37 protein-coding genes are annotated in these 45057 nt (G+C 66.9%); 15 read left to right on the top strand and 22 right to left on the bottom strand.

Features of this window, described 5'->3' with window-relative positions:
- Positions 1–127: 127 nt before the first annotated feature.
- The 3 genes from ABZ004_RS09150 to ABZ004_RS09140 are packed head-to-tail and all read right to left on the bottom strand — an operon-like array spanning position 128 to position 3053.
- Positions 128–1693, bottom strand: coding sequence for an HAD-IA family hydrolase (locus ABZ004_RS09150; RefSeq protein WP_355679258.1), 1566 nt, complete (start codon positions 1691–1693; stop codon positions 128–130).
- Between the two features lie 7 nt (positions 1694–1700).
- Positions 1701–2240: a type 1 glutamine amidotransferase domain-containing protein gene (locus ABZ004_RS09145; RefSeq protein WP_355679257.1), complete on the bottom strand. Its 540-nt coding sequence runs from the start codon at positions 2238–2240 to the stop codon at positions 1701–1703.
- A gap of 27 nt (positions 2241–2267) precedes the next feature.
- The gene (locus ABZ004_RS09140) at positions 2268–3053 is read right to left on the bottom strand and encodes a cupin domain-containing protein (RefSeq protein WP_355679256.1); all 786 of its coding nucleotides are present in this window, start codon (positions 3051–3053) and stop codon (positions 2268–2270) included.
- A 427-nt stretch (positions 3054–3480) separates the two neighbouring features.
- Here ABZ004_RS09140 and ABZ004_RS09135 point away from each other — a divergent pair, with 427 nt between their 5' ends.
- Positions 3481–4164 carry a type 1 glutamine amidotransferase domain-containing protein gene (locus ABZ004_RS09135; protein ID WP_355679255.1) on the top strand — a complete coding sequence of 228 codons (684 nt, stop codon included), beginning with the start codon at positions 3481–3483 and terminating at the stop codon, positions 4162–4164.
- Positions 4165–4207: 43 nt separating this feature from the next.
- Here the strand turns inward: ABZ004_RS09135 and ABZ004_RS09130 are convergent, their stop codons facing one another.
- Genes ABZ004_RS09130 through ABZ004_RS09115 form a run of 4 tightly spaced genes read right to left on the bottom strand, consistent with a single transcriptional unit; the run spans position 4208 to position 8262 of the window.
- On the bottom strand, positions 4208–5095 hold the full coding sequence (locus ABZ004_RS09130) for a LysR family transcriptional regulator (protein ID WP_355679254.1): 888 nt from the start codon (positions 5093–5095) through the stop codon (positions 4208–4210).
- Positions 5092–6456, bottom strand: coding sequence for an MFS transporter (locus tag ABZ004_RS09125; RefSeq protein WP_355679253.1), 1365 nt, complete (start codon positions 6454–6456; stop codon positions 5092–5094). The genes ABZ004_RS09130 and ABZ004_RS09125 overlap by 4 nt, the downstream gene beginning before the upstream one ends.
- Positions 6456–7229 carry a VOC family protein gene (locus tag ABZ004_RS09120; protein ID WP_355679252.1) on the bottom strand — a complete coding sequence of 258 codons (774 nt, stop codon included), beginning with the start codon at positions 7227–7229 and terminating at the stop codon, positions 6456–6458. Before ABZ004_RS09120 ends, ABZ004_RS09125 begins: the two co-directional genes overlap by 1 nt.
- 43 nt (positions 7230–7272) lie before the next feature.
- Positions 7273–8262 (bottom strand): aldo/keto reductase, encoded by a 990-nt coding sequence (locus tag ABZ004_RS09115; RefSeq protein WP_355679251.1) that lies wholly within the window; start codon positions 8260–8262, stop codon positions 7273–7275.
- Positions 8263–8340: 78 nt separating this feature from the next.
- Between ABZ004_RS09115 and ABZ004_RS09110 the strand changes: the two genes are divergently transcribed.
- Both ABZ004_RS09110 and ABZ004_RS09105 read left to right on the top strand, forming a co-directional pair.
- Positions 8341–9207: a LysR family transcriptional regulator gene (locus ABZ004_RS09110; RefSeq protein WP_355679250.1), complete on the top strand. Its 867-nt coding sequence runs from the start codon at positions 8341–8343 to the stop codon at positions 9205–9207.
- Positions 9208–9303: 96 nt separating this feature from the next.
- Complete coding sequence (locus ABZ004_RS09105) at positions 9304–12297, top strand: hypothetical protein (protein WP_355679249.1); 2994 nt, start codon at positions 9304–9306, stop codon at positions 12295–12297.
- Here ABZ004_RS09105 and ABZ004_RS09100 read toward each other — a convergent pair.
- Complete coding sequence (locus tag ABZ004_RS09100; protein ID WP_355679248.1) at positions 12284–13144, bottom strand: helix-turn-helix transcriptional regulator; 861 nt, start codon at positions 13142–13144, stop codon at positions 12284–12286. The two genes, ABZ004_RS09105 and ABZ004_RS09100, sit on opposite strands and share 14 nt — an antisense overlap.
- A 104-nt stretch (positions 13145–13248) precedes the next feature.
- On the opposite strand from ABZ004_RS09100, the gene ABZ004_RS09095 reads away from it, so the two are divergent.
- On the top strand, positions 13249–14178 hold the full coding sequence (locus ABZ004_RS09095; protein WP_355679247.1) for an SDR family NAD(P)-dependent oxidoreductase: 930 nt from the start codon (positions 13249–13251) through the stop codon (positions 14176–14178).
- Positions 14179–14181: 3 nt separating this feature from the next.
- Here ABZ004_RS09095 and ABZ004_RS09090 read toward each other — a convergent pair whose 3' ends face one another.
- Positions 14182–14586: a MarR family winged helix-turn-helix transcriptional regulator gene (locus tag ABZ004_RS09090; RefSeq protein ID WP_355679246.1), complete on the bottom strand. Its 405-nt coding sequence runs from the start codon at positions 14584–14586 to the stop codon at positions 14182–14184.
- A gap of 61 nt (positions 14587–14647) precedes the next feature.
- Between ABZ004_RS09090 and ABZ004_RS09085 the strand changes: the two genes are divergently transcribed.
- Positions 14648–15544, top strand: a complete 897-nt coding sequence (locus tag ABZ004_RS09085) for an LLM class flavin-dependent oxidoreductase (protein ID WP_355679245.1) — start codon at positions 14648–14650, stop codon at positions 15542–15544.
- A 42-nt stretch (positions 15545–15586) separates the two neighbouring features.
- Here ABZ004_RS09085 and ABZ004_RS09080 read toward each other — a convergent pair whose 3' ends face one another.
- The 4 genes from ABZ004_RS09080 to ABZ004_RS09065 are packed head-to-tail and all read right to left on the bottom strand — an operon-like array spanning position 15587 to position 24400.
- Positions 15587–16849 carry a ricin-type beta-trefoil lectin domain protein gene (locus tag ABZ004_RS09080; protein ID WP_355679244.1) on the bottom strand — a complete coding sequence of 421 codons (1263 nt, stop codon included), beginning with the start codon at positions 16847–16849 and terminating at the stop codon, positions 15587–15589.
- Positions 16850–16904: 55 nt separating this feature from the next.
- Positions 16905–21368: a ThuA domain-containing protein gene (locus ABZ004_RS09075; RefSeq protein ID WP_355679243.1), complete on the bottom strand. Its 4464-nt coding sequence runs from the start codon at positions 21366–21368 to the stop codon at positions 16905–16907.
- A gap of 35 nt (positions 21369–21403) precedes the next feature.
- Complete coding sequence (locus tag ABZ004_RS09070) at positions 21404–22891, bottom strand: non-reducing end alpha-L-arabinofuranosidase family hydrolase (RefSeq protein ID WP_355679242.1); 1488 nt, start codon at positions 22889–22891, stop codon at positions 21404–21406.
- Positions 22892–22927: 36 nt separating this feature from the next.
- Complete coding sequence (locus ABZ004_RS09065) at positions 22928–24400, bottom strand: endo-1,4-beta-xylanase (protein ID WP_355679241.1); 1473 nt, start codon at positions 24398–24400, stop codon at positions 22928–22930.
- Between the two features lie 404 nt (positions 24401–24804).
- Here ABZ004_RS09065 and ABZ004_RS09060 point away from each other — a divergent pair, with 404 nt between their 5' ends.
- Entirely contained in the window at positions 24805–25815 is a 1011-nt protein-coding gene (locus tag ABZ004_RS09060) for a cellulase family glycosylhydrolase (RefSeq protein WP_355679240.1), read from the top strand.
- 80 nt (positions 25816–25895) lie between these two features.
- On the opposite strand, the gene ABZ004_RS09055 is transcribed toward ABZ004_RS09060, so the two are convergent.
- Both ABZ004_RS09055 and ABZ004_RS09050 read right to left on the bottom strand, forming a co-directional pair.
- Positions 25896–27230, bottom strand: a complete 1335-nt coding sequence (locus ABZ004_RS09055; protein WP_355679239.1) for a PHB depolymerase family esterase — start codon at positions 27228–27230, stop codon at positions 25896–25898.
- On the bottom strand, positions 27230–29617 hold the full coding sequence (locus ABZ004_RS09050; RefSeq protein ID WP_355679238.1) for a ricin-type beta-trefoil lectin domain protein: 2388 nt from the start codon (positions 29615–29617) through the stop codon (positions 27230–27232). Before ABZ004_RS09050 ends, ABZ004_RS09055 begins: the two co-directional genes overlap by 1 nt.
- Positions 29618–29871: 254 nt before the next feature.
- On the opposite strand from ABZ004_RS09050, the gene ABZ004_RS09045 reads away from it, so the two are divergent.
- The 3 genes from ABZ004_RS09045 (at position 29872) to ABZ004_RS09035 (ending at position 32127) form a co-directional block, all read left to right on the top strand.
- Positions 29872–30627 (top strand): FadR/GntR family transcriptional regulator, encoded by a 756-nt coding sequence (locus ABZ004_RS09045; RefSeq protein WP_355679237.1) that lies wholly within the window; start codon positions 29872–29874, stop codon positions 30625–30627.
- Positions 30628–30728: 101 nt separating this feature from the next.
- Entirely contained in the window at positions 30729–31568 is an 840-nt protein-coding gene (locus ABZ004_RS09040) for an alpha/beta hydrolase (RefSeq protein WP_355679236.1), read from the top strand.
- Complete coding sequence (locus ABZ004_RS09035; RefSeq protein ID WP_355679235.1) at positions 31561–32127, top strand: WHG domain-containing protein; 567 nt, start codon at positions 31561–31563, stop codon at positions 32125–32127. Before ABZ004_RS09040 ends, ABZ004_RS09035 begins: the two co-directional genes overlap by 8 nt.
- Before the next feature lie 68 nt (positions 32128–32195).
- On the opposite strand, the gene ABZ004_RS09030 is transcribed toward ABZ004_RS09035, so the two are convergent.
- Positions 32196–32669, bottom strand: a complete 474-nt coding sequence (locus ABZ004_RS09030) for a ribonuclease H (RefSeq protein WP_355679234.1) — start codon at positions 32667–32669, stop codon at positions 32196–32198.
- Between the two features lie 111 nt (positions 32670–32780).
- Between ABZ004_RS09030 and ABZ004_RS09025 the strand changes: the two genes are divergently transcribed.
- The 5 genes from ABZ004_RS09025 (at position 32781) to ABZ004_RS09005 (ending at position 36393) form a co-directional block, all read left to right on the top strand.
- A complete protein-coding gene (locus ABZ004_RS09025) occupies positions 32781–33290 on the top strand; it encodes a MauE/DoxX family redox-associated membrane protein (protein WP_355679233.1) in 510 nt (169 codons plus the stop codon).
- A 13-nt stretch (positions 33291–33303) separates the two neighbouring features.
- Positions 33304–33813: a hypothetical protein gene (locus ABZ004_RS09020; RefSeq protein ID WP_355679232.1), complete on the top strand. Its 510-nt coding sequence runs from the start codon at positions 33304–33306 to the stop codon at positions 33811–33813.
- Positions 33810–35669 carry an ABC transporter ATP-binding protein gene (locus tag ABZ004_RS09015; protein ID WP_355679231.1) on the top strand — a complete coding sequence of 620 codons (1860 nt, stop codon included), beginning with the start codon at positions 33810–33812 and terminating at the stop codon, positions 35667–35669. The genes ABZ004_RS09020 and ABZ004_RS09015 overlap by 4 nt, the downstream gene beginning before the upstream one ends.
- Positions 35666–36100 (top strand): S26 family signal peptidase, encoded by a 435-nt coding sequence (locus ABZ004_RS09010; RefSeq protein WP_355679230.1) that lies wholly within the window; start codon positions 35666–35668, stop codon positions 36098–36100. Before ABZ004_RS09015 ends, ABZ004_RS09010 begins: the two co-directional genes overlap by 4 nt.
- Positions 36101–36198: 98 nt before the next feature.
- Positions 36199–36393: a hypothetical protein gene (locus ABZ004_RS09005; RefSeq protein ID WP_355679229.1), complete on the top strand. Its 195-nt coding sequence runs from the start codon at positions 36199–36201 to the stop codon at positions 36391–36393.
- Positions 36394–36474: 81 nt separating this feature from the next.
- On the opposite strand, the gene ABZ004_RS09000 is transcribed toward ABZ004_RS09005, so the two are convergent.
- Genes ABZ004_RS09000 through ABZ004_RS08990 form a run of 3 tightly spaced genes read right to left on the bottom strand, consistent with a single transcriptional unit; the run spans position 36475 to position 40414 of the window.
- Entirely contained in the window at positions 36475–39336 is a 2862-nt protein-coding gene (locus tag ABZ004_RS09000) for a BTAD domain-containing putative transcriptional regulator (RefSeq protein ID WP_355679228.1), read from the bottom strand.
- Between the two features lie 39 nt (positions 39337–39375).
- Positions 39376–40011, bottom strand: a complete 636-nt coding sequence (locus ABZ004_RS08995) for a TMEM175 family protein (RefSeq protein ID WP_355679227.1) — start codon at positions 40009–40011, stop codon at positions 39376–39378.
- 43 nt (positions 40012–40054) lie between these two features.
- Positions 40055–40414, bottom strand: coding sequence for a hypothetical protein (locus ABZ004_RS08990; RefSeq protein ID WP_355679226.1), 360 nt, complete (start codon positions 40412–40414; stop codon positions 40055–40057).
- 86 nt (positions 40415–40500) lie between these two features.
- On the opposite strand from ABZ004_RS08990, the gene ABZ004_RS08985 reads away from it, so the two are divergent.
- On the top strand, positions 40501–41073 hold the full coding sequence (locus ABZ004_RS08985; RefSeq protein WP_355679225.1) for a TetR/AcrR family transcriptional regulator: 573 nt from the start codon (positions 40501–40503) through the stop codon (positions 41071–41073).
- Here the strand turns inward: ABZ004_RS08985 and ABZ004_RS08980 are convergent.
- Genes ABZ004_RS08980 through ABZ004_RS08970 form a run of 3 tightly spaced genes read right to left on the bottom strand, consistent with a single transcriptional unit; the run spans position 41047 to position 44851 of the window.
- Positions 41047–42261, bottom strand: coding sequence for an acetate kinase (locus ABZ004_RS08980; RefSeq protein ID WP_355679224.1), 1215 nt, complete (start codon positions 42259–42261; stop codon positions 41047–41049). The two genes, ABZ004_RS08985 and ABZ004_RS08980, sit on opposite strands and share 27 nt — an antisense overlap.
- Entirely contained in the window at positions 42258–44336 is a 2079-nt protein-coding gene (pta, locus tag ABZ004_RS08975) for a phosphate acetyltransferase (protein ID WP_355679223.1), read from the bottom strand. The genes ABZ004_RS08980 and pta overlap by 4 nt, the downstream gene beginning before the upstream one ends.
- 56 nt (positions 44337–44392) lie before the next feature.
- Entirely contained in the window at positions 44393–44851 is a 459-nt protein-coding gene (locus ABZ004_RS08970; protein ID WP_355679222.1) for a GNAT family N-acetyltransferase, read from the bottom strand.
- Positions 44852–45057: the final 206 nt, after the last annotated feature.

Raw genomic sequence — 45057 nt, 5'->3', positions numbered from 1 at the left:
GCTGGTCCGGGGCCATCGCCGGGTGCCGCTGCGTGGGAGATATGGCTGACTCACACATCGGGCTCCCTCGCTGGTCGGGGTGTTAAGCGGGTCGTGCCGTGCCGGGGGGGGCACGCCACGGCGTTGCTCAACTGGCAGGCAGCAACATGTCCTCGAAGAGATCCTGGAACGACTTCTCCAGCTCGGGGTGTTCGTAGAACTCCGGGCCCACGGGTTCGAAGATGACCTCACCGAGGCCGCTCAGCGTGTCGAACATCATCGAGACGATGGTGCCGACCTCGCGGCCGAGGTAGTGCGCGACGATCGCGACCGCACTCCCGTTGACGCCGTACGAGCCGGTGGCGGTCCAGATCCGCTCCTCCGGGCTGCCGATCCACATCCGGCGGCTGGTCGGCACGTTGTAGCCCTCGCCCCGCAGCCCACGCGCAACCGCCGCGACGCAGGTGATCGGGCTGCCGCCGAGGATGCCGGCCCGGGCCAGTACCCCGACGCCCGAACAGTTGGCGGCGACGACCTTCCCCTCGTCGTGGTGCCGGCGGATCAGCTCCAGGACGCGCTCGTTCTTGGCCATCTCCCCGGAGCCGACTCCGCCCGGCACGTAGAGCAGGTCGTAGGTGCGGGTGTCATCCAGCGCTGCGTCCGGGACGACCTGCGTCCCCATCTGCATGGTGACGACACCCGGCGTGACGGCAACCAGTTGTACTTCCAGGCTCTCCGGGGCGGTCTCCCGCTCCCACGGGGAGATCGCGCCGCTGACCACCATCGCTGCGCCCTTGAAGATCTCCAGCGGGGTCAGGCAGTCCTGCTCACTGACCTTGTCGTAGGCCAGTACGCCGATCGAGCGGATCAGCGGTGTCTCGGGCTCGGGTTCCGGGGTGATGGTCCGGGTCCGGCCGTTGCGGCGCAGGATCTCCGGTTTTGTCATGGTCATAGTGGTTCCGATCTGTGGAAGTCTCGATGGTTGGGAAGCGGCCAACTGCACGGATCCGAGCTCGGACAGCTCGAGCGAGCGGATGCCCTGCCTTGCTGCCTCGGCCCGATGCTCGGGGATCTGATATCCCCACTGCGCCCAGAACACCTGGGCTCCGGCACTGCGGACCCGGGCCGCGTTGGTGAGGTTGTCGTCGATGAAGATCACGTCGGCCGGGGCGACACCGGCCTGCCGGGCGAGCCTGCGGACGGCCTCCGGTTTGCGCGAGCACTCCCCGACGACGGCCGTCACGGTGCGGTCCAGCCGGTGGCGGCGGAGGATCTCCCAGACCGAGGGTTCGTCCTTCGCCGTGACCACAGCCACCTTGCCGGCATGGCGCCTGAGCAGTTGCGGAACTCCGGCGTACAGGGTGTGCAGGCCGAGCCAGAAGTCGCGCTCGGTCTCCCGGAGCCGATTGCGGACGGAGGTCGCGCGGGTGACGAACTCGGCGACCTCGCGCTGATCCAGGGACGCGAAGAGCCGATCGAACTCGGCCTGCGTCCGCACCTCGTCCGCGGCCGGCGATCCGGCGACGGCGAAGTGGTCGAGCAGTCGCGAATAGTTCCGGACGTGGGCGAAACGCCGGACGAACGCGGCGGGCACCTGGCCCAGCAGGGCTGGACCGGACTCTGGCGGGATCCGGTCCTGAAGACCGAACCAGGTGACCAGCGCGCACTCCTCCAACGCGTCGCAGATGACGCCGTCGAAGTCGAGGATCAGCATGGACAAACTAGGCTGCCAGCTTCTCGACGGTCTCGAAGACCGCCCGCATGAAGGCGCCCACGTAGGCGTAGTACGAGCAGGTGATGATGTTGCCGTCGACGATCACGTCGCTGTCCACGACGGTCGCGCCGGCGTTGATCACGTCGTCGCGCAGCCCGATATAGGCACACGCCGTGCGGCCCTTGAGGACGCCCGCGCTGACCATGATCCAGGGGCCGTGACAGAGCCCGGCGACCACCTTTCCGGCGGTGTCCATTCCGGCGACGAATTCAAGCACTCGTTTGTCCTGCCGAATACGGTCAGGCGCTTCGTGACCGCCGGTGAGAATCACCGCGTCCCATTCACCGTCGGCCAGGTCGTCGAACGCGATGAGCGGTTTGGCGGTCTTGTCCATCGGCAACGGAACGCCGTATTTGCCGACCACCGGGTCGCCCTCTTTCGTGGCCACGGCCACGTCCCAGCCTTCTTCGATCAGCCGGTAATAGGTATAGACCACATCATGGTCCTGAAATCCCGGGCCGGTGATAATGACAGCGCTGTGTGACATTTATGTAAACCTCTCTGTGAACAGGTATCAACCAAGTCGGGAAATGCACAGGTACGGCAGTTCGACATCCGGGCGTACCACTTCGCGGCTGGTATTGGTGAGAATCTCCACATCGAGCCGCACCACGCCGGAGATGCACAGCGGGACATAGAACAGATCGGCTGGCCGGCGCCGGTAGAACACATCCATCCCGGTCCGGATCTCGAAACCGAAGCGGCCGTCCGGAGTACTGGCGCGCAGGTGCGCGTTGGCCTGCTGCGGCACCCGCTGCATGGGGTGTTCGGGCTGCTCGATCGCCTCGGACTCGTACGACTTGCCGGTCCGGTCGTAGTCGTCGCGCAGCCGGAGCAGGTCGAACTTGTTCCGCGGCACCTCGATCTCGATCAGCTCCAGCGGCTCGTCACCGGTGTTCCGGGTGCCATGGAAGGCGCCGCCGGCGATCCGCAGGATCGTCCCGGCGCGGACCGGGACCTCCTGCCGCAGTCCGGTGGCGATCCCCTGCCCACCAAGGCAGAGCAGATAGGTCAGCTTGCGTGGGTGCACATGCATCGACGTGCCGTGCGGAGCGTCGATGTGCAGGGCCCAGCAGTCGAAGAAGTCGTCGACGTAGGCGCGGTACTCATACCCCCAGGGCTTGGGGATGATCTCGTTCAGGTGCAGGTCGGCGTCGAACTGTTCGTTCAGCGGCCGGCCGCCGCGGCGGACCAGCCGCTTGAGCTCCCGGATGTCTTCCTTGCCGGCTTCGAACCGGACCAGTTCCGGTACGACGCCGGGTGTCGGCGCGATGGTTTCGATACTCGATGGTGCAGTCATTAACACCTCACATGGTCGGCCCCACAGGGCGGTGGGAATGCAGCAGCAGTGCGCCGGAATTTCGGCTCCGGCGCCGCTTCGACAGTGATTGAAAGTTTCTCGAAATGGTGGATCTACGCAGGCGATGCCCTCCCCCGAGGTGGTGGGCCTTGCGATTCGGCCCGACTCAAGAAACCATAGACCGCCTGACGGGTCAACAGATATCTCATTAACCGAATGCGGGGCTGTGGGCGACGTCACAGTGACCGTCGATTACATTCCCGGGCAGTCTCGAATGTACATACAAGAATGGCGATCAGCTTTTCGATGACTTTCCATCAGGAATTATATTGGTGATTAGCCGGATGGTTTTCTACACTCCGTTGGGATCGGCCTATTCCCGGCCGGCCGACTGTATACAGCTGTCCCATGCCTCTGAGGAGTAACAATGCCGAATCTTCCGCAGCGCGTTCTGCTCGTGCTGACCAGCCAGGACCACCTCGGTGACCACGGTGGCCCGACCGGCTATTACCTGCCCGAAGCCGCCCATCCGTGGAAGGTGTTCACCGAAGCCGGCTACCAGGTGGACTTCGTCTCGGTCGCCGGCGGCAAGCCGCCGATGATCGGCCACGACCCGGCCGACGAGGTGCAGAACGCCTTCCTGGCCGACGCCACCATGCAGCAGAAGCTGCAGACCACCCCGACCCCCGCCGAGGTGAAGGCAGGCGACTTCGCAGCCGTCCTGTACGTCGGCGGCCACGGCACCATGTGGGACTTCCCCGACGAGACCGGCCTCAGTGACCTCGCCCGCGAGATCTACGAGACCGGCGGCGTCGTCGCCGCGGTCTGCCACGGACCGGCCGGACTGGTGAACATCAAGCTGTCGAACGGCGAATACCTGGTCGACGGCAAGGAGTTCGCCGGCTTCACCAACGACGAGGAGGACGCCGTCGGGATGACCTCGGTCGTCCCGTTCCTGCTCCAGGACAAGCTCGAGGAACGCGGCGGCAAGCACGTCAAGAAGCCGAACTTCGAGCCCTGCGTCGTGGTCAGCGAGCGCCTCGTCACCGGACAGAACCCAGCCTCCGCCAAGGGTGTGGCGGAGGCTGCGCTCGAGCTCCTGGAGGGCTGAACCGCAAGTAGCCATCGGGTTGCCCGCAACCCGATGGCTACTCCTACCAGTACTCGGCCTCTGCCATCAGATGACGCCAGGCGACCTTCACCTGTGGTTGGCAGAGTCCCGTTCTGGTCACGAGGTACAGCATGTTCTTCGGCGAGATCACCGGATCGTAGAGCCGCACCAACTGCTCCGACCGGATCGCTTCCGCCGCCAGATAGGTCGGCAACACACTCATGCCCGCACCCGCGATCACCGCCGACAACGCGGCGTGCAGGTCCGGTACGACGATGGCGGGCCGCATCCGTGGCTGACGGTTGAAGGCGGTCGTCCAGTACTGTCCGACGATCGGCAGTCCCTCCCCGATGGACACCAACGGCACCTGATCCAGGGCAGCTCCACCGTCGGTGGTCACCTCGTCAGGTAGCTGTGCGGCCCAGCACACGCCGGCCACCAGTACGAACTCCTCCTCGAAGAGCGGCTCGACCGTGAGCCCGGCTTGCCGGGGGCGGGTCGTCGAGACCACGAGATCATGCCGGCCGGCCACCAGACCTTCGATCAGCTGATCCGGCGGACCGAACGAGGTCCGCACCCGCACCCCGCGCTCGATCAGGCAGGCCAGCGCCGGAATCACCTTCGCTGTGGTCAGATCAGGCGGCCCGCCGAACTGCAGGGTCTGATTGCCGGGGTCGGTCGCGAGCACCCCGTCGATCACCTCTTCGAGGGCGTCCAGATGCAGCCCCAGCTGACCGGCCAATTCGTCAGCCACGCCGGTCGGCGTGACACCGCCGGCGCGTCTGACGAACAACTGCTTCCCGAGTTTCTCCTCCAGGCTCCTGACCTGAACCGTGACGGTCGGCTGGGACAGCCCGAGGTGCGCAGCCGCCTTGGTCAGCGAGCCGGCTCGGTGAACAGTGAGGAACGTCCGCAACAGATCCAGGTTCACGACTGTTGCTGGCGTCGTACGGGGATCGAGAGCGTGACGGCCACCAGTGCCAGGGCCGCGAGGATCACACCCGCCGTACGCAGCGAGGTCAGCGGACCCAGTACTGCGACGCCCAGGGCGGAACCGGCCTGCCTGGAGGCATTCAGCGCACCCTGCGCCGACGCGGCGTACTCCTTGGGAGCGGCCACCGACATGTCGGCCGTCGCCGCCGGGATCGCCGTCGTACTGGCGAGAACGAGCGCGATCTCCGCGACGACGATCCAGAGCAGCGAGGAATGTACGCCGACCCTGGTCAGCAGCAGCCCGGCGAAGACGTCACAGGTCAGCCCGAAGATGATCAGCCGGCGGGCGCCGAAGGTCGCGATCAGCCGGCCGGTCACCATCGGCAGTACGCACATCGGCAACGTCATCGGCACGAAGGCCAGGCCGGTGTCGAGCGCGCTGAATCCCCGCTCCCGCTGGTACCACAGCGTCAGCATGAAGAGCATCCCGTAGAACACCAGCGTCGCCGCGGTCGCCGCGATGATGTCGAGCCGCACCTGGGCCCGGGCCAGCAGCGCCGGTGGCAGCACCGGATGCTCGGCCCGCCGTTCGACCTGGACCAGCGCGATCAGTGCAACGACGGCGAGACCGAGACTGATCAGCGGCGTCGGACGACCCCACCCGTTGGTGCCGCCGTCGATCAGCCCGAAGGTCAGGCATCCCAGCAGGACGATGGACAAGGTCACCCCGGGCCGGTCCAGCGGCCGGACCTTCGGCGGCACCACGTTCGCCACGCCGAGCACCAGAACCAACGACAGTACAGCGATGGGCGGGTTGACCAGGAACACCAAACGCCAGCCGCCCAGTGTGACCAGCACCCCGCCGAGTAGCGGACCGGCGAGTAGCCCGCTACTCGTGACGGCGGCCCAGGTGCCGATCATCTTTGCCCGGACAGCGGGCTCGGGGTACATCGCCACCAGCAACGCGAGCGACGACGGGACCATCCCGGCCGCCGCCACCCCGAGCAGCGCCCGGCCACCGATCAGCAGGCCGATGTTCGGCGCGGCGGCGCACAGCAGGGAGAGCACCGCGAAGGCGATCAACGAGTAGCGGTAGAGCCGGCTTGCGCCGAAGCGGTCCGAGACCGCTCCGGACGCCAGCAGCACGCCCGCGAAGACCACCGTGTAGGCAACAGCTGCCCAGGGCAACAATGCCCCACCGACCTGCAGATCCTGCTGGACATCGGGCAGGGCGACATTGAGGATCGAGGTGTCGAGCAGGACCAGGAAGTTGCCGGCCGAGATCCCGAGGAAGGTGAGCAGCCTGCGCCGGCTAACCGCGCGGTCCGGGATCGTTGCCGGCGGCAAGGGGGTGGTCATCAGGCGCCGACCCCACCCGGCAGAACGCCGGTCCGGGCCCACTCGGTGAGCGGGTCGACGGCGTCCGTACCGACGTACTCGATCCTGTTGCCGTAGGGATCCGGCGAGGTGATCATCGAGAACGGAGTGGAGCCCTCCGCCATCCGGAAGACCGCGTCGACACCAGGCCCGCTGGTGCGCAGCCAATCGAGTCGCGCGTCCATGTCCGGTTCCCAGTACGCGTGGTACAGGATCTGGCCGCACTTGTCGGCGGAGACGATGCCGTCGCCGTTCGCCTGGATCAGCTCCAGGTACGGCGGCTCGGTCCGGGACAGCACCGCGGTGAGCTCGAACGGGTGCGGGTCGGGATCTTCCAGCCGCGGGATGCTGAACACGCCGGGCTCGGTGAACTGCAGGTCGAACGTGTCCGCGTAGTACGCGATCGCCTTGTCAAGATCGGGAACCACGATGCCGGTGTGGAAGAAGCTCGGCTCGGCCGTCGGGGCGAACCGGTCGGCGAACTTCACCACGGTCGGCGGCTCGACCAGGCAGTCGAGCAGTTCGGGGATGAAGTCGGCCAGGTACTTGCTGGCGCCGTGCTGCGCGAAGGCGACCTCGTCGCGGTACGTCTCTATGCACAGGCGCCGGGTCGGGTCGGTGTCGTCGACCACGTAGTCGAAACGGGTACAACCGGGTTCGTGCTGGGCGATGTTCTCCATCAGGCCGGCCATCAGCGCGTCGAGCTTCGCCTCTTTGCCGGGCTGGACGCGTTGTTCGGCGGTCACGGTAATCATTGATGCGTTCCCCTTGGTCATGATCGGTACAGCGGGCGGTTGATCAGATCGTGGTGCGGGTGGTGGCCGGTACGGCGAACGACTTCCGGTCACCCGCCCAGGCCTCGGGCCGGACGGCGAGCTCCAGGCGCTCCAGGTCGGCCGGGCTGAGTTCGATCTCGGCGGCGGCGGCGTTCTCCGTGACCCGGTCGAGTCGGCGGGTGCCGGGAATGGGAACGACGTCGTCCCCTTGGGCGAGTAGCCAGGCCAGGGCGAGCTGGCCCGGGGTGATGGACAGGCTGTCGGCCACGGTGCGCAGCGCCTCGATCTGGCGCAGATTGCGTTCGAGGTTGTCGTCCAGGAAGCGTGGATCGGTACGCCGGAAGTCGCTCGTCCCGATGGTGTCGTGGTCGAGGGTGGCGGTCAGCAGACCGCGGCCGAGCGGGCTGTAGGGCACCAGCCCGACCCCGAGTTCGCGCGCCGCCGGGATGATGTCGAGCTCGGGCTCGCGCCAGAGCATCGACCACTCGAACTGCACCGCCGCGATCGGGTGGACAGCGTTGGCCGCCCGAAGCTGTTCCGCGGTGACCTCGGAGACGCCGACGTACCGGATCTTGCCGGCGTCGACCAGTTCGGCCATCGCCTGGACGGTCTCGCCGATCGGCACCTCGGGATCGACCCGGTGCAGGTAGTACAGGTCGATGACGTCGACGCCGAGGCGCTCCAGTGACGCGTCGCAATAGCCGCGGACGTGCTCGGGTCGCCCGTCGAGCGAGACGCCCTGCTCGGTCCGGACGATGCCGAACTTGGTCGCCACCTTCACCTCCCCCCGGTTGGCCAGCTCGGCCAGGGCGCGCGCAACCAGTTGCTCGTTGTGCCCTTGGCCATAACTCATCGCCGTGTCCAGCAGGTCGACCCCCAGCTCGACCGCCCGGTGCAGTGCCTTGATCGATTCCTCGTCGTCGGCCGGCCCGTAGCCCTGGGAGAACCCCATACATCCCAGTCCCAGTGCGCCGGCCGTGAATCCAGTACGTCCCAAGTGTCTTTGCTGCATGGGTCAACCGTGCTGGCTGCGCAGACATAAGTCCAAGACCGGTTTGCGCTGCGATCTATCGTGATCCACGATGAATGGGTGGAGCTACGCCAGCTGGTCTACTTCGATGCCGTCGTCCGTCATGGGGGCTTCACCCGCGCGGCCGAAAGTCTGCACATCGCCCAGCCGGCGATCTCCGCGCAGATCCGGCGGCTGGAGACCGAACTCGGGACCGTGTTGCTCGAGCGAAGTACCCGCCGGGTCTCGCTGACCCACGCGGGTGAACTGTTCTGGGCCCGGACCCGGCGCGTCCTCGACGAGCTGGACGGTGCCCGCGCAGAGATCGACCAGCTCTCGTCGGTCTTGCGGGGCCGCGTGCGGATCGGCGCCACCCAGGTGATGGGCACCCTCCAGCTGGCGGTGCAGCTGGCCGAGTTCCGCCGGCACTATCCCGGTCTCGGCCTGTCGCTGCGATCCGGACTGATGGAGAACCTCCTCGAGGGTCTCGACAACGGCGAACTCGATGTGGTGCTCGGCCCGATCCACTCCGACCTGCCCGCCCGGTACGTCGCCAGGCCGCTGGTCGAGGAAAGCCTGGTCCTGGTCAGTCCTCCGGGGCACCGAATGAGCGATCCGGCCGGAAGTCTGGCCGCCGCGCGGGACGAGAGCTTCGTCTGTCTCCCGGCCGGCAGCGGGCTGCAGGACATCCTCGTCAAGGCCGCCGCCGCGGCGGGATTCGTCCCCCGCATCGAGTTCGAGACCTACAGCCCCGCCAGTATCCGCGAACTCGTCGCCGCCGGACTGGGCGTCGCCTTGGTCGCCGCCTCCGCCGCGCACGCTCCGGGACCACCGGTCGAGATCTATCCCCTCACCCACCTCAGCCACCCGGCGATCGGCCTGATGGTCCTCGACGAACGGCCCCTCACCCCCGCGGCAGCAGCCTTCCGCGATTTCCTGGCCCGGTAACACCCAGCCAGAGTGCCCGATGGGGCAGGGTTTGCTGCCCGGTCGTTGCTCCCTGATGGGCTCGGGGGGTGGGGTGCGGACCGGGACGATGGCGGTATGGCTTTGCCCGAGCAGCGTCGGTCTGGGGACAAGGGTGCTCCTCGGCCGGGTGCGAAGAACCGACCGCCGAAGAACAGTGGACTGCTGGCGCTCGCCCTGCAGACCACGGTCGGAAATCGGGCGACGGGTCGCGCGTTGACCCCGCAGGTTCAGCGAGCCAACGAGGCTGCGCCGGGAAGGGTCGATCAGGCCGTCGACGACCTGTACGGATGGTTGGTGGCGGTGAGCCTGAATGTCCCATCGCTGCTGATGACTCTGCTGTTACAGCAAGGTCATCAAGGTGAGCTCGAAACCAAGTACAAGGACAAGTACCACCGCGTTCTGCGCGATGACTTGAAGAGCAAATTGAGCTGGGCGGATGCCGTCCGCGCCCAGTGCTATCTGGATTACGGCAAGCTGCGGCCGGCCGACAAGATCTACATCGCCATTCACGGCGCGCTGACCGACGAGGCGACCGTAGTACGGATTGCTCCGGTTCTGTACGCCGAGCGAGCTGCCGCCGAAGCCGACTTCACGGCGTCGTACGGGAAGGACTACGGCACCGACTACAAGTTGCCGAACGGTTCCAGCAGCCGGATCGCGGGCGCCATCATGCAAGAGACGCTGTGGGCCACCTTCGCGCAGCGGTTCCGGATCGCCGCGGTGATCGCGTTCGGCAAACCGCGGGCGGCCGATGACGTCAAGATCGCCACGGTCGGCGGTACCAATGACGCTCCGCTGCTGTTCGACGCGTTGCAGCGCGAGGACCCTCAGCAGATCGCGGCCGACTTCCAGGCGTCGTACCAGACTCCTGTCCAGGAATACCTGAGCAAGGAGACTTCGCTGCACACCAAGCAGCGGGCGCTGATGTTCTTCGACAAAGGCATCGCCGCCGAGGACCGGCTGATCCGGACCGTCGAGATCGGTACGTCGGGGTACACGACCGCCGACACCGACTTCATCTTCGACGCCGCGGCGCATGCCACCGCGAGCCAGGTGGCGAACTTCGTCGCGGCGGTCAAGGCCAAGGATCCGCGGCTCAAGAACATCGACGACACCCTCGGCGGGCTGAACAAGGAGGATCGGGACCGGCTCAACGCGATGGTCGGGCTGACCGCGGATTCGACGCAGCTGGCGGATCCGGTGGTGGTGCGGCTCCGCCAGCTGGGCGGGAACGGGCTCGGCTCGGTTTTCCAGGTACTGCGGAACGCGGAGCCGGTCGCGCATGCCGTGTTCCGGACCGCGTACGGCGAAGCGAGCAGCCCGTTCCGGCGTTATGTCGATCAGTACACGGTTGCCGCGGAGAAGGGCTGGCTGCTCAGCTACGTCTTCGCGGACTTCCGGCCGCGGCTGAATTACGTGCTGGCCAATCCGGGGATGGACGACTACGTCCTGTTCCTGCTCAGCACCTTCGCCACGGCGGCCGATCGGAGAACGCTGGCGGCGGATGCCGATTTCGGCGCCAAGGTCGCGGCTCTCGGCACAGCGACCCAGAACAAGATCCAGCTGCTGCTCGAACCGTCGCACCTCAGTCCGGCCGAACGCGCGGTCTGGATCGATGCCGCGGTCAAGCGGGAGACGTCGTCCGGTGCCGGCTCATTGACCGGCGCGGCGGGTGCGCTCGAGGACGAGAACCGTGAACTGCAGGCGGCGGTCGCCCGGGCCGGCAACAACCCGACGCCCGCTCAGCAGGCCGAGATCGATCGGTTGACCGCGGCAACTACCGGCGCGCTGGACGTCTTCGTCAAGTACCGCGACGAACTCGAAGCCGCGGTGGCCAGTGCGCTGGAAATGGCCGCTGGCCTGGTGGCCACGGTGATGACCGGCGGAGTGGCGAGTGTCGAGATGGCGCTGGCGGCGGTGGCCCGGGCCGCTGTAGCCAGCGCGATGGCGAAGGTGGTGGCGAACAAGCTGGCCAGAGGCGACCGCTTCGACGTCGTCGGCGCCGACGGTGCGCAGGCGTTCGTCAGCGGCGCGGTCGACGGCATGCTCAACGCGGTGGCGCCGGTGGTCGCCAACGGCGCGGCGACTTCGGCTCTGTCGGAGGCAGCGGGACTTGCGGCGAGAAGTGCCGCGCCTGGCGCCTTCCGCCAATTCGCTGCCACCACCGGGCCCAAGATGGTCGAGGGCGCTGTGGTCGGTGGCATCAGCGGTGCGGTCGACACGGCGACCCGGGATCAGACGTGGGGCGAAGGCTTCGATCGCGGGATGAAGAAGGTGCTGACGTCCGCAGTACAGAATGCCTTGACGAGCGGGGCGTTGGCCGGACTTCCCGCGGCGGTCCAAGGTCTGGCTGCGGCCTATGGCGGGCTGGAAGCGTTCGAGGGGATGGTCAACGCGCTGCCGGAGCCCACCGCGACCGTGGAGGAAGCCACGATCGGAGCTGGCTCCGCGCCTGCCGCGGCTCCCCCGGTGCAACGGGTCGGGCCGATCGCTCCGCCCAACTGGGGCAGCGATTTCGAGGACTTCGCCACCGATCAGATCGACCGGAACCAGGTCGGATCGGAGATCCCGAAGATGGACGTCATCGTCTCCGGGCAGATCCGCTCCAATCAGGGCATCGACCGGATCGGGTTCCACGTGGACGAGAACAACGAGCCGCACTTCTACCACTTCGAGATGAAATGGAACAACGCACCCGTTCAGGAGCAGGGCAAGCCGCCGCCATCGGACCCGAAGTCGACGCTGACCAAAACCAAGACCAGGGGCTGGCAAGGAAGCGAGGAGTGGTCGACCTTCGCGATCACCGAGTTCTGCAACGGCGTGACGCCGCAGGCCGCAGCCAACCGCGACATCCTGCGGGCCGCACTACCGGCGAAACTCGGCCACCCCAAGGGCACGATCTGGACACCCGAGCAGCTCAAGAACTACATGCTGTCGAACCTCAAGAAGACCAAGCGGGTGGTCGTGGTGCCCGACCACGTCAACATCAAGAAGCTCTGGATGCAGCTGATCGCCATGACCCGCAGCGACCTCCGGAAGAACCAGATCGTCAAGGTCAAAATCCCTTAACTGATGGGCTCAGCGACTGGGTACCCAGGACGACCGCGAGGTCGAGGCGGTCGGCGTCTTCGCTGCCGGGCTCGGCTGTGTAGACGGTGATCCGCAGGTCGTCCAGGGTGACGAGCAACGTGTCACAGTCCAGGGTGATCGGTCCGACCACCGGGTGGTCGATGGTCTTAAGCCGCGACGGGTCGGCCGGCGGCGGCGGTGCCTCGGCGTCCCAGAGTTCGGCGAAACGTTGGCTGCCGGAGAGCAGGTCGGTGATCAGGCGCCGTAGCGCACGGTCGGCCGGGTAGCGCGAGGCGGTCAGGCGAAGGTCGGCTACGAGACGAGCCTCGTGCTCGGCTTGCTCCTGTGCGGTGTGCACGACCCGGGACGGGAGGCGGGTCACGTTGCGCCAGACAGCGTTGCGGTCCAGGCCGCGCCAAGTAGTCGTGTCGCCCATGAGCGCGTCGTACGGCGCGTTGGCCAGCACGAGCATCCAGCTGGCGTCGTAGACGACCACCGGGGTGTGCGACAGCCGGTCGAGCAGCCGTTGCACGCTCGGAGTCACCCGGGACGGAACGATGTCCGGGCCGGGTGCGACGTGTCCGGCCAACCGGTAGAGCAGGTCGCGTTCGGTGTCGGCCAGGCGCAGTGCCCGCGCAAGTGACTCCACTACCTGCGTTGACGGCGCGGTCGCCCGTCCCTGCTCGAGGCGGGTGAGGTAGTCGGCCGAGATGCCGGCGAGCGCGGCCAGCTCCTCGCGGCGCAACCCGCTGGCCCGGCGTCGGCGACCCACCGGCACGCCGACGGCCTCGGGTGCCACCCGGTCGCGCCAGCGGCGTACCGTCCGGCCGAACTCCCACGCTTCCACAGGGTCCAGTGTGCGCGAGCGCGCAGAGCGTTGTCCTGGCCCTGGTAGTCCTACGAAAACCGGACGACTGTTTGCGGCCCGGTCTGTTCCAGGAGGCTGCGGTTATGACCGAACCTGGAACTGTTCTGATCACCGGCCCGACCCGCAACCTCGGCCGCCGTGCCGCGCTCGCCATGGCCCGCCGCCCGGAGGCGCAGCGACCGGATCTGCTGCTGGTCGGCCGCGCCGGGCCCGATCTGACGGCAGTCGCCGAGGAGGCCCGTGCCCTCGGGGCGCGCGTCCAGGAGATCGGCTGCGACCTGTCGAAGCTGGCCGAGGTCCGTGCCGCCGCAGCCACGGTGCGGGACATGCTGGCCACAGGCGGCATCAGGCCGCTGCGCGCGCTGGTCGCCAACGCCGGCACCATGTCGCCCGACACCAGGCGTGCCTCGACTGACGGCTATGAGATGACGTTCGCCGTCAACTATCTCGCCCACGCCCAGCTCATCGGCGATCTGCTCGCCTCGTTCACCGCCCCGGCACGGGTCGTGCTGCTCGGTTCGAACACTTATCACGCCAACTTCTGGCGCAAGCTGCTGAGCGTGCCCGAAGCCAAGTGGGCCGACCCCGTCGAGCTCGCCCGCCCAGCCACCGGCGAGCAGGCACCCGGCATGGCAGCGTCCGGTGAGGCCTACTCCAACGCCAAGCTGGCGATCCTGTACTACGCCCACGAACTGCAGCGTCGAGCCGCTGCCGGGATCAATGTCTCGGTGTTCGAACCGGGCTGGATGCCGGGCACCGCGCTCGGTCGCGGCGCCCCGAAGGTGCTACAGACGATCAGCCGCGTACTCGGCCAGATTCCGGGCGTCTCCACACCGCAGCGCTCAGGCCGACTGCTGGCCGCGCTGGCCCTCGACGACAAGTGGGCACACCTGCGCGACGGCGCCTTCGTGCTGAAGACACAACTGACCGAAGTACACCCCGTCGCCCACAACCCCGACCGCGAACGACGCCTCTGGCAGGCAACCACCGAACTCCTGAACCGAGGTACTTGAGGTTCATTCGCCGAGCAGTAGGCGGAGGTCTTTTCGGAAGCGGTCGGGGTGCGGGAGGGGGGCGAGAAACTCGCGCTCGGCGTCCAGCCGGATTCGTTCAGCCGTCTCGAAGGTGGACTCGCCTTGCGGTGTCAGCACGACCACATTGCGGCGGCGATCCTCAGTACTGCGCCGACGCTCTACCAGGCCGCGTTCTTCCAGGCCGTCCAGCAGATCACCGATCGAGGTCCGGTCGACCCGAAGCCGAGCGGCGACTTCCAGCTGCGACAACGGCTCCCCGGACGCGACGGCCGAGAGTACGGCGAGATCGCGGCCATTGATCCCGTACGGCGCGAGCGCTGCCGCCTGGGCCGCAGTGAGCTCGGCCAGCACGTGTTTGAGCAAATACCCCAACCGGTCGGACGCCATACCGCACAATCTACCGCTGGCCTGACCATCAGGTCAGCTGATCATCAGTTACCCTGACGATATGACTGTGACCTTCGGCCTGAAGACCACCCCGATGCATGTCCCGTATGCCGAGATCCGGCGGGTCTGGCTCGACGCCGACCAAGCCCCGCAGATCCGGGATGCCTGGCTGTGGGACCACTACCTCCCGCTCGCCGGCCCCAAGGACGGCGAGATCTACGAGGGCTGGACACTGCTGACCGCGCTGGCCGCGCAAACCGCCCGCCTCCGCTTCGGTCTGCTCGTGACCAGCAACCGCATCCGCCCGCCGGCGGTGCTCGGCAAGATCGCCACCACCCTCGACGTCATCTCCGGCGGGAGGCTCGTGATGGGTCTCGGGGCCGGCGGGACCCATCAGCCGGCGGGCCTGAGCGGAATTCCCGGCCCGAACCCGGCCATCGAGGAGTACGCCGCCTACGGACTGACGCTCGTGCCGCCGGGCGAGGGGGTCGACAGGCTTCGCGAGACCATCCAGATCCTGCGCGGGATGTGGACGCGCGACGTCTTCGATTTCCACGGCCGCTATTACACCGTCGAGCAGAACCGGAACGAGCCGAAGCCGATCCAGCGCCCCGGTCCGCCACTTCTGATCGGCGGCTGGGGCAACCGCATGCTGCGACTGGTCGCGGAGTACGCCGACAGCTGGAACATCAGTGGCCCGCCACACACCGACTTCGACACACTCGCCGATCGGCTACGACGGCTCGACTCGGAATGCGAGCGAGTCGGCCGGGACCCCGCGACGATCAGCCGGTCGCTGCAGCAGATCGTCTCGTACTCCGACCCGGTCGAGACGCGTGCGATCGTGCGCAGAGCGATCGCACTGGGGTTCGATCACATCGTCCTCTCGCTCCCGCGACCCTACCCGGAGCGCGCTGTCGAGTGGCTGATCAAAGAAGTCATCGAGCCGACGTCCTGATGCTGATTGGGAGGACGGCGGTGCCGCCGTCCTCCACTGTTGTCAGGCTTTGGGCCAGTGCTGGTTGGCTGCGTTGGTGCAGGTGGCGAGGCTTGTGAGGGAGCCGTTGGTGGTGCCTTCAGTCGTTAGGCAGAGGCCTGTTTGCGGATTGCTGATGGTGCCGTTGTCGTTGAGGTTCCATTGCTGGTTGGCGCCGCCGTTGCAGTCCCAGATCCGGGATCGGGTGCCGACACCGGCGTTGGTGGGTACTTCGAGGCATCTGCCCAGTACCTGCAGGGACTGCCCGGTGCGGGTGAACTGCTGATTGGCGTTGGTGTGGCAGTCCCACACGATGGTCGCGGTGCCGTTGGCGGAGTTCGCGCCGTTGACGTCCAGGCAGCGGGCGGCGGACTCGTTGCGCAGCCGGAACGCGGTGGGGGTCGGCATTGTGTCTCCGGTGAAGAACTTCCATACCTCGTTCTTGACCCAGCTCCTGGCGCCGCTCTCGCACCCTGCGCATCCGTCGACCGGACCTTGCTGGTGACCGCCGTCGAACGCGGCCCAGACCACCGGATAGCCGGCGCGGCATCCCGAGTAGGTGGTGCTGATGTGGGTACGGCTACCCGCTGCCGGCTCCGGAGCATTCTGTGGCGTGCAGCCGTTGTTCCGGACGAACCTGTCCCGGAGTGCCCGTCCGTTGGCGATGTTGTCCGAGACGCCGTGGATTCCCATGTAGGCGAACGGTTGGGTACCGCCGCTGCATCCGCTGATCCCGCCGGGTGCCGCGATCGCGGCGACCGCACGGAAGGTCGTCGCTCGCGCACAGGCGAGGGCGTAACTCATCGCGCCGCCGTAGCTGAAGCCGATGGCGAAGAGCTGTGTCGTGTCGACGCAGAGGTCACCCTCGATCCGCCGGATCATGTCGTCGGTGAACGTGACGTCCTCGCCGTTCGAGTTGCCCCAGCCGTTGTTGAGGCCCTGCGGAGCAACGAAGATCGCGGTGTTGTTGGCCAGTGCCCGCAGTCCGTAGTGGGCGTACACGTCGCCGTCGCTGCCACCAGAAGCGACCTGCTGCATGGTGCCGCCCAGCCAGTGATAGCCGAAGATCAGCCGGTACTGCGTACTGCTGGTGTAGTTGTCCGGGACGCTCAGGATGAAGCTGCGGTTCTTGCCACTGCTCTGGATCGTGTAGGTGCCGCTTCGCAGCGTAGGAGCCTTGCCGCAACCCGCGGATCCCGCCAGCGGAGCAACATCCGCGGGCGCCGGCTGGGCTTGTGCCGCAGTCGCACCGGTGAGAACCAGCGCAGCAGTGACAATCGGTGCCAAGCACCACCGTAGAAGGCGTCTCTGTCTCATGAATTTCTCCTGTTCTGTGCTGACTTCATGGCCGGGTCCAGCGTTGGTTGGTGCCTCCGTGGCAGGTCCAGATGATCAGTTGGGTGCCGTCGGCCGTGCTGGCTCCGTTGGCGTCGAGACACTTGGCCGACTGCGGGTTGACGAGCGAGCTGTTGGCGCCGACTGTCCAGTTCTGGGCGCCGCTGCCGTTGCAGGTGGACAACTGCACCGGTACGCCGTTGCCGGTGCCCGCGGCGGTCATGCATTTGCCGAGCGCGCGCAACGTGTCGCCGTTGACCGTCCACTGCTGGTTCGCGCCGTTGGTGCAGGTCCAGAGCTGGATCTTGGTGCCGTCGGCGGTGCTGCCGCCGCTGACATCGGCGCATTTGCCACCCGGACCGGTGATCGGTCCGGTGCGCGGGACAGTGCCGCCGAGTTCCTTGATCCGGATGTTGCGGAACGACACGTCGTCGCCGGTTCCGTGGTTCTGGATCCCGATGTAGCCCGAGGTCAACGACCGCACCGGGTCGGTGTTGGTGAAGTCGTTGATCTTCACCCCGTTGAGCAACACTTGGAGCCGCTCGCCTTCGACCAGCAGTTCGTAGGTGTTCCACTCCCCCGGCGGGTTGAGTGCGGCGTCGCGGGCGGCGATGTCCGCAGACTTGAAGCCGTAAACCGAACCGGTGGTCTTGTCGGCCGTGTCGGTGGCGTCGATCTGTACCTCGTACGCCTGGTTGAGGGCAGCGTTCGGATCGCTGCCGGCCGGGAATCCGAGGACAACGCCGGAGTTGTCGTCGCCGGGCATCCGCCAGTCCAGCTTGAGCGAATACGACCGGTACTCCTTGGCGCTGTACCAGAGCATGCCCAGACCGCCGGACGAGGTCAGCGTGGCATCACTGTTGCTGAAGGCACCCGGTCCGGCCTGCGACCAGCCGGTGGTGGATCCGTTGTACAGCGTGGTGTAACCCGTCTCCGGCCGGCAGTCCGCCTTGGTCCGATTGGCGGCGTACCGGATACCACCGAGGATCATCGAGCGGAAGCCACTCTCGGCGAAGGTGGACTGGGTGTGGCCACTGCCGGTGTAGAAGGACCGTCCGTTCTGGATCGTCTTGCACCAGGTGTGTGGATGGTCGGCGCCCATCGCGCCGCCCGAATACGTCGACTCGTCGAGGGTCGCGAGGACCCGGGCAGTCGACCGGACGTTGCGGTTGTAGTCGTACCACTCGTCGGTGCGCACCCAGCTGGGTGCGAGGTGCTGAGTGGCCTGGTGTGCTCTGTTCTCGACGCGAACCGTCGCCTGCTGGATCGCGGGATGCGAGACGAAATACGCGCCGACCAGGTCGCCGTAGAACGGCCAGTCGTGCTCGGTGTCGGCCGCCGAATGGATGCCGACGTACCCGCCGCCGCCCCTGATGTAGGACTCGAACGCGGTCTGCTGGGTGGGGTTGAGAACGTCGCCGGTGGTGTTGAGGAAGACCACGCTCTCGTACTGCGCGAGGTTCGCGGCGGTGAACGCGTTCGAGTCCTCCGTTGCGGTGACGGTGAAGCCGTTGGCGGCGCCCAGCTCGCGGATCATCTGGATGCCGGCCGGGATCGAGTCATGCCGGAAACCGGCCGTCTTGGAGAACACGAGGACGTCGTACGGCGGGTCGGCGGCGCTGGCCGATGCACCAGCGGTGGCGGCGGAGGCTGACTGGGTCCAGCGCTGGTTCGTGCCACCGCTGCAGGTCCAGATGATCAGTGCGGTGCCGTCCGCGGAGCTGGCTCCGTTGGCGTCCAGGCACTTGGTGCCGTTGCGAATGGTGCCGTCGGCCGGCATCGTCCAGTTCTGCGCCGCGGATCCGTTGCAGGTCCGCAGCTCTACCGCGGTGCCGTCGGCGCTGCTGCCGCCGGTCACACTCATGCACTTGCCGAGCGACTGGAGCGTGGTGCCAGTGCGGGTCCACTGCTGGTTGGTGCCACCGTGGCACGTCCAGAGCTGGAGCTTCGCGCCGTCGGTGGACGCGGCTCCGCTGACATCGATGCACTTGCCGCCGATCCCGGTGATCGGCCGAGCGGTACCCCCACCTGTCGATGTACCGAAGCTGAAAGCGTCCAAGTCGAACAGATAGCCCGTGCCGCTACCGGCGAACGTCAGGTAGAGCGTGCCGCTCGCCGCCGGGATGTTGGACAGGTTGGTCGAAATATCGGTGAAGGTCTCCCACCCACCGGTATTCGGAACTGTCACCGTTCCGAGGACCGGCCCGGTCGCCGAACCCATCCGCACCGACAGCGTGCCGCCTGAGGTACCAGAGGAAACCCGGGCAGTGAACCGCGTCTCGCCGGTGAGCGCGTACGGCTGGAAGGCGATCCAGTCGCCGTTGTTGATGTCACCGACGGTCTTGGCGCCCTCTGCGGCCGTCTTGTCGTACAGCGTCGTACCGGATTGAGTCCCATAGTGCTCCGCCTGACGATGCCGGTCCTGCAGGACGTACTGCGTATGAGTGGTCACCGGCGGCTGGCCGTTCGCACCCTTGTCGGTGTACTCGGCGTCGAACACGGCGTACAGGTTGGCCGCTGTGTCGTGCTCACCGTCGGGCGGAATCGTCAGGTTGCCCGAGCAGCCGTTCTGGGTCGTGATCAGGTGCGCGTGGCTGTCGTGCCCGAGCAGGTAGCTCAGCTTCACCTGGCTGCAGTCGATCGTGCCGTCTTCGGGGTCGGAGACCGTGATCGTGTACGGCTTGGTGTCGCCGAAGCTGAACAGGCTCCCGTTCTGAGGTGTATTCAGCGTGACCGTCGGGGCCGTGTTGCCGACGGAGATGATCACACTGGCGTTCCCGGAGCGGCCGCCGGGATCGGTCACGGTGAGGGTGGCCGTGTACTGGCCGTTCGCGGTGTAGGTGTGGCTCGGGTTGGTCGCCGTGGAAGTGGTTCCGTCGCCTAAGTTCCACGCGTAGGTCAGCGCACCGCCCTCCGGGTCGGAGGAGCCGGCCGACGAGAAGGTCACGGCCAACGGGGCTGCGCCGGAGGTCTGGTTCGCAGCAGCCCGCGCGACCGGCGCCTGATTGCCTCCTGGGTTGTACTCGATCCGGTAGAGCGCCGAGCTCGCGTCCCCGCTCCCCCAGCCGGTGCCGTAGTCGAGGACGTAGAGCGCGCCGTCCGGGCCGAAGGCCGAATCCATCACCTGGGTGCCGCGCCAGGGGAAGGGGTTGATCTGCCCCGCCGAGCCGTCGGAGTTCACGTCGATGACCTTGATCCAGCGCCGGCCGAACTCGCCGGCGAAGACGTGGCCGTCCAGGGCCTGAGGGAACTTGACCGATGACGGGTTGGCTGCGTCGTACCGGTAGACCGGCACGCTCATCGGGGACTCCGAGCCACAGCCGAAGGCGGCCAGCGAGCAGTTGTCGTACTTGATCCAGGCCGGCCGCGCGGCCGGCAGGTTGGTCAGGCCGGTGTTGTGCGGAGAGTTGTTGACCGGCGCGGCGCAGTTGAACCGAGCCCCGGACGGCCCCGACGGGAACGTGTAGTCCACATAGGTTTCGTTGGTGGTGTTGGTACCGGTGCAGTACGGCCAGCCGTAGTTCCCGGCCGAGGTGATCCGGTTGAACTCCACCTGACCGCCGGGACCACGGCTTGCGCTCGCCGAACCGGCGTCCGGTCCGTAGTCGCCGAGATAGACGACGCCGGTCGCCTTGTCCACGTTCATCCGGAACGGGTTGCGGAAGCCCATCGCGTAGATCTCCGGCCGGGTCCGCGCGGTGCCCGGCGGGAACAGGTTGCCTGCCGGGATCGAGTACGACCCGTCGGCGTTCACCTTGATCCGCAGGACTTTCCCGCGAAGGTCGTTGGTGTTGCCGGCGCTGCGCTGGGAGTCGAACACGGGGTTGCGGTTGGAGCGCTCGTCGAGTGGCGCATAGCCGTCGGAGGCGAACGGGTTCGAGTCGTCCCCGGTGGACAGATAAAGGTTGCCCGCGGCATCGAAGTCGAGATCGCCGCCGACATGGCAGCAGACGCCGCGGCTGGTCCCGACCTCCAGGATCGTCTTCTGACTGGCCATGTTCAGCGTGTAGTCGGCATTGAGGGTGAAGCGCGACAGCCGGTTCACGCCGTTCCACGCCGAGAAGTCCGTCCCGTTCTCCGGGGCGTCACCGCCCGGCGTGGACAGTGGCGGCGCGTAGTACAGGTAGATGAAGCGGTTGGTGGCGAAGTTCGGGTCGGCCGCGATCCCCTGCAGCCCTTCCTCGTCGTGTGAGTACACCTGCAAGGTGCCAATCACGCTGGTCGCGCCGGCCGCCGTCGTACGGCGCAGGGTGCCGTTGCGGGCGGTGTGCACGACCGAGCGGTCCGGCAGCACCGCCAGCGACATCGGTTCGCCCAGCTCGGCCACTCCACGCGCCAGTTCGACTTGCTGGAAGTCGGCTGGGTTGACCGCGTGGGCGGCGGCCTCTGGCGCTGAGCTGATCACAGTTGCCGTCGTACCGGCGGCTATCAGGAGGACGGCGCAGACGGCCGCCCTGAAGTTGGTTCGCATAGCAGGTCACACCCTTTGGAGCTGAGTAGGACGGGTCAGCAGGAGTTGGTCTGGGTGAGCAGGCCCATTCGCCAGGGCAGCTTCAGGTAATCGCCACCGGCACCGGGGTCCTGGCCCTGGTAGACGAACTGCAGCCGGCAGGGATCAAGGGTCAGCGTCTGGTCGTTGCTTGCCCGGACCAGCTCGCCATGACTGATGTCCTGGGTCCAGGCTCCGTTGGGGAAGGTCACGTTGTTACGGCCGGCAAAGGGCTGACTTTCGGTCGCGGCCAACGGGGTCCAGCTACCGGTGAGACTGGTGGAGGTGAAGGACCGGAAATAGCGCCGTCCGGTGCCGCCGATCGCCTCCTCCATCAGCAGGTACTGGTTGGACCCGGCCACCTTGTAGACATTGGTCGCTTCGAACAGGCTGAACTTGGAGTCCGACAGCACGATCTGGGTGTTGCCGAATCCGTTCGGGAAGTTGGCGAGGGTGGTCTGGGCCCGGTAGATGTGGCCGTTGTCGTCGCTGAAGAACAGGAAGCAGTTGGCGGTGTCGCAGATGACCCAGAAGTCGATCCAGGTGCCGTCGCCCTTGTTCTGCCGCACGATGTCGGGTTCCTGCGCGATGAACGTCCGTGGCGCCGACCACGATCGCGGATCGGCCGGGTTGGTGCTGGTCGAGTACGTCGGTGGCGCGGTCTGGTACACCAGGTACCACAGGTTCTGCGGACCGAACTGGAACAGCTGGGGCGCGGCACGGTAGCCCGGCCCGATCGCTGAAGCCGTGTCCAGGTAGGTGTGCGGAGCCGCCGCGGCCTGGGACCAGTCACCGAAGTTGAAGTTCACCAGACCCCAACCGTTCGACCCCGCGGTGGTGGCGTAGATCAGCCACTGGTTGTTGTACCGGACGACCGAGAAGTCCTTGATGGAATAGCGGTTCGGGTGCTGTGCGTCGGCCTTGGGCCCGGCCAGCACGCCACTGGACGACCACCGGAAGGTGGACGGCAGCTGACTGCCGGGGTTGCCGGTACCGATGGGGACGAGTGCCCACTGCTGGTTGGTGCCGCCACCGTCGGTGCGCTGGACGACTCTCGCTCCGTCCGCCGTGGATCCACTCGCGATCTCGAGCGCCTTGTTGCTGTTGCGGTTGATCAGGCGCACCTGGCCGTCAGCTGAGTCCGCCAACCGGAACTGCTGATTCGTTCCACTGTGGTCGGTCCACTGCACGACCTCGGCACCGTCGGCCGTCGAGGCGTTGGCCACGTCGAGCGCCTTGCCGGAATGCCGCGCCCGCAGCCGGTAGTACCCACCGCCGGAATCGACGAACTGGAGCTGCTGGTTGGTGCCGTCGTGGCGCGACCACTGCTGCGCCGCAGCACCATCGGCAGTGCTGGCTCCTGAGATGTCCAATGCCTTGCCACTGGCCCGGTTGACCAGGACGTACCAGGCGTTCGGGTCCACCGTGGCCGCGTGGGCGGGGGTCGCACTGGCGGCAGCCACCAGGCCGGCCACCAGCGCGAGCACCGTTGCAAATGCCGTCACGCGAGGTCGTTTCCTGCGATGCATGTCGGTCTCCTTCTAAAGGCGCTGGAGCTGGAAGCGCTGGTTGGAGTTGCCGGTGGGGGTCCATTGCGAGATCCGTGCGCCGTCGGCGGTGGACGCTCCCCAAACGTCAAGCGCCAGGCCGCTCTGCCGGTTGATGAGACTCACGACACCACTGCCTTGATCGGTGACCTGCCACTGCTGAGCTGCCGAGTTCGTGTCGGGCTGCTGCGTAACGTCCGCGCCGGTGCTGGAGCTCGCCACCTGCAGAACCAGGCCGCTGTGCCGAGCCCTGATCCGGTAGTAGCCGCTGCCGGAGTCGAGGAAGTCGAACTGCTGGTTGAGACCACTGGACGTCGACCACTGCTGCAGTACGGCGCCGGCCGCGGTGGACGCTCCGGTGATGTCAGCCGACTTACCGCTGTGTTGCGCCACCAGCCGATAGTTGACCCCGACCTGGATCGGCCCGCCGCTGCTCGTTCCGTTCAGCGTGGTGAGGACCGCGTCGTACGCCGGCTTCTTGTTGCCGCTTCGGTCGAACAGCAAGGGGTTTTCGCTCCCGCGCCAGGAGTCGCTGTCCCGCACACCCCAGGTGGTGATCCCGGCGCAGCGCGGTACGTTCATGCACGCCCGGACAGTGTTGGCATACGCGCTCGAGGACGCCTGAGCGATGTCGAGTTCGGTGAGTTGGACGTCGACGCCGAGTGCGGTCAGGCTGGACAGCGTGGTCTGGAAGTTGCTGGGCGCGCCGCCGCTGCCGAAGTGGGACTGCAGACCGACGCAGTCGATCGGGACGCCGCGGGACTTGAAGTCGCGGACCATCCGGTAGACACCTTGGGTCTTGGCCGCGTTCCAGTCCTCGATGTTGTAGTCGTTGTAGCAGAGCTTGGCGGCGGGATCCGCGGCATGCGCCGTACGGAAGGCCTCCTCGATGAACCCGGTGCCGAGGACATCGCTGAACACCGACGAACGAAGCTGGCCGCTGCTGCCGTCGGCGAAGGCCTCGTTGACCACATCCCATGCGTAGATCTGACCGCGGTAGTGGCCCGCCACCTGGGTGATGTGATTGTTCATCACGCTGCGCAGGGTGTTGGCGTCACGGATGGCGCTCACCCAGCTGGGCAACTGTCCGTGCCAGACCAGGGTGTGGCCACGCAACTGCTTGTTCTGGCTGCGTGCGTGGCTGGCGATCCGGTCCCCAGAACTGAAGGTGAAGTTGTTGCGGGACGGCTCGGTGCTGTCCCACTTCATCTCGTTCTCCGGCGTGATCGAGCTGAATTCGCGGTCGAGGATCGTCGTGTACTGCGTGTCGCCGAGCTTGCCGGCGGAGACGGCGGCGCCGAAGTACCGGCCTGATTGGGACGCTGCGGCCCCGAGCGTGCTGGCAGCGTCGACGGTCGCGGCCGCCTTCGGTACGAGGGCCGTCGTGGCGGTGACGGCGAGGGCGGCGATCACCGTGGTGACCAGTGGCCGGCGCCACCATCGGGCGGAATGGATCTGCGGGGACATACTTCCTCCTTGGTCGCTCAGGGCGTACGGTGCTGGCGGGAGCGCTCCCAAAGCGGGCAGCGCGAAGCCAGGTGTCAGCGATGCGAAGTGGGCTAGGCCTGCAGCGGAGGGCTGGCGCCGGCGACGTGCGAGCCGGTGGCAGTTCGCGGTCGAACCATGGGGACTCCCGGGGCGGTGGGTGTCGAACCGTTCGGTCAGTTGCAGACCGTACGGGAGGGATTACGGACAGCGCAATACTTCAGTCTTATCTATCTGCGGCACTTAAATGATTCAGTCCCATTTGCTGGCTTGTTCGAGTGTGAACGTTCGTGCCTATCTCTGATCGGCGGCTGGACACAGCCCGGCGCGGGGCAGACATTTCTTGCACATGTCGCAACCTCGAGCCGCTCAGAAGGGGCGAGAACATGATCCGAAGAACCTTGACCTTGCTCGTCGCGACCACCCTCGCGCTAGGTGGCGTAGTCGCCACTTCAGCGCCGGCCAGTGCAGCCACCAACCAGTTCCGCGGAATGAACTGGGCTGTTCTGGGTGACAACTTCAACAAGAATCCGCTCGTCATCTCGGGCCTGAGTCAGACCGACAGCAACGCGACCGTGCGGGCCAAGGCCAACGCCGTGTACGACGACATGGCGGCGATGGGCGTCAACACCGTCCGGCTGCCGATCAACACGCAGACCGTAGGCACTCCCTGGTGGGAGGCCTACCGGGGCGCCATCGACGCGGCGACCGCGCGCGGCTTCAAGGTCATCCTCGCCTACTGGGAGGACGCCGCAGCTTCGGGTGGCAAGGTGACGAACTACGCCGCCTGGAACACGATGTGGTCGCGAGTGACCAGCACCTACGGTGCCAACACCAATGTGTACTTCGAGCCGATGAACGAGCCGCACGGCTACAGCTCGACGGAGTGGCGAAATGTCGCCGCCGAATGGCTCAGGTATCACTATTCGGCCGTGCCCAGCCGGGTGCTCATCGGCGGTACCGGCTTCAGCCAGGACCTGCGGGACATCTGCAACGACAGCCGCTTCAACGGCACGCTGATGTCTTTCCACACGTACACGTTCTTCGCCGGCTCGATGACGTACGACGCTTGGCGCAGCTACATCCAGACGCGGCTGGGCAACTGCGCCTCGCGCGCGGTGATGACCGAGTACGGCGCTCCGATGTCCAACGGACTCAACTACGCCAACGCGTCCAGCACCGACAACTTCGTGCGCTACCTGCGGGCCGCCACCCAGGTCATGCGTGACAACCAGATGGGCGGCACCTACTGGCCAGGCATCGGTGGAAAGCGCACCGACGGTGGCGGTTTCGACTGGTATTCGATGTTTTCCCAGGGTGGCAGTGGCACCAACATCGATCTTACTGTCCGCAACGGCTCCGGTCGCGACCGGGTCAGGTACGGCTGGGGCTTGTAACCCAGAGCTCACCAGGACATCAGATCAAGGGTGCCGGACCACCCTCTGACGGTGGTGGTCCGGCACCTACAGAGCGTTGGTCAGGACAGTGACCATTGCTGGTTGGTGCCGCCGTGGCAGGTCCAGAGCTGGACCTTGGCGCCGTTGGCGGTGCCTGCGCCGCTGACGTCCAGGCAACTCCCGGACTGCACACCGGTGATGGATCCGTTGGTGTTGAACTGCCACTGCTGGTTGGTTCCGCCGGTGCACTGCTCGATCACGACCGGGGTGCCGTTGGCGGTCTGGTTGTTGAGGGCGGTCGCGCACCGCAGGTTGCCGCCGCTGTAGACGGTCAGCTGACCCGTCGATGTACGGTTCCAGGTCTGGTTCGAGCCGCCGTTACAGTCCCAGATCTGCAGCTGCGTCCCCGGCGTCGTGCTGGCCCCGTTGACGTCCAGGCACCTGCCCGCGCCCACCGCGCGTACCGAGCCGGTGGGCGGTGGCGGTGTATCAGAGTTCAGGCCGAAGAAGGCGATCGCCATGGCGGCCATGCCGGGCATCGGCAGGCTGTGCCCGACGCCCTGCAGGCTGATGCCCTCAACCGGTGCGGTGGTGCCAGTACCGCCGTACCGGGTACGGGCCCAGTTGGCTTGTGGGCTGTCGGTGTACGTCGGGGTCTGGCTCAGGCCGTGCACGTTGGTCCACTGCTTGATCTCCTCCCCGAAGTTGGGATAGCGCAGGGTGTCGTCCGTGGTGCCGTGCCACAGCTGCACGCGTGGACGCGGTCCGGTGTAGCCGGGGTACGCGCCGCGGGCCAGATCACCCCACTGCTGTGCGGTCTTGATGACGTTGCCGCCGGCACAGGCTCCGTTCCATGTGTTGGGCGGCGTGGTGGCGAAGCAGGTGTCCGGTACGCCGCTGAACGCCGCGCCGGCCTTGAAGACATCGGGATAGTCGGCCAGTAGGACGTTGGTCATCATGGCGCCGGAGGAGGCCCCGGTGACGAACACCCGGTCCCGGTCACCCGAGCGGTTGGCCACCACCCAGTCGACCATCGACTTGATGCCGACCGGATCACTGCCGCCGTCGCGGCGCAGTGCCTGAGACGAATAGACGTCGAAGCAGTTGCCGCTGCGGGTCGCGCTCGGGTAGATCACGATGAACCCGTACTGGTCCGCCAGCCGGGCGAACTCGCTCCCGCCGTAGAAGGCCGGGCCGGAGCCGCCGCAGTAGTGAACGGCCATCAGGATCGCCGGCTTGGCCGGGCGCCGGTCGGGCACGTAGATGTGCATCCGCAGATTGCTCGGGTTGGCACCGAAGTTCGTCACCTCGACCAAGGACGCCGCTGCGGCGGGCGTCGCCTGGTGGACAAGAGCTCCGAGGAGGAGCACGAAGGCCGCAAGGCAGCTCAGGACTGCGCGCCTGCTTGTCGCCATCATGACAGCGTCCATTGCTGGTTGCCGCCGCCGTTGCAGGCCCAGAGCTGGACCTTGGCGCCGTTGCCGGTGGCGGCCCCGCTGATGTCCAGGCAGATCCGGGACTGTACGCCGGTGATCGTGCCGTTGGTGTTGAACTGCCACTGCTGGTTGGCCCCGCCGGTGCACTGCGAGATCACCACCGGGGTGCCGTTGGCGGTCTGGTTGTTCAGCGCGGTCGCGCACCGCAGGTTGCCCCCGGTGTAGACCGTCAGCTGACCCGTCGATGTACGGCTCCAGGTCTGGTTGGACCCGCCGACGCATCCCCAGATCTGCAGCTGCGTCCCTGGAGTGGTGCTGTTGTTCGGTACGTCCAGGCACTTCCCAGCGGCCAGCCCGAAGAGCTCGCCTGTGCTGGGCCGCAACGCCTTTTCGATGCCTGCGCCAGCGATCACCTGCTGCGCGGCAGTCGGCCAGGAACCACTGACCTGGACGTTGCCCCGGAGAACGTTGTTGTGCGGCGCTCCGGTGGCCACGTTGATCGAGCCTGTGTTGTACCAGTTGCCGTCGAAGACGTTGTCGGTCGTGTTGTTGGTGCTGCTGGCGTTGGTGAACGCAAGGACGCCGCTGTCGATGACCACGTTGTTCGCCACCGAGACATAGCGCGAGCCTTCGTCGAGGTACAGGCCGACCGTACTGCGGTTGTCGTAGACCAGGTTGTGATCGATCGAGCCACCAGGGTTGGCGGACAAGTTGTAGAGGCTGCCTCCGTCGTGGAGAGACTTCTTGGTGCCGTGGACGACGTTGGACCTGACAATGGTCTCGCGCAGCGTCGTCGGAGTCGTATAGACCGGCTGGTAGTTGTACAGACCACGGTTGCGGTAGTCCTGGCTTCCCCCGGGGTCGTTGGCGCCCCAGCCCCAGCCGACGTCGATGCCGTCGTAGGCGAGGTTGGAGACTTCGTTGTGCTCGATCAAGGCGCGGGTGGCGTACGTGGACAGGATGCCTGCCATGTCCTTGTAGTCCTTGGCGACGTCGGTCACCAGGTTGTTCCTGACCACGATGTCCCTGTTGACCATCGCGGGGTTGCTCGGGTGGTGCGCGTCCGGACGGACTCCGCCGATCAGGATCCCGCCAGCGGAAAGGTCGGTGAAGGTGTTCTGGGAAACGGTGATGTTCGCGGCGCCGAGGCCGACACCCGACTGGTTCGCGTTCGCGTCGTTGCCGATCCCGAGACCTATCTGCCCGAGGTGGCGGAAGGTGTTGTTGGTGATGGTGATACCCGTGGCGGCAGAGACCTGTACTGCGGCCGGCACCTGCCCCCATCCGTTACGGGTGGCCTCGAATTGCTGGCAGCCCGATTGACACGAGGTCAGAAAGTCGCCGGGCATCTGATAGGCGGCCGGGATGAACGCGCCGCTCTGCTGATTCGCATAGCCGATCGACGTACCGGGCTGCAGCCAGGTGGTGTGTTCGAAGACCATGTCCCGCAGGGTGATGTCGTGGACCGGGTTCGCGAGAGTGCCGCTCACCTGGACCAGCGAGGTCAAGCGCGGCAACACGATGTCATGGCCGACGGGCGACTGACCGCCTGCCGCCTTGTAATAAAGCTTTCCGGCCTGCGGGTCGAGGTACCACTGGCCCGCGTTACGCAGGAACGAATAGGAGTTGTGCAGCGTCAGGGTGCCGCCGGCGAAGGGCCTGGCGAGGGTGTCGTAACCCCAGTTGTTGTTGTTCCAGGCGGGTTGCTGCATGGTGATGGTCGTGCCGCTGATGCTCTGTACGGGCGCGTACCGGTCGGTGAACGAGTTCAGGCTCTCCAGCTCGATCCGGTTCTGCTGCGGCAACGTGGCGAGGTAGTTCAGCGCGGAGTTCGTGATGGTCATGCCGCTGGTGGTGAACCGTACGTCGTTGCGCGACAGGGGTATCGAGGCGCGCGGCGCCAGCGTTCCGTCCACGTAGAGCTGCCGGGAATCGGCGCCCTGCGGAACGGAGGCGACCCAGACGTTCGGGCCGGCGTCGTACTGCGTCCAGCCGCTCACCGGCTGCCCGCCGGACACCATCGGCGTCGCGCCGGGGCTTGCTTGCCAGGTGACCTTGTGGCCATTGCGGCCCGAGTCGGCACCGGTGAACCTCAGCGGTTCGGACAGCCGGTGAACACCACCTTCGAGTTCCACGACGACGTCGGCCTGACCGGACTGGGCACGCGCCAGTTCCTGGGCCTTGGCGAGGGTGCCAACCGGACTGCCGGTGGACCCCCGGTTGCGGTCGTTGCCGTCGGGGGCAACGACGATCCGCACGATCGTCGTCTCCGCGGCCTGCGCGGGAGGGACGACGAGCAGCGGCCCGATGAGGGCGGTGGGCGCCGCGATGACCGCGGCGATCAACGAGCTGATGCCTGGATGCATGGGTGTTTCACCTTTCCGGAGGGGCGGGTTCGGTCGGGCAGTCCGGTCGGGAGGCGGCTGACGCAGTGTCACCGGCTGATCACGAGAATAGGTAACACATAACAGTTGTCAGATGACGGTCCGTCAAGAGATGAGACTTACTAATATTTTTCCGCTCGTCAGATCCCGGGGGCTCGGCTGGCTGTATCCTCAGGACCGGCGTCGAGGAAGAGCCAGACTCTTTTCTGACGTCCCTTGACGTAGGAGGCAGCCAGGTGGACAGCGTGTCCCTTCCGGCCGGCCCATCCACGCGGGAGCCCGGTGCGTACCGGCCGGGCTACGAAGTGGTGGCCGAGCAGATCTTGCGGCTCATCGCGGAGCTGGAGTTGCGGCCGGGTGATCGCATGCCGACCGAGAACGAACTCGCCGCCCGGCTCGGCTGCAGCCGGACGGTGGTGCGGGAAGCGGTCAAGATCCTCTCCGCGATCGGCCGCATCCGGGCCCAGAAGGGCCGCGGGCTCTACGTCTCGGACGACGACGGGATGCTGGGCTCGGCCCGCTGGGGAGGGTTTTTCCATCCGACCGACCTCGATCACGTCTACATGCTCTTCGAGTTCCGCCGGGTCCAGGAGACCGCGGCCAGCCGGCTGGCCGCGACCCGCGCCACCCCGGCGGAGCTGCGGGCCATCGAAGCAGCGGCCGAGACCTGCCGCCAGGGTCACTTGACCGGGCAAGCGTCGCTCTTCGAGCGCGGCGACGACGACTTCCACCTCGGAATCGCCACCGCATCACACAACGGCTTCCTTGTCGCCTCAGTACGCGAGGCCCGCCGCCTCCAATACCAGTCCACCGCGATCGGTCTGCACGGCAGTATCGGTGGCCACGCCCAGGAAGCCACCGAGGAGCACGCCGCCATCTACCAGGCGATCCGCGACGGCGACCCGGAAGCAGCGGCCCGCGCGACCGCCGTCCACCTGGACAACACCCTCGAGGACTACCGCCGAGAAATCCAACGCCGCGTCTTCGGCTGACCGGACAGCACCTTCGGCTTCGGGCAGTAAGACTGCTTGGCGGGGTTGGCTAATGCTGTTAGCCTCTGGCTAATCAAATTCGCCTAAGCTCGGAGCTTGTGATGACTGAATTCGTCAGCGTCGACGGCGGCTCGATCGCCTATCAGGTGTTCGATGGCGACGGGCCGCTGGTTGTGCTTGCCCACGGCATCGGTCATGACCGCAAGGGGTTCCGGTTCATGGCGCCGCTCCTGGTGGACGCCGGGTACCGGGTGGTCTCGGTCGACCTGCGGGGCTGTGGCGAGTCGAGTGTGCAGTGGCCGTCGTACAGCCGGACCGACATAGCGGGCGACCTGCTCGCCGTGGTCCGCCACCTCGGCGGTCCAGCCGTCCTGGTCGGTCATTCGGTCTCCGGCGGCGCCGCCACCATCGCGGCCGCCCAGGCGCCCGAGCTGATCTCGGGAATCGTCGAACTGGCGCCGTTCACCCGCAAGCAGTCGATCAAGCTGGGCGACCTGATGCGGATCAGCCGTTACCGCAAAGGCATGCTGCGGGTGATGGGCACAGTTCTGTTCGGCAGTCTGTCGATCTGGCACCGCTACCTCGACGTTGCGACCCCAGGCACCAAGCCGGCCGACTGGACCGAGTGGCTGGCCCAGAACGACGCCACGCTGAGCGAGCCCGGCCGGATGAAGGCGTTCCAGAAGATGGGCCAGTCGCCGCCCACCGATGCCGGCGCCCAGCTGGGCAACGTGCGCTGCCCGGTCCTGGTCGTCGAGGGTTCGCTCGACCCTGACTGGGCGGACCCGCGGAAAGAAGGCGAGGCGATCGTCGCCGCGTTGCCGGCCGGTCTCGGCCGGCTGGAAATGATCGAGGGCGCAGGTCACTACCCGCACCTCCAGTTCCCCGACGAGGTGGTGGCTCTGGTGTCCGCCTTCGTGCAAACGAACAGCCGTGCCTAGAGCAGGTCTGGCGCCGGCCGTGGTCGTCGCGGCCGGTGCCGACCTTGCCGACGAGGTCGGCTTCGCAGGGGTGAGCATGGGGTTGCTGGCCGAGCGCCTCGGCGTACGGACTCCGTCGCTGTACAAGCACGTCGATTCCCTCGAGGCGCTTCGCCGCGGGATCTCCATCCAGTCCAAACACGAACTTGCCGGCACGCTCGCCCGGGCCGCCGTCGGACGATCCGGCCCGGACGCGGTGCACGCCTTCGCCGGCGCCTATCGCCGCTGGGTGCTCGACCACCCCGGCCGGCATACGGCCACTGTCCGCGCTCCCGCACCCGACGACGAGGAGGACCTCGCCGCCGCCGGTGCACCCGTCCAGGTGCTGTTCGACATCCTGGCCGGCTTCGGGCTCCGCGACGCCCGCGCCATCGACGCCGCCCGCGCGCTGCGCTCGGCCATCCACGGCTTCACCGACATCGAGAGCTCCGGCGGCTTCGGCCTCCCCCGCAACATCGACCGCAGCTACCGCTTCCTGATCGACACCCTCATCACCGGCCTGCAAACCGACCAGCCCTAACCGCCAAGGGCCTTTCTGGTCCAGACCGGTAACCCTGTGCGCTGAAAGACTGCACCTCGTCACTCTCGTCAGAGTTGGGGGAAGCAGGCGGCGACGGCCAGGGTGTCGACGAAGTCGTTCATCTCGTGGCCGGAATGGCCCTTCACCCACTGGAAGGCGACATCGCCTCGCTGGACCACCAGCGAGACCAGGGGTTCCCACAGGTCCCGGTTGGCGACCGGCTTCCTTGCCGAGGTGAGCCAGCCTCGCTCGATCCACCCTGTGTGCCACCCGTCGCGGAAGCAGTTGACGACGTAGGTCGAATCCGAGACGACCAGCAGCGGACCGTCGTTCGCCCGTACGGCCTCGAGGGCGGCACGGATCTCCATCCGCTGGTTCGTGGAGGCCGCCTCGTGACCGGCCGAATACTCGGTCGTCGACAGCGCCCAGGCCCAGCCGCCAGGTCCGGGGTTCCGCGAGCAGGCTCCGTCGGTGAACACGGTCCGTGCGCCGATGGGGACTGCCATATCGGCCGGACGAGGACGGCGAGTGCGAGTCTTCACGGCGAAACCCTACGTCCGGTCGGCCGATCGCGGTTGTACAGCGGCTGTGCAGGTGTCTGTATGCCGGGCTCCTAGCCTCCACTCCGGGAGTCAACGAACCTAGGAGCGAATGTGGAGTACCTGACTGTTGCGAGCCAGGCGTTGCTCACCTCGGTCTTCGGGTGGGCGGCGGTGTCGAAGGTTCGCACGTTCGCGAGCTTCCGGCAGTCTCTGCGACAAATGGTGCCCGGCCGGTACGTCGGTGTCGTAGCGGCTGCGATCGTCACGGCCGAATCGGGTTGTGCGCTGGCCGTTCCCGTGTCGGCCGTGGTCGGCCTGATGGCGTGTCTCGGGGTGCTCATAGTGTTCTGCCTGGGGATCGGTGTGCTGCTGGTGCGCGGGGTCAGCGCATCGTGCGCCTGTTTCGGCGCCGGCGGGGCTCCTCTCGGCCGCAAGCATCTGGTCCGCAACGGCCTACTCGCCGGGATCGCGCTCAGCGGGCTGGTAACGAACATCGACACCGCTGGCGAGCTCCAGATGGCCGGCGTTCTCACCGCAGTGTTCGCCGGACTGATCGGCGCCGCACTGCTGGTCTCGTTCGACGATCTCGCCGAGTTGTTCATGCCATCGACCGCACGCTGACACAGGAGTTCCGATGCCGTATCTGACCGCCGCCGTCGTTCTCCTCGCTGTCCTGGGCATGCTCAATCTCCTGCTCACACTCGCCATCGTCCGGCGTTTGCGAACAATGAATCAACAGCCGCCACCCGAACCGCTGATCCAGGGGAACGCGATCCGTCCGTTCACCACCAAGACGATCGACGGCCAGATCGTCTCGGAGCGCGACCTGCGCGGTGGCCGGTCCCTGGTCGGGTACTTCTCCCCCGGCTGTCCGCCCTGCGAGGCCGCGCGTCCGCGGTTCGTCGCGTACGCCGCCGGGCTGGATCGCGAGCGCGTGCTTGCCGTGATCGTCGACGGCACCGCCGAAGACGCAACCGATGATCTCGCGGCCGTGGCTCGGGTGGCACGAGCCAGTGAACGTGACAGCGTGGTCGAGGCGCTGTCGGCGTACGGCTATCCGGCCGTGTTCCTGCTCGACGAGGACGGCCGGGTCCTTGCCGCCGACACGACCGTCGACGGATTGCCGCTGGTGACCGCGCGGTGAGCAGATTCGCCGCCACCCGTTCGGCTGTGTATCTCACCTGGCAGGCGGCGCCGCACCTGGTGATCGGCCGGGCCCTCGTCACGGTCGTCCAGGGCATCGCACCGCTTGCCGCCGCGTGGTGCACGAAGTACACGCTGGATCGCCTGACCGGGCCCGATCCGACCGTCTCCCTCGTTGCGCCGCCAGTTCTGTTGCTCGCCCTCAGTGCATTGCTGGTCGGTGTCCTTACGCCCGTCGACAATTACCTCGGCAACGAGCTCGGCCGGCGCGCCGGGCTCGTTGCCCGGCGCCGTCTGTTCGATGCCGTCGCCGGGCTGCAGGGCCTGCGGCGGTTCGAGGATCCCGAGTTTCTGAACCGGCTCCGGGTCGCCGATTCACCGGGATCCAGCACACCATGCCAGCTCCTCAGCGAACTGCTGAGCGCCGGAAAAGCGGTGGTCGTGGTCGGCGGCTTCGTGACGTCGATGCTCACCCTGAGTCCGCTGGTCACCGCCGTCGTCGTACTGGCGGCGGTGCCGGCCGTACTCGCCCAGCTCGCGATGAGCCGGCGGCGCGCGGCACTGCTGTGGAACACCAGTCCGCTGGAACGACGGGAGATCTTCTACAGCAGTCTGCTCACCCAGATCCAGGCAGCCAAGGAGATCCGGCTGTTCGGCTTGGCCGGGTTCTTCGGTGATCGGATGCTGGCGGAGCGACGGTCCGCCGACGTACTGCGTCGCGGCGTCGACCGCCGTGACTTCGCCACCCAGACCGGCCTCGCGCTGCTGGCAGCACTCGTCAGCGGCGCGGGCCTCGTCTGGGCGGCGTTCACAGCGGTCGGCGGCAGCCTCACGGCCGGTGACCTCACCATGGTGGTCGCCGCGGTGGCCGCGTTGCAGAGCGGGATCAGCGGTGCGGTGATGGCGGTTGCCGAGCTCAATCACGATCTGCTGGTCTTCGAGCATTTCCGCGAGGTCGAACGGACCGAGCCGGACATCCTCGAGCCGGCCCAGCCCAGAGCCTTGCCGGTACTACGGCATGGGATCGAGTTCCGGAACGTCTGGTTCCGCTACGGCGACGACCTGCCCTGGGTGCTGGCAGGGGTTGACCTGACAATCCCCGCGGGCTCCGCGGTCGGCCTCGTCGGACACAACGGCGCGGGCAAGAGCACGCTGGTCAAGCTGCTCTGCCGTCTGTACGACCCGACCCGTGGCGCGATCCTCTGGGATGGGGTGGATCTTCGGGACGTCCCCGTCGCCGATTTGCGAGTGCGCATCGGAGCGGTTTTCCAGGACTTCATGTGCTACGACCTGACCGCGGCCGAGAACATCGGTCTCGGCGACCTGGGCGCGATCGACGACCTGGAACGGATCGAGGCCGCGGGTCGCAACGCCGGTGTCGACGCGACGGTTCGCGCGCTGGGCAAGGGCTACCGGACCTTGCTCAGCCGCAACTTCACCGACGAGACCGACGAGACCGACGAGAGCGATGAGTCCGATGAGTCCGACGAGGGCGATGAGCCGGCCGGGACCGGCGCGTTCCTGTCGGGTGGCCAATGGCAGAAGCTCGCCACCGCCCGGGCGATGCTGCGCGAGGACCGCGATCTGATGATTCTCGACGAGCCGAGTTCCGGTCTGGACGCCGACGCCGAGCACGACCTGCACCACCGTCTCCGCGCTCTCCGCCGAGGCCGCACCAGCGTCCTCATCTCACACCGGCTCGGCGCGCTCCGGGAAGCGGACCTGATCATCACCTTGTCCGATGGCCGCGTCGTCGAGCAAGGCAGCCATCACGCCCTGCTCGCCCGCAGCGGCGTGTACGCCGGCCTCTTCCGCAAGCAGGCGTCTGGCTACCAGTTGGAGGAGCTGGCCCAGTGATCCGGCCGTTCCTCGCCACGGCCGTGTTGTCGGGGGCGATCCTGTGCTGGATGCGCGCCCGCTACGTCGTCGTCACCGTCGACGGCACCAGCATGCAACCGGCGTACCGGCCCGGAGACAGACTGCTGGTACGCCGGACGTCGGCCGACCGGCTTCGGCAGGGGGATGTCGTCGTCGTGACCGCATCCCCGGCAACGTCACCTCCGTACGGCGCTGTCGGCGACCGTCGATGGGTGGTGAAGCGGATCGCGGCCCTGCCCGGGGAGGAGGTGCCATCCGAGGTCGTCCGCAGCGTGCGACAGCAGACCGTTCCGCCCGGGCAGCTGATCCTGCTCGGAGACAACTCGGCCAACAGCATCGACTCGCGGACGGCCGGCTACTACGCCGGCGACCGGGTGCTCGGCGTCGTCCTGCGCCAACTCGGCCGATGACAGCGCCTGTATGCACCATCGATCCCGATCTGTACGCCGCGCGCCTAGCGTCACCGTCAATCCGGTCGACCCGACCGGCTGACCCAGGAAGGACTCGCATGCTCACCAGAATCAGGGCTGTTGCGGACCAGGCGCTGGCGCGGATCGTGCCCCAGGCAGAGGCCTCGGCCTGTCCCGTGACCTACTACGACTACAAGTGCCTCGACCACGTCAAGTTCCGGCGGACGTGCTACCGGAACGTCGAGTGCGCGACCATCAGCTGCGGTGCCTGGCAGCACGTCGGGAGCTGCTGACCGTACGCCGTCCCGGGGTGGCACGCGTCACCCCGGGACATCGCCGGCCTGCAACGCCTCGCCACCCAAGGCCGGCACTCGTCAGCTGGTGGCCAATGCCGTGTCGCGCTCCGGGTCGGCGGCAGGATCCGCAGCGGCAACGAGCACCTGGGATCGGGCAGTCAGCTGCCCCACTACCTCGCACAGTTCCAGTGCCCTCGCCAGATCGTCCTTGGCCTCGACAACGCGGCCGAGACGATTGAAGACCTGCATCCGGGCGATCCGGCCTTCCCTCTCGAGATCCCTGGCGGACAGATCGACGGTCAGTTCCACCAAGGCATCCAGGTGCAGCAAGGCTTCCTCCAACTGGTCTGCGGCCAGATACGCCCGCCCTAGCTGGTACTGCGTGTAGGCCTGCCCGACACGGTCTCCGACCCGCTTCCGAATGCCCAGACTCGCCAGCAGATGCTCGACTGCCTTCGCGTTGTCGCCGGCCCAGCGCGCATTCATCCCCTGGGTGTTCAGGAGGATTCCGAGGGCAACCTCGTCGCTATCGCCGACCAGATCCAGCGCTTCCGTCACCAGAGACTCGGCAGCATCGAAGTCACCGCTCTCGGTGCTGAAGATGGCCAACGTGTTGAGTGCCGACACGAGCCTGGCGGTCTCCCCCGCCTTCCGGGCCAGCTCGATACCACGCGCGACGTACTCGCGGGCAAGCGTCCGGTTGCCGAGTCGCTGATGGCAGCTGGCCAGATAACGCCAGCAGTCGGCCGCCTCGACGGTGTCGCCGTTCCGCTCGGCGATGCGGGCCAGCGTCTCGTTGAGTTCGATTGCCTCAGGCAACCGCTGGTCACGTTCCAGGTCGACCGAGAGCGCGTCGACGATGACCGTGGTCGGCCGGTAGAGCGCGGCCGGCCCGCGATCGGCGATCCGCACCATCGCCCGGAGCGCCTCGCGCTCGGACTCGAACCAGACCGCCGCCTGGTGGATCGTGTCGCACTGGGGACGCGTTGCCTGCTTGGCAATCGACAGCACCAGAGGAAGATCACGTCGTACCGGCCGGAGCTGCTCGCGCGCCTGTCGCGAGGCCTCGGCGCAGTAGCTGAAGACACGCTTCAGGGCAGCCTCGCGTTCATGCTCGGTCAGCTCGTGCTCAGCGAGTTCAGCAGCGAACAACCTCAGGAGATCGTGCAGCACGAATCGCCCCGCCCGAGGCTCGACCGCATGCAGGTCGACTAGCCGGCAAAGCGCCAACTTGAGCTCTGCCTGGGTGACATCGGCGAGTGAGGCCAGCACCTCCTCGCCGTACGACGGCAGCGGCAGCGCACCCATCAGCCGGAAGATCTCGGCGGCCGTGGATTCGCCGGGCTTGTCACCGAAGCGCAATGCGTCGAAGGTCGCCGCGAATGCCGCCCGGACGCTGACGTCATCGGTGCTCAGCTCGTCCAGCCGGCGGCGGTCGTCAGCAAGCTGCCGGGCCAGCTCGCCGAATGACCAGTCCGGGCGTGAGGCACGGCGAGCCGCCGCAATGCGAAGAGCGAGTGGCAGCCGTCCGCAGAGCTCCGCCACATCGGCGACCGCACTCTCGTCCTGCTCACCGGGTGGGCCGTACTCCGTCAGTGTGGTGCGGGCCGCTGCCGGAGACAGCACGTCCAGCGAGAGACACAGAGAAGCGTCCAGCGTCGTGAGTCGACGTCTGCTGGTCACCAGGGCGGTGCAGTTCCCGCTAGCCGGAAGCAGTGGCAACACCTGTTGGGTGTGACTGGCATTGTCGAGTACTAGCAGGAGGGCGCGATCAGCTGTGATGGTGCGGAACCGAGCGGCGAGTTCGTGCTCGTCCAGGCTGGTCTGATGCGGGTCGCCCAACGCACGGAGGAGTCCGGCGAGCGCGTGCACGCTGGACACTGGTTCAAGTCCGGTCGTGGTTCCGCGGAGGTCGACGTACAGCTGTCCGTCGGGATGTCTGGCGGTGAGCAGATGCGCGGCCCGCAACGCGAGCGCGGACTTGCCAACGCCTGCCTGCCCGTCGATCGACACCACCCTCGGCTGTGCCGGATCCCGGGCTGCACCGGAGCACACCGCGATGATCGCGGCCAACTCGTCATCGCGGCCGACCATCACCCGGCTGTCCCGCGGCAGCTGTCGCGGAACCTCGGGCACCGGCGTACCGGAAGTTCTGACGCCTGCTTCCAAGGCAGGGTCCCGGGCCAGGATCGCCTGCTGCAGGTCACGAAGCTCCTGGCCTGGCCGCATGCCTAGTTCCCGGTCCAGCGCATCGGTTGCCGCCCGGTAGGCGGCTAATGATCCGGCGACATCACCGCTGCGGTACAGCGCGGTCATGAGCACCGCCCACAACCGCTCGCGGGTGGGGTGATCGGTCAGCAGCACCCGCACTTGGGTCACCGTCTGGCCCAGGTCAGCGAGCTCCAGGCGCAGCAGCAGGCTGTCCTCCAGAACAAGCAGGCGCTGTTCGTCGAGCAGGCCCAGGTGTCGCGCCAGCGGGATATCGCCGGGCAGGTCCTCACCACATCGGCCGCGCCACTGGTCGAGTGCCTCGCGCAGTCGGCTGTCTGCCGCCGACTGATCTCCGGCAGCCAGCTCCGCCCGGCCGCGCGACACCAGTTCGCTGAACCGTTCGACGTCCGACTCACCTGGACCGATGACCAGCTCGTAGCCGCCGTCCCTTGCCAGCAGGCGATCACCGATCACCCGGCGCAGGCCGGACGCGTAGGTACGAAGGTTCGCGGTCGCCGATTGCGGCGGCTCGTCCCAGAGCAGGTCGGCCAGCCGTTCCAGCGCGACCCGCCGGTTCGAGTTCAGCAGCAAGGCCGCCAGCAGCCCACGCTGCTTCGGTCCACCCAGCAGCAACTCCTCGCCACCACACGTCACCGACAGCGGCCCGAGGATCCGAAAATCGAACTGGTGCAACGACTCCAGCGCCCCACACCCCCTTGCCCATCGCACAAGACGCGCCTGAGTCTACGACCTGCCCGACTCAGCTGGTCAGCGCGCTGATGCCAGCGATCTGCGGTTCTGGTACTCGACGAAGCCGCGCAGGGCCAGATAGCCCACGGCCCAGACAAGCATCGTCCACCGGCCGATGAGGAGTGCGATCGGCATCGAGAACAAGAAGAGAATCGTTGTTCCGGCGGTCCACGCCCGGATGCCACTGATCACCACACGCGGCGCCGTCGCGTGGACGAGTCCGGCACGGACGGTATGGCGCACCAGCAGATACATGGCGCCGCTCAGGAAGGTCATAGCGGCCGAGAGCACGATCACACCCACACTGTTCGGCACGTCGCCGAGCGTCTTGCTCGCCCACGGAATCAACACGTAGCCGAACAGGACGAGAAGGTTCAGCGTGATGAGCGGCGCATCGCTATGGCTGACGTAGGTGAAGAACAGGTGATGCGCGATCCAGGCAGGCGCAATCACCGCGAACGAGACGATGAAGGCCAGGTAGTGCGCGCCGTGCTCGCTCAGCGCCGCCCACAGGTGCGACGGATCGGCGGCCTCGGGCACCGGCAGTTCGATGGCCAGCAGCGTGAGCATGATGGCGATGACCGCATCGGAGAAGAAGAGCATGCGTTCCAAGCCATAGGCCTTCGGCGTCTCCACCGTTTCCGCTTCGGACATGTGTCCTTCCCCAGTCAGTACGTACGCCGTCCTTTTGCTCAGGTCAGTGGGAGAGCATCCAGCTCCAGCGGCGGAACTGGAGGATGCAGGCGGTGAGTGCCAGCAGGACCACCAGGTACGCCGGTATGCGCGGCCATGCGGCGAAAGCGGCGACGCACGCGGCGACCGGCTGCAGCAACTCCAGTGCGATGGCCGGCCGGGCCGACAGAGCGACCGGGTTCTTCTGCTTCTTCGCGCCCGGCATGCCGAAGATGGTGGGCAGGCCGATCAAGAAGACATCGGCCAGCACCGCGAGCCAGACGGAATGCGGCGCCAGCGCCCAGGGTGCCGCGACCCACGCGATGATCTCGACCAGGAACCGCGGTACCGATGCAGTCAACGCATCGGGCGCAATGTCCGGCATTCGCTTGTCTCCTCTGTCCGCTGGGTGCCGCACCGTTCCGGGGTACCCTAACGCTGTTAGGGTGCCGCTGGAAAGGGGTTTCACCCATGCGCGCAGGACCGGCGTTGCGCCATGGACCGATCGCCTCGGCCACGCTCAGCCGGCTCACGCCGCGAGCACAGGAGATCGTCCGGGTTGCCCGCGAACTACTGGACCGCGAGGGCCCTGAGGCGCTCTCGATGCGTCGCATCGGCAGCCTGGTCGGGATACGGGCCGCATCGCTGTACGAGCACCTCCGCGACAAGCAAACGTTGGAGGCAGCCTTGATCTCACTGGGATTCGAGGAACAGGCCGACCTCTTCGACAACGCAGTAGCAGCGAGCGACGACCCGCTGGCCGCTCTCGCCACGGCGTACCGGCAGTTCGCGCACAAGCAACCGCACCTCTACCGCCTGATGACTGAACGGCCTCTCCCCCGCGACCGCCTCACCCCCGGCGTCGAAGCAGCCGCCGCCAAAGCCCTCCTCGACGCCACCCACGGCGACCTGGACCAAGCCCGAGCCTTCTGGGCCTTCGCCCACGGCATGGTGATCCTCGAACTCAACCAACGCTTCCCACCCACCGCAAACCTCGACCCCACCTGGCAAAAAGGCCTAACCGCCTTCCGCGACACCCAGTAGGCACGGCTTGTTCTCATGCAGAAGGGCGAGGGTTTCGCGGGCGATTTGCCATTCCTCGTTGGTGGGGATGACTAGTACGGCGACGGGGCTGTCGTCGGTGGAGATGGTGAGGGCGCCGGCAAGATTGCGGTCGGCGTCGAGGTTGATGCCGAGGCGTTCGAGACCTGTCAGGGAGGCGGATCGGACGGGTGCGGAGTTCTGGCCGACGCCGGCTGTGAAGACGATCGCGTCGACGGTGCCGAGGGTGGCGTAGTACGCGCCGACGTACTTCTTGATCCGGTAGCAGTAGATGTCGAAAGCCAGTTGCGCGTGTGGATCACCGGCTGCGCGGCGGGCGTCCAGTTCGCGGAAGTCGTTCTGCCCGGCGAGTCCTTTCAGGCCGGAGGAATGGTTGAGCGCGTGGTCGACGTCCTCGAGGCTCCAGCCGAGTTCGCGGACCAGATAGGCATGGATCGCCGGGTCCAGATCACCGGACCTGGTGCCCATCACCAAACCTTCCAACGGAGTCATCCCCATCGAGGTGTCGACCGAGACTCCACCCCGCACCGCTGTCGCCGAGCAACCGTTGCCCAGGTGCAGCACGATCAGGTTCACCTCGCCGCTAGAGCGACCGAGCAGGCGCGCCGCCTCCGCGGAGACGAAGGCGTGCGACGTACCGTGAAAACCGTACCGGCGGACGCCATGATCGTCACGCCAGTCCAGCGCGACCGCATACGTGTAGGCCTCCGGAGGAAGGGTTTGATGGAAGGCCGTGTCGAAGACCGCAACCTGCGGGAGCTGCGGAAAGAGCCGCCGAGCCACCCGGATACCTTCGAGGTTCGCCGGGTTGTGCAGTGGCGCCAGCGGCACGAGTTCGGTGACCGCGGCAACCATCTCGTCGTCGATCAGAACGGGGTCGCCGAACCGGGATCCACCGTGGACAACTCGGTGGCCGATGGCAACGACCCCGTCGAAGGACGGGCCGTGAGACGAGAAGGCGTTCAGCACTGCTCGGAGCGCGTCCTCGTGCGTAGCGATCTCGAGACTCGTCCGTACTTCGCCCTGTGGACCGCGGTGGACCTGCTGACCGGACGGCTCCCCGATTCGCTCGACCAGACCCGAAGCGGCCGCCTCACCGGAGATTCCGTCGATCAGGCTGTACTTCAGCGACGACGACCCCGCATTGATCACCAGAACGCGGCTACTCACAGCTCGCCCTTCTGAGCCTGTACTGCGGTGATCGCCACGGTGTTGATGATGTCGCGCACAGTGGCTCCCCGGGACAGGTCGTTCACCGGCTTCCGTAGCCCCTGCAGCACCGGCCCGACCGCCACCGCATTCGCCGAACGCTGCACTGCCTTGTAGGTGTTGTTGCCGGTGTTCAGGTCCGGGAAGATGAACACGGTAGCCCGGCCGGCCACCTCCGAGTCCGGCAGCTTCGTCCGCGCCACCGCGCTGTCGATCGCCGCGTCGTACTGGATCGGCCCCTCGACCGGCACCTGTGGTGCCCGCTCGCGGACCAGATTCGTTGCCCTCGACACCTTTTCGACATCGGTCCCGGTGCCGGAGGTCCCGGTCGAGTAGGACAGCATCGCGACCCGCGGCTCAACCCCGAACGCCGCCGCGGTCGCCGCCGACGAGATCGCGATGTCGGCCAGCTGCTCGGCCGACGGATCCGGGTTCACCGCGCAGTCGCCGTACACCAGAACCTGGTTCTCCAAGCACATGAAGAACACCGAGGACACGACGGACACACCGGGCAGCGTCTTCACGACCTCCAGCGCCGGCCGGATCGTGTGCGCGGTGGTGTGCACCGCACCCGACACCATCCCGTCGGCCAGCCCCAGCTGCACCATCATCGTGCCGAAGTACGAAACGTCCCGGACCACCTCGCGAGCCTTGTCCAGGTCGACGCCGCGATGCTGCCGCAACCGGTGGTACTCCTGGGCGAACCGCTCCCCCAACTCCTCGTCGTCCGGGCTGAGGACGCGCGCCGACGAGATGTCGACGCCGAGCGCAGCCGCCTTGGCGCTGATCACCACCGGGTCACCCAGCAACGTCAGCTGCGCGACACCACGCCGCAGTACGACGTCCGCCGCGCGCAGGATCCGCTCCTCCTCCCCCTCCGGCAGCACGATGTGCTTGCGATGGGCAACCGCCTCGTCGACCAGTTGGTGCTCGAACATCAACGGTGTCACCACCGCACTGCGCGCCACCTCGAGCCGGTCCAGCAACGTCACGCCGTCGACGTGCCGGTCGAACAACGCGAGCGCCATGTCCACCTTGCGCGGCGAGTCCTTCGTCAACCGGCCCCGGACGGCGGTCACCGCCGTCGAGGTCGCATGCGTCCCGAGCCCGGTCTCGATCAACGGCATCGTGCTCCCGACCCCCTCGATCAGCCGGAGAATCTGCTCCGGCAGCGCGAAGCCGCCGTTGAGGAAGATCGCCGACACCTGCGGGAAACTCTGCGATGCATGCGCCATCAGGACGCCGACCACCACCTCGGGACGATCCGCCGCGGTGATCACCGCAGCGCCCTCGACCAGCCGGTCGAGCACATTGGGCATCGTCATCGCGGCAACCACCAAACCAGTGACCTCACGGGACAACAGCCCGGCGTCCCCCCTGAGCAGCCGGCCGTCGACCGCACCCATCAGATCGGTCACGGTAGGTGCACTCAGCAACGGCTCCTCCGGGATCCCGTACGCCGGTACGCCGGGACCCGCCATCGCCGCCACGGCAGACTCAAGCTCGTCCGGGGCGACCCGGTTGGCAATGATCCCCAGCAGAGAACCGTGATTCGCCGCCAACTCGGCCGCCGCCATGTCGGCCAAGGTCCCCAGGTCTTCCGGACTACGCCCGGCACCGTTCAGCACCAGCAGCACCGGCGCACCCAGATTGGCAGCGATCCTCGCGTTGTAGGAGAACTCCGTCGGCGTACCCACGTCGGTGTAGTCGCTTCCCAGGATGAGCACCGGGTCACCACGCTCGGCAACATCGCGATACCGCTGCACGATCCGGTCCAGCGCGGCATCGGGGTCCTTGTGCACCTCGTCGTACGTGACACCCACGCACTCGTCGTACGTCAGTGAAACGGCGTCCTGCGAGATGAGCAGATCCAGCACGTAGTCGCGCCCACCGAACAAGGCACCGTCCGGCCGCACGATCGGGCGGAACACCGACACCCGCTCGACCCGCCGCGACAGCTGCTGCAACACCCCCAACGCAACCGTCGACTTCCCGGTGTACCCCTCCACCGACGCGACATACACGCTGCTTCCCATACCTGAAGCCTAACCACCTCCGGGCCGCTGCCCGGGAACTCTGACACCGGCGGCTGTCAGAGTTCTCGGTCGAGCCAGATTCTGTCTCTGAGCGGTATGCCGTCGATCACGATGCCTTCGGCGTACCCCTGGTCCGGGCCGAAGGCATCACGCTCGACCCGCAGCATCCGGAAACCCTGCAGCTGGTAGAACCGCAGGTTGCGGGTGTCCGCCGCGGCAGTCGAAACGATCATCCTCCGAATCCCTTGCTCCCGGCACCGCTCGACCGCTGCCGCCACCAGGGCACTGCCGACGCCACCACCTCGACGGTCGCCGGCGACCGCCAGACTCTTCAGCTCTACCTCGCCGCTTTCGCCACCCACCAACTGCAGCTCGCCGACAAGCTCGCCGCGGTCCTCGGCGACGAACACCTCGCCGGCCTGCAGATACCCGTCGATCGCCCGATCGGAATCGTCCGCCTCCCGGAACAGCGGACGCAGTACCGTCCGATCACCCTCGAAAATCAGCACTCGCATGCCCCGATGGTGCCATCCCCGACCGTTCCCGGCCGGTGATTTACCGGAACTCAGACCGCCAGAGTCCGCAGATGAACCTTGTACTGCGCCAGGAAGATGATTCAGGCGATGTAGGGGATCGTTTGCGGGCCTTCCGGCAGGATGCAGACGCGGGCGGAAGGCCCGGCCCAGTCGCACTCTCATTCGGCCGAACTCCTTCGATGAAT

It is taken from the genome of Kribbella sp. NPDC006257, from assembly GCF_040613535.1.
Taxonomy (GTDB): domain Bacteria; phylum Actinomycetota; class Actinomycetes; order Propionibacteriales; family Kribbellaceae; genus Kribbella.
This window is presented reverse-complemented; position numbering and strand designations above follow the sequence as displayed.

Bases quoted from the DNA above. Each gene is read 5' to 3' on its own strand.
- ABZ004_RS09145 (WP_355679257.1), bottom strand. From the start codon at position 2,240: ATGTCACACAGCGCTGTCATTATCACCGGCCCGGGATTTCAGGACCAT.
- ABZ004_RS09115 (WP_355679251.1), bottom strand. From the start codon at position 8,262: ATGCAGCAAAGACACTTGGGACGTACTGGATTCACGGCCGGCGCACTG.
- ABZ004_RS09090 (WP_355679246.1), bottom strand. From the start codon at position 14,586: ATGGCGTCCGACCGGTTGGGGTATTTGCTCAAACACGTGCTGGCCGAG.
- ABZ004_RS09050 (WP_355679238.1), bottom strand. From the start codon at position 29,617: ATGCATCCAGGCATCAGCTCGTTGATCGCCGCGGTCATCGCGGCGCCC.
- ABZ004_RS09135 (WP_355679255.1), top strand. From the start codon at position 3,481: ATGCCGAATCTTCCGCAGCGCGTTCTGCTCGTGCTGACCAGCCAGGAC.
- ABZ004_RS09055 (WP_355679239.1), bottom strand. From the start codon at position 27,230: ATGGCGACAAGCAGGCGCGCAGTCCTGAGCTGCCTTGCGGCCTTCGTG.
- ABZ004_RS09095 (WP_355679247.1), top strand. From the start codon at position 13,249: ATGACCGAACCTGGAACTGTTCTGATCACCGGCCCGACCCGCAACCTC.
- ABZ004_RS08995 (WP_355679227.1), bottom strand. From the start codon at position 40,011: ATGTCCGAAGCGGAAACGGTGGAGACGCCGAAGGCCTATGGCTTGGAA.
- ABZ004_RS09065 (WP_355679241.1), bottom strand. From the start codon at position 24,400: ATGTCCCCGCAGATCCATTCCGCCCGATGGTGGCGCCGGCCACTGGTC.
- ABZ004_RS09075 (WP_355679243.1), bottom strand. From the start codon at position 21,368: ATGCGAACCAACTTCAGGGCGGCCGTCTGCGCCGTCCTCCTGATAGCC.
- pta (WP_355679223.1), bottom strand. From the start codon at position 44,336: ATGGGAAGCAGCGTGTATGTCGCGTCGGTGGAGGGGTACACCGGGAAG.
- ABZ004_RS09125 (WP_355679253.1), bottom strand. From the start codon at position 6,456: ATGACCACCCCCTTGCCGCCGGCAACGATCCCGGACCGCGCGGTTAGC.
- ABZ004_RS08985 (WP_355679225.1), top strand. From the start codon at position 40,501: ATGCGCGCAGGACCGGCGTTGCGCCATGGACCGATCGCCTCGGCCACG.
- ABZ004_RS09150 (WP_355679258.1), bottom strand. From the start codon at position 1,693: ATGCTGATCCTCGACTTCGACGGCGTCATCTGCGACGCGTTGGAGGAG.
- ABZ004_RS09140 (WP_355679256.1), bottom strand. From the start codon at position 3,053: ATGACTGCACCATCGAGTATCGAAACCATCGCGCCGACACCCGGCGTC.
- ABZ004_RS09060 (WP_355679240.1), top strand. From the start codon at position 24,805: ATGATCCGAAGAACCTTGACCTTGCTCGTCGCGACCACCCTCGCGCTA.
- ABZ004_RS09020 (WP_355679232.1), top strand. From the start codon at position 33,304: ATGCCGTATCTGACCGCCGCCGTCGTTCTCCTCGCTGTCCTGGGCATG.
- ABZ004_RS08970 (WP_355679222.1), bottom strand. From the start codon at position 44,851: ATGCGAGTGCTGATTTTCGAGGGTGATCGGACGGTACTGCGTCCGCTG.
- ABZ004_RS09120 (WP_355679252.1), bottom strand. From the start codon at position 7,229: ATGATTACCGTGACCGCCGAACAACGCGTCCAGCCCGGCAAAGAGGCG.
- ABZ004_RS09005 (WP_355679229.1), top strand. From the start codon at position 36,199: ATGCTCACCAGAATCAGGGCTGTTGCGGACCAGGCGCTGGCGCGGATC.
- ABZ004_RS09105 (WP_355679249.1), top strand. From the start codon at position 9,304: ATGGCTTTGCCCGAGCAGCGTCGGTCTGGGGACAAGGGTGCTCCTCGG.
- ABZ004_RS08990 (WP_355679226.1), bottom strand. From the start codon at position 40,414: ATGCCGGACATTGCGCCCGATGCGTTGACTGCATCGGTACCGCGGTTC.
- ABZ004_RS09040 (WP_355679236.1), top strand. From the start codon at position 30,729: ATGACTGAATTCGTCAGCGTCGACGGCGGCTCGATCGCCTATCAGGTG.
- ABZ004_RS09085 (WP_355679245.1), top strand. From the start codon at position 14,648: ATGACTGTGACCTTCGGCCTGAAGACCACCCCGATGCATGTCCCGTAT.